Annotated in this window: 58 protein-coding genes and 1 pseudogene (1 of these 59 running past the window's edge); 36 read left to right on the forward strand and 23 right to left on the reverse strand. The window is 70.5% G+C overall.

Features of this window, described 5'->3' with window-relative positions:
• The 3 genes and pseudogenes from AC5Y6X_RS19110 to AC5Y6X_RS19120 form a co-directional block, all read left to right on the forward strand.
• A partial coding sequence (locus AC5Y6X_RS19110) for a beta strand repeat-containing protein (protein ID WP_499988445.1) occupies positions 1-1,593 on the forward strand: 1,593 nt, incomplete at its 5' end.
• Positions 1,541-1,756, forward strand: a pseudogene (locus tag AC5Y6X_RS19115) (PPE family protein, SVP subgroup); the annotation flags it as partial. The gene AC5Y6X_RS19110 and the pseudogene AC5Y6X_RS19115, both read left to right, overlap by 53 nt.
• Positions 1,757-1,843: 87 nt before the next feature.
• On the forward strand, positions 1,844-2,413 hold the full coding sequence (locus AC5Y6X_RS19120; RefSeq protein WP_499988913.1) for a hypothetical protein: 570 nt from the start codon (positions 1,844-1,846) through the stop codon (positions 2,411-2,413).
• Positions 2,414-2,430: 17 nt separating this feature from the next.
• On the opposite strand, the gene AC5Y6X_RS19125 is transcribed toward AC5Y6X_RS19120, so the two are convergent.
• The 3 genes from AC5Y6X_RS19125 to AC5Y6X_RS19135 are packed head-to-tail and all read right to left on the reverse strand — an operon-like array spanning position 2,431 to position 5,551.
• Positions 2,431-4,281: a GMC family oxidoreductase N-terminal domain-containing protein gene (locus AC5Y6X_RS19125; RefSeq protein WP_499988447.1), complete on the reverse strand. Its 1,851-nt coding sequence runs from the start codon at positions 4,279-4,281 to the stop codon at positions 2,431-2,433.
• A complete protein-coding gene (locus AC5Y6X_RS19130; RefSeq protein ID WP_324681134.1) occupies positions 4,278-4,607 on the reverse strand; it encodes a hypothetical protein in 330 nt (109 codons plus the stop codon). Before AC5Y6X_RS19130 ends, AC5Y6X_RS19125 begins: the two co-directional genes overlap by 4 nt.
• Positions 4,604-5,551: a tocopherol cyclase family protein gene (locus AC5Y6X_RS19135; protein ID WP_499988449.1), complete on the reverse strand. Its 948-nt coding sequence runs from the start codon at positions 5,549-5,551 to the stop codon at positions 4,604-4,606. Before AC5Y6X_RS19135 ends, AC5Y6X_RS19130 begins: the two co-directional genes overlap by 4 nt.
• A 43-nt stretch (positions 5,552-5,594) precedes the next feature.
• On the opposite strand from AC5Y6X_RS19135, the gene AC5Y6X_RS19140 reads away from it, so the two are divergent.
• Entirely contained in the window at positions 5,595-6,317 is a 723-nt protein-coding gene (locus AC5Y6X_RS19140; RefSeq protein WP_499988451.1) for a FadR/GntR family transcriptional regulator, read from the forward strand.
• Between the two features lie 68 nt (positions 6,318-6,385).
• Positions 6,386-7,219: a COG4705 family protein gene (locus AC5Y6X_RS19145; protein ID WP_499988453.1), complete on the forward strand. Its 834-nt coding sequence runs from the start codon at positions 6,386-6,388 to the stop codon at positions 7,217-7,219.
• Here the strand turns inward: AC5Y6X_RS19145 and AC5Y6X_RS19150 are convergent.
• The gene (locus AC5Y6X_RS19150; protein ID WP_499988454.1) at positions 7,182-7,967 is read right to left on the reverse strand and encodes a DUF3109 family protein; all 786 of its coding nucleotides are present in this window, start codon (positions 7,965-7,967) and stop codon (positions 7,182-7,184) included. The genes AC5Y6X_RS19145 and AC5Y6X_RS19150 overlap by 38 nt on opposite strands.
• A gap of 119 nt (positions 7,968-8,086) precedes the next feature.
• On the opposite strand from AC5Y6X_RS19150, the gene AC5Y6X_RS19155 reads away from it, so the two are divergent.
• The 9 genes from AC5Y6X_RS19155 to AC5Y6X_RS19195 all read left to right on the forward strand — a co-directional run bounded on the left by AC5Y6X_RS19155 (position 8,087) and on the right by AC5Y6X_RS19195 (position 15,679).
• Entirely contained in the window at positions 8,087-9,103 is a 1,017-nt protein-coding gene (locus AC5Y6X_RS19155) for a Ppx/GppA family phosphatase (RefSeq protein WP_324681129.1), read from the forward strand.
• On the forward strand, positions 9,100-10,104 hold the full coding sequence (locus AC5Y6X_RS19160; protein ID WP_499988456.1) for an Rv0497 family membrane protein: 1,005 nt from the start codon (positions 9,100-9,102) through the stop codon (positions 10,102-10,104). Before AC5Y6X_RS19155 ends, AC5Y6X_RS19160 begins: the two co-directional genes overlap by 4 nt.
• A 16-nt stretch (positions 10,105-10,120) precedes the next feature.
• A complete protein-coding gene (locus AC5Y6X_RS19165) occupies positions 10,121-10,963 on the forward strand; it encodes a sugar phosphate isomerase/epimerase family protein (protein ID WP_324681127.1) in 843 nt (280 codons plus the stop codon).
• A 20-nt stretch (positions 10,964-10,983) separates the two neighbouring features.
• Positions 10,984-11,817, forward strand: a complete 834-nt coding sequence (locus tag AC5Y6X_RS19170) for a thioesterase family protein (RefSeq protein ID WP_324681126.1) — start codon at positions 10,984-10,986, stop codon at positions 11,815-11,817.
• Positions 11,818-11,844: 27 nt separating this feature from the next.
• On the forward strand, positions 11,845-12,723 hold the full coding sequence (gene proC, locus AC5Y6X_RS19175) for a pyrroline-5-carboxylate reductase (RefSeq protein ID WP_499988458.1): 879 nt from the start codon (positions 11,845-11,847) through the stop codon (positions 12,721-12,723).
• A gap of 140 nt (positions 12,724-12,863) precedes the next feature.
• Positions 12,864-13,118 carry a cell division/environmental response transcriptional regulator gene (locus tag AC5Y6X_RS19180; RefSeq protein WP_499988459.1) on the forward strand — a complete coding sequence of 85 codons (255 nt, stop codon included), beginning with the start codon at positions 12,864-12,866 and terminating at the stop codon, positions 13,116-13,118.
• A 164-nt stretch (positions 13,119-13,282) separates the two neighbouring features.
• On the forward strand, positions 13,283-13,384 hold the full coding sequence (locus AC5Y6X_RS19185) for a 30S ribosomal protein bS22 (RefSeq protein WP_003402602.1): 102 nt from the start codon (positions 13,283-13,285) through the stop codon (positions 13,382-13,384).
• 82 nt (positions 13,385-13,466) lie between these two features.
• The gene (locus AC5Y6X_RS19190) at positions 13,467-14,606 is read left to right on the forward strand and encodes an SDR family oxidoreductase (RefSeq protein WP_499988460.1); all 1,140 of its coding nucleotides are present in this window, start codon (positions 13,467-13,469) and stop codon (positions 14,604-14,606) included.
• The gene (locus AC5Y6X_RS19195) at positions 14,588-15,679 is read left to right on the forward strand and encodes a lysophospholipid acyltransferase family protein (protein WP_499988462.1); all 1,092 of its coding nucleotides are present in this window, start codon (positions 14,588-14,590) and stop codon (positions 15,677-15,679) included. The genes AC5Y6X_RS19190 and AC5Y6X_RS19195 overlap by 19 nt, the downstream gene beginning before the upstream one ends.
• An 83-nt stretch (positions 15,680-15,762) precedes the next feature.
• Here the strand turns inward: AC5Y6X_RS19195 and cmaA2 are convergent, their stop codons facing one another.
• The 7 genes from cmaA2 to AC5Y6X_RS19230 form a co-directional block, all read right to left on the reverse strand.
• Positions 15,763-16,671, reverse strand: a complete 909-nt coding sequence (gene cmaA2, locus AC5Y6X_RS19200; RefSeq protein WP_499988463.1) for a cyclopropane mycolic acid synthase CmaA2 — start codon at positions 16,669-16,671, stop codon at positions 15,763-15,765.
• Positions 16,672-16,681: 10 nt separating this feature from the next.
• Positions 16,682-17,194 carry an FAS1-like dehydratase domain-containing protein gene (locus AC5Y6X_RS19205; RefSeq protein WP_324681121.1) on the reverse strand — a complete coding sequence of 171 codons (513 nt, stop codon included), beginning with the start codon at positions 17,192-17,194 and terminating at the stop codon, positions 16,682-16,684.
• 46 nt (positions 17,195-17,240) lie between these two features.
• Positions 17,241-18,173 carry an HAD family hydrolase gene (locus AC5Y6X_RS19210; protein WP_499988464.1) on the reverse strand — a complete coding sequence of 311 codons (933 nt, stop codon included), beginning with the start codon at positions 18,171-18,173 and terminating at the stop codon, positions 17,241-17,243.
• Between the two features lie 197 nt (positions 18,174-18,370).
• Positions 18,371-18,982, reverse strand: coding sequence for an Imm61 family immunity protein (locus AC5Y6X_RS19215; protein ID WP_499988465.1), 612 nt, complete (start codon positions 18,980-18,982; stop codon positions 18,371-18,373).
• On the reverse strand, positions 18,979-21,498 hold the full coding sequence (locus AC5Y6X_RS19220) for a TNT domain-containing protein (RefSeq protein ID WP_499988466.1): 2,520 nt from the start codon (positions 21,496-21,498) through the stop codon (positions 18,979-18,981). The genes AC5Y6X_RS19215 and AC5Y6X_RS19220 overlap by 4 nt, the downstream gene beginning before the upstream one ends.
• Before the next feature lie 4 nt (positions 21,499-21,502).
• The gene (locus AC5Y6X_RS19225; RefSeq protein ID WP_499988468.1) at positions 21,503-21,793 is read right to left on the reverse strand and encodes a WXG100 family type VII secretion target; all 291 of its coding nucleotides are present in this window, start codon (positions 21,791-21,793) and stop codon (positions 21,503-21,505) included.
• The gene (locus AC5Y6X_RS19230) at positions 21,786-22,097 is read right to left on the reverse strand and encodes a WXG100 family type VII secretion target (protein ID WP_499988470.1); all 312 of its coding nucleotides are present in this window, start codon (positions 22,095-22,097) and stop codon (positions 21,786-21,788) included. Before AC5Y6X_RS19230 ends, AC5Y6X_RS19225 begins: the two co-directional genes overlap by 8 nt.
• 57 nt (positions 22,098-22,154) lie before the next feature.
• Here AC5Y6X_RS19230 and AC5Y6X_RS19235 point away from each other — a divergent pair, with 57 nt between their 5' ends.
• From AC5Y6X_RS19235 to AC5Y6X_RS19265, 7 genes are all read left to right on the forward strand, one after another.
• Entirely contained in the window at positions 22,155-22,412 is a 258-nt protein-coding gene (locus AC5Y6X_RS19235; protein ID WP_499988472.1) for a glutaredoxin family protein, read from the forward strand.
• Between the two features lie 123 nt (positions 22,413-22,535).
• Positions 22,536-23,909: a glutamyl-tRNA reductase gene (locus tag AC5Y6X_RS19240; RefSeq protein ID WP_499988474.1), complete on the forward strand. Its 1,374-nt coding sequence runs from the start codon at positions 22,536-22,538 to the stop codon at positions 23,907-23,909.
• Positions 23,910-23,921: 12 nt separating this feature from the next.
• Positions 23,922-24,863, forward strand: a complete 942-nt coding sequence (gene hemC, locus AC5Y6X_RS19245) for a hydroxymethylbilane synthase (RefSeq protein WP_499988864.1) — start codon at positions 23,922-23,924, stop codon at positions 24,861-24,863.
• A gap of 15 nt (positions 24,864-24,878) precedes the next feature.
• A complete protein-coding gene (locus AC5Y6X_RS19250; protein ID WP_499988476.1) occupies positions 24,879-26,534 on the forward strand; it encodes a bifunctional uroporphyrinogen-III C-methyltransferase/uroporphyrinogen-III synthase in 1,656 nt (551 codons plus the stop codon).
• A gap of 79 nt (positions 26,535-26,613) precedes the next feature.
• Positions 26,614-27,585: a porphobilinogen synthase gene (gene hemB / locus AC5Y6X_RS19255; protein WP_499988478.1), complete on the forward strand. Its 972-nt coding sequence runs from the start codon at positions 26,614-26,616 to the stop codon at positions 27,583-27,585.
• A 14-nt stretch (positions 27,586-27,599) separates the two neighbouring features.
• Positions 27,600-28,118: a transport-regulating membrane protein Mce1N gene (gene mce1N, locus AC5Y6X_RS19260; RefSeq protein WP_499988865.1), complete on the forward strand. Its 519-nt coding sequence runs from the start codon at positions 27,600-27,602 to the stop codon at positions 28,116-28,118.
• Positions 28,115-28,360, forward strand: a complete 246-nt coding sequence (locus AC5Y6X_RS19265) for a hypothetical protein (RefSeq protein WP_499988479.1) — start codon at positions 28,115-28,117, stop codon at positions 28,358-28,360. Before mce1N ends, AC5Y6X_RS19265 begins: the two co-directional genes overlap by 4 nt.
• Here AC5Y6X_RS19265 and AC5Y6X_RS19270 read toward each other — a convergent pair.
• Positions 28,357-28,764, reverse strand: a complete 408-nt coding sequence (locus AC5Y6X_RS19270; protein WP_499988480.1) for an STAS domain-containing protein — start codon at positions 28,762-28,764, stop codon at positions 28,357-28,359. The two genes, AC5Y6X_RS19265 and AC5Y6X_RS19270, sit on opposite strands and share 4 nt — an antisense overlap.
• A 329-nt stretch (positions 28,765-29,093) precedes the next feature.
• Here AC5Y6X_RS19270 and AC5Y6X_RS19275 point away from each other — a divergent pair, with 329 nt between their 5' ends.
• Entirely contained in the window at positions 29,094-30,359 is a 1,266-nt protein-coding gene (locus tag AC5Y6X_RS19275) for an acyltransferase family protein (RefSeq protein WP_499988482.1), read from the forward strand.
• A gap of 202 nt (positions 30,360-30,561) precedes the next feature.
• Positions 30,562-31,257 carry an Rv0518 family GDSL lipase gene (locus tag AC5Y6X_RS19280; RefSeq protein ID WP_499988483.1) on the forward strand — a complete coding sequence of 232 codons (696 nt, stop codon included), beginning with the start codon at positions 30,562-30,564 and terminating at the stop codon, positions 31,255-31,257.
• Between the two features lie 210 nt (positions 31,258-31,467).
• Here the strand turns inward: AC5Y6X_RS19280 and AC5Y6X_RS19285 are convergent, their stop codons facing one another.
• The gene (locus AC5Y6X_RS19285) at positions 31,468-33,591 is read right to left on the reverse strand and encodes an acyltransferase family protein (RefSeq protein WP_499988866.1); all 2,124 of its coding nucleotides are present in this window, start codon (positions 33,589-33,591) and stop codon (positions 31,468-31,470) included.
• Positions 33,592-33,637: 46 nt separating this feature from the next.
• Positions 33,638-34,513, reverse strand: a complete 876-nt coding sequence (locus tag AC5Y6X_RS19290) for an alpha/beta hydrolase (protein ID WP_324681108.1) — start codon at positions 34,511-34,513, stop codon at positions 33,638-33,640.
• A 230-nt stretch (positions 34,514-34,743) separates the two neighbouring features.
• On the opposite strand from AC5Y6X_RS19290, the gene AC5Y6X_RS19295 reads away from it, so the two are divergent.
• Both AC5Y6X_RS19295 and AC5Y6X_RS19300 read left to right on the forward strand, forming a co-directional pair.
• Positions 34,744-35,889: an LLM class flavin-dependent oxidoreductase gene (locus tag AC5Y6X_RS19295; protein ID WP_499988484.1), complete on the forward strand. Its 1,146-nt coding sequence runs from the start codon at positions 34,744-34,746 to the stop codon at positions 35,887-35,889.
• Between the two features lie 2 nt (positions 35,890-35,891).
• On the forward strand, positions 35,892-37,232 hold the full coding sequence (locus AC5Y6X_RS19300; RefSeq protein ID WP_499988868.1) for an MFS transporter: 1,341 nt from the start codon (positions 35,892-35,894) through the stop codon (positions 37,230-37,232).
• A gap of 12 nt (positions 37,233-37,244) precedes the next feature.
• Here the strand turns inward: AC5Y6X_RS19300 and AC5Y6X_RS19305 are convergent, their stop codons facing one another.
• Complete coding sequence (locus tag AC5Y6X_RS19305; RefSeq protein WP_499988486.1) at positions 37,245-37,682, reverse strand: type II toxin-antitoxin system VapC family toxin; 438 nt, start codon at positions 37,680-37,682, stop codon at positions 37,245-37,247.
• The gene (locus AC5Y6X_RS19310; protein ID WP_499988487.1) at positions 37,679-37,933 is read right to left on the reverse strand and encodes an antitoxin; all 255 of its coding nucleotides are present in this window, start codon (positions 37,931-37,933) and stop codon (positions 37,679-37,681) included. The genes AC5Y6X_RS19305 and AC5Y6X_RS19310 overlap by 4 nt, the downstream gene beginning before the upstream one ends.
• Positions 37,934-38,016: 83 nt before the next feature.
• On the opposite strand from AC5Y6X_RS19310, the gene AC5Y6X_RS19315 reads away from it, so the two are divergent.
• Complete coding sequence (locus tag AC5Y6X_RS19315; protein WP_499988489.1) at positions 38,017-39,411, forward strand: amino acid permease; 1,395 nt, start codon at positions 38,017-38,019, stop codon at positions 39,409-39,411.
• Between the two features lie 42 nt (positions 39,412-39,453).
• Here AC5Y6X_RS19315 and AC5Y6X_RS19320 read toward each other — a convergent pair whose 3' ends face one another.
• Genes AC5Y6X_RS19320 through AC5Y6X_RS19330 form a run of 3 tightly spaced genes read right to left on the reverse strand, consistent with a single transcriptional unit; the run spans position 39,454 to position 42,002 of the window.
• Positions 39,454-40,383 (reverse strand): ketopantoate reductase family protein, encoded by a 930-nt coding sequence (locus AC5Y6X_RS19320; protein WP_499988491.1) that lies wholly within the window; start codon positions 40,381-40,383, stop codon positions 39,454-39,456.
• A gap of 16 nt (positions 40,384-40,399) precedes the next feature.
• Positions 40,400-41,572, reverse strand: coding sequence for an enolase C-terminal domain-like protein (locus AC5Y6X_RS19325; RefSeq protein ID WP_499988493.1), 1,173 nt, complete (start codon positions 41,570-41,572; stop codon positions 40,400-40,402).
• Between the two features lie 34 nt (positions 41,573-41,606).
• Positions 41,607-42,002 (reverse strand): nitroreductase family deazaflavin-dependent oxidoreductase, encoded by a 396-nt coding sequence (locus tag AC5Y6X_RS19330; RefSeq protein ID WP_499988495.1) that lies wholly within the window; start codon positions 42,000-42,002, stop codon positions 41,607-41,609.
• 117 nt (positions 42,003-42,119) lie between these two features.
• Here AC5Y6X_RS19330 and hemL point away from each other — a divergent pair, with 117 nt between their 5' ends.
• The 7 genes from hemL (at position 42,120) to AC5Y6X_RS19365 (ending at position 49,452) form a co-directional block, all read left to right on the forward strand.
• Positions 42,120-43,460, forward strand: a complete 1,341-nt coding sequence (hemL, locus tag AC5Y6X_RS19335) for a glutamate-1-semialdehyde 2,1-aminomutase (protein WP_499988497.1) — start codon at positions 42,120-42,122, stop codon at positions 43,458-43,460.
• Positions 43,460-44,065, forward strand: a complete 606-nt coding sequence (locus AC5Y6X_RS19340; RefSeq protein ID WP_499988498.1) for a histidine phosphatase family protein — start codon at positions 43,460-43,462, stop codon at positions 44,063-44,065. Before hemL ends, AC5Y6X_RS19340 begins: the two co-directional genes overlap by 1 nt.
• Before the next feature lie 26 nt (positions 44,066-44,091).
• Entirely contained in the window at positions 44,092-44,685 is a 594-nt protein-coding gene (locus AC5Y6X_RS19345) for a TlpA disulfide reductase family protein (RefSeq protein WP_499988870.1), read from the forward strand.
• Positions 44,682-45,461 (forward strand): cytochrome c biogenesis CcdA family protein, encoded by a 780-nt coding sequence (locus AC5Y6X_RS19350; RefSeq protein WP_499988500.1) that lies wholly within the window; start codon positions 44,682-44,684, stop codon positions 45,459-45,461. Before AC5Y6X_RS19345 ends, AC5Y6X_RS19350 begins: the two co-directional genes overlap by 4 nt.
• Positions 45,462-45,559: 98 nt before the next feature.
• Positions 45,560-47,140 (forward strand): cytochrome c biogenesis protein ResB, encoded by a 1,581-nt coding sequence (locus AC5Y6X_RS19355; RefSeq protein WP_499988872.1) that lies wholly within the window; start codon positions 45,560-45,562, stop codon positions 47,138-47,140.
• Positions 47,137-48,114 carry a c-type cytochrome biogenesis protein CcsB gene (ccsB, locus tag AC5Y6X_RS19360; RefSeq protein WP_499988501.1) on the forward strand — a complete coding sequence of 326 codons (978 nt, stop codon included), beginning with the start codon at positions 47,137-47,139 and terminating at the stop codon, positions 48,112-48,114. Before AC5Y6X_RS19355 ends, ccsB begins: the two co-directional genes overlap by 4 nt.
• Positions 48,115-48,207: 93 nt before the next feature.
• The gene (locus AC5Y6X_RS19365; protein WP_499988874.1) at positions 48,208-49,452 is read left to right on the forward strand and encodes a MinD/ParA family ATP-binding protein; all 1,245 of its coding nucleotides are present in this window, start codon (positions 48,208-48,210) and stop codon (positions 49,450-49,452) included.
• On the opposite strand, the gene AC5Y6X_RS19370 is transcribed toward AC5Y6X_RS19365, so the two are convergent.
• Complete coding sequence (locus AC5Y6X_RS19370; protein ID WP_324681097.1) at positions 49,449-49,610, reverse strand: hypothetical protein; 162 nt, start codon at positions 49,608-49,610, stop codon at positions 49,449-49,451. The genes AC5Y6X_RS19365 and AC5Y6X_RS19370 overlap by 4 nt on opposite strands.
• A gap of 46 nt (positions 49,611-49,656) precedes the next feature.
• Here AC5Y6X_RS19370 and AC5Y6X_RS19375 point away from each other — a divergent pair, with 46 nt between their 5' ends.
• Positions 49,657-50,010 (forward strand): DUF4229 domain-containing protein, encoded by a 354-nt coding sequence (locus tag AC5Y6X_RS19375; RefSeq protein ID WP_499988503.1) that lies wholly within the window; start codon positions 49,657-49,659, stop codon positions 50,008-50,010.
• 4 nt (positions 50,011-50,014) lie between these two features.
• Here the strand turns inward: AC5Y6X_RS19375 and AC5Y6X_RS19380 are convergent, their stop codons facing one another.
• Together AC5Y6X_RS19380 and AC5Y6X_RS19385 are read right to left on the reverse strand one after the other, a co-directional pair.
• Positions 50,015-51,022, reverse strand: a complete 1,008-nt coding sequence (locus tag AC5Y6X_RS19380; RefSeq protein ID WP_499988504.1) for a beta-ketoacyl-ACP synthase III — start codon at positions 51,020-51,022, stop codon at positions 50,015-50,017.
• 163 nt (positions 51,023-51,185) lie between these two features.
• On the reverse strand, positions 51,186-52,061 hold the full coding sequence (locus tag AC5Y6X_RS19385) for a 1,4-dihydroxy-2-naphthoate polyprenyltransferase (protein WP_499988506.1): 876 nt from the start codon (positions 52,059-52,061) through the stop codon (positions 51,186-51,188).
• 34 nt (positions 52,062-52,095) lie between these two features.
• Here AC5Y6X_RS19385 and AC5Y6X_RS19390 point away from each other — a divergent pair, with 34 nt between their 5' ends.
• Both AC5Y6X_RS19390 and AC5Y6X_RS19395 read left to right on the forward strand, forming a co-directional pair.
• A complete protein-coding gene (locus AC5Y6X_RS19390) occupies positions 52,096-52,872 on the forward strand; it encodes an S-methyl-5'-thioadenosine phosphorylase (protein ID WP_499988508.1) in 777 nt (258 codons plus the stop codon).
• Entirely contained in the window at positions 52,869-53,900 is a 1,032-nt protein-coding gene (locus tag AC5Y6X_RS19395) for an NAD-dependent epimerase/dehydratase family protein (RefSeq protein WP_499988510.1), read from the forward strand. The genes AC5Y6X_RS19390 and AC5Y6X_RS19395 overlap by 4 nt, the downstream gene beginning before the upstream one ends.
• Positions 53,901-53,980: 80 nt before the next feature.
• On the opposite strand, the gene AC5Y6X_RS19400 is transcribed toward AC5Y6X_RS19395, so the two are convergent.
• Positions 53,981-54,935, reverse strand: partial view of a DUF7937 domain-containing protein gene (locus AC5Y6X_RS19400; RefSeq protein ID WP_499988876.1) — the 3' portion only. The gene runs 500 nt beyond the window's last position; only the last 955 of its 1,455 coding nucleotides appear in the window; the start codon falls outside the window, past its right edge; its stop codon occupies positions 53,981-53,983.

Below are 54,935 nucleotides of genomic sequence, written 5' to 3' on the forward strand. Positions count from 1 at the left end.
GGCAGCGTGGAGGTCGCCAACGGCGGCGTATTGAGTGTGGACGTCGGCGGCAGCGTCACCGACAGTGGCACGTTGACAGTGGATGTCGGCGGCACCCTGACCGACTCCGGCACCATCACGGTGTCGGGCACGTTGACCGATAGCGGCACGGTCACCATCAACACCGGCGGCGTCTTGACCGACACGGGCACGGTGACCATCACCGGCGGCGGGCAGCTGTTCGACAGCGGCACGTTGACCAACACCGGCGGGTCGATCGTGATCAGCACGGGCAGCCCCGACACCGGCACCTTGACCATCAACGCCGGGGCCAGCTTCACCGACACCGGCGTGGTGACCATCAACACCGGTGGGGTGCTGGATGACTACGGCAGCGTGTCGGTGGGCTCGGGGGTCACGTTGACCGACGGCGGCGCCCTGAACGTCTACGCCGGCGGCACCCTGACCGACACTGGCACCATCACGGTGTCGGGCACCTTGACCGACAGCGGCACGGTCACCATCAACACCGGCGGCATCCTGACCGACACGGGCACGGTGACCATCACCGGCGGCGGGCAGCTGTTCGACAGCGGCACGTTGACCAACACCGGCGGGTCGATCGTGATCAGCACCGGCAGCCCCGACACCGGCACCTTGACCATCAACGCCGGCGCCACCTTCACCGACACCGGCACGGTCACGATCAACACCGGCGGGGTGCTGGACGACTACGGCAGCGTTTCGGTGGCCTCCGGTGCCACCCTGACCGACGGCGGCGCCCTCAACGTCTACGCCGGCGGCACCCTGACCGACAGCGGCACCATCACCGTATCGGGCACGCTGACGGACAGCGGCACGGTCACCATCAACACCGGCGGCACCGTGCAGGTGACCAACGGCGGCACGATCACCATCAACACCGGCGGCATCCTGACCGACACCGGCACGGTCACCGTCAACATCGGCGGCACCGTGACCGACAGCGGCACGATTCAGGTCACCGCCACCGGCACCCTGTCGAATGCGGGCAGCGTGCAGGTCACCACCGGCGGCACGCTGACCATCAACGCCGGCGGCGCCCTGACCGACACGGGCACCATCACGGTGAACCTCGGCGGCACCCTGACCGACAGCGGCACGATAACCGTCACCGGCGGTGGCAGCCTGAGCGATGGCGGCCTGGTGACCGTCAACGCCGGCGGCTTGATCACCGTCGGCCCTAGCAGCACCCTGACCGTCGAGACGGGCAGCACCCTGATCGTCGACTCGGGCGGCTTCGTCATCGTCGGCGGCGGCACCATCACCGTCGGCCCCGGCGAGATCGTCATCGTCGGCCCCGGCGGGAGCTACACCCCCGCCGGCATCGTCGGCTACGTCGCGATCATCCCCGGCTCGCCCGTTCCGCCGGGTCCGCCGTCATGGGTGCCCGCCACCCTTGCACCGGCCCTCAGCGCGCCGGGCCTGGCGGGCCTGGCGGGAACCGCCGGAATTCAACCGCAGCCAGACAATTCAACCTATGGTCTATATCTAGACCAGCAGTCAGACGATGCAGATCGAAATGGCATCGACATCCATCGGCGCTTCGATTACATCGCCTCCGAGGCGGACTAGCGGGTCCGGTTGGAGCGGGGACATCGTGGCAAATGGTGGGCAAGAGGGCGACGCGAACCGCGAGGCGCCGGCCCCGTCAGGTGCGGCATCCGCGGGCCTTGGCAAGGCCATCTCGCTCGGGCCGTTATCGGTGCCGGTGAGCTGGTCAACGGCCGCCCCGCGGATGGAGCCGGCCTCGCCTTCATCGGCGACCAGCGCTGACGGCATGCCTCACCCCAGTTCACGGGGACGGAAGTTCCAACAGGCGCTGATGACAATGGTTGGGCACGGGATAACGGAAAACGACGAGACCCCGGTCCAAGACGATTCCGCGACGCGCGCCGACGACGCCGAGACTCCGAACGCCACGGTTCAGATCGCCGACCCCGCCACCGTCACCCCCGTCCCGCAAGGCGAAACCACGACCGTTCCGCCCGGCGCCACCATCACCCTCGGGGCCGGCGCCATCATCCACGTCAACAGCGGCTCCGTCACCGTCGTGGGCGGTGGTGCTCGCGTGCAGGCCGTTGCCGTCACCATCAACGCCGGCTGCGCCGTCGACACCCTCGGTACGTGCCGCGCGGGCGGCGACGTGGTCCCCGCCAACACTCGGGTCACCGCCACCTCCAGCCCCATCACCCTCACCCAGCACCGCCATGTCAAGGCCGAGGTCGAGCTGGTCAGCGGCTCTGCCACCGTCGGCACCGGCACGCATGTGGGGGAGGCCATCGTCCACGCGGGCCAAAGCGCCACCGCCGTCGTCGGCGACGCGGGTGCCTCCATCACCAACACCGAAGGCACCGTCGCCATCACCACCAGGCAGCACCGGCAGCTCGTGTAGCGCAAGAGCACAGCGCGTCAGCGCGCGCCGACCACCTCGCCCGCGACGGCCAGCGCCAGCGCCATGATCGACAGCTGCGGGTTCACTTCCGGGCAGCTGGGCAGGATCGACGCGTCGGCGACCCAAACGCCGTCGACGCCGCGCAGCCGCCCCGTCTCGTCGACCGGACAGAGCTGCCCGTCGGCGCCCGCGGCCGCGGTGCCCGTCGGATGAAACGCCGCCAGGTGCAGGCTTCGAGGATTGCTGCGCCGCAACGCATCCCGCAGCGCGGGCAGCGATGTCACGGTCGGCGCGTCGGGCAGACCGGTGAGCACCTCGACCGCCCCGGCGGTGAACAGCAGCCGGCCCATCGCCTCGACCGCGACCGCCAGCTTGGCGACGTCGGCGCGGGAGATGTTGTAGCGCACCAGCGTTTCGCCGCGCACCGAGTACACCGAGCCGACACCGCGGTCGGCGACCATGGCGCCGAACGTGGCGACCCGCGGCGCCTCCTCGAGCCAGCTCAGCAGCTCCGCGCCGTAGCCGGGAAAGACCATCGAGCCCATGCCGGGCGGCGTGGAGGTCGCCTCGATGAGCACGCCGTCCGACTCGTGGAACTCGTGCACGGCGGCGCTCTGCAGCACCCCGTGCCAGGCGACGACGTCGTCGTCGAAGCGCCCGGCGAGCATCGTCGCCGGATGCAGCGCGAGGTTGCGGCCCAGGCGCGGGTGTGCACCAAGGCCGCTGCGCCGCAACAGCATTGGCGTCTCCGTGGCGCCGGCGGCGACGATGACCGTGTCCGCCAGGACGTCGAGCGCCGTGCCGTCCGGACGACGGGCGCGCACCCCGCAGGCGCGTCCGTTCCGGTGCAGCACGCGTTCGACGCGAGCGTGCGAGACGATCCGCGCGCCCGCCGCGCAGGCCTGCGGCAGCGCGTTGAGGTGCACGCCGAACTTGGCGTTGCGCGGGCAGCCGATCGCGCACTGGCAACAGCCCTCGCAGCCCGGCGCGTTGCGCGGAATGGGCGCCGCCCGCCAGCCCAGCGACGAAGCGGCATCGAGCAGCAGCCTCCCGTTGCGGCCCATGATCTTCAGCGGCACCGGCGCGACCCGCAGCGTGTGCTCGACGTCGTCGAGGTGGGCGCCAAGCCGGTCGGGGTCGGCGAAGCCGAGCCCGAACTCGTCGCGCCAGCGCCGCTGCACGGTCAAAGGCGGGCGGTAGCAGGTGCCGGAATTGACGACGGTGGTGCCGCCGACCGCCCGGCCGATGGGCAGCACCACCGACGGCCGGCCCAGCGCGACGGTGGCCCCGGCGCCGCGGTACAGCCCGGCGTAGCGATCGATCGGGTGGGTGGTGCGGAACTCCTCGACGGTCCAGCGGCGCCCCTCTTCGAGCACCACGGTGTCCAGGCCGGCCCGGGCCAGGGCGCGGGCCGCCATCGCGCCGCCCGCGCCGGACCCGACGATCACCGCGTCGGCGGCGACGACGGAGCCGCTCTCGGTCGACGGGGTGATGGCCAGCGGCGCGTCGGGGCGCGCCGCGTCGTGTTCCTGGGCGCGCGAAAGCAGTTCGGGCGCATAGGTTTCGGCGCCGTTGGCCAGCAACACGATCGCCTTCATCGCCTCGACGGCCGCGCCGGCGTCCGGGCCCAAAGCGGCGACGTGGCGCAGCACCCGATCCCGTTGCTCGGGACCGAGCCGCGACAGCGGCCGGCCGGTGGTCAGGTAGCTGGCCGCCGCCACGGACGCCAGCCCGGCGCGCAACGCCAGCCGCGACGTCGCCGGCAGCCGCGCGACGTAACGGTCGACGCGATCGGCCAGCTGCGCCGGCGACGGCCCGCCGCGCTCCTCGGGCAGCAGCGCGGCCCCGAACGAGGCCACCAGGCTCATAGCAGGCGGCCGAGCCGCCGGCCGAGCTTGATGAAGAACGGGTACGTCGCGAAGATCGCCCCGGCCGCCGCGTGCAGGCGCCAGCCCGCCTCGGCGGTGTTCACGCCGAAAACGCCGCTGTTCCACATGAAGTCGCGGCCGTTGCGGGCGCGGAACGGGCGCCACAGCACGCCGAGTCCGGGCACGTTGTTGTAGAGCCCGAACGAGCCGCCGAAGAAGACGCCGAGCACCGCGGCCTCGGCGACGTCGCGGCGATCGCTGGGCACGTTGCGTTCGATCAGCACTCCGGCGGCGACCAGCATCGGCGGGTCGAGAAGAAAGCTCACGTCGGGATCCTTTCGTTGACGGCGGGGGCCTCGGCGCCGCGCAGGCCGACCTCGGCGTGCCCGGTGCCCAGCACCGACCAGCGGCGGTCGTCGATCTCGACGTGGACGTCGGCCTGCTCGGTGTTGGTGCACACCGCGGTGGCGCCGTCGGGGTCGGTGTATCCGAGGCTCACGCACTTCTCCGGGGGCTGGTCGACGCGGATGAGCACCTTGCGGCCGCCGATGCGTCCCTCCAGCTGCCAATGCCGGACGCCGAGCGTGGTCCGCATCCGCAGCGACGGCAAAACGCTTGCGGGCCAATCCTTTCCGTCGATCCGGAAGCGCACGAACGCCATCGGCGCAAGCCGGCGCAGCCCCGGCCGGTGCGAGACCGCGGTCACCGCCTCGAGGACGTCGCCGCCGCCGAGGTCGGCGTGCACCCACCCCCAGCGTTTGGCGTTGCCGTGCCCGTAGATGTGGGCGACGCCGCCGCGCCAGCCGTCGATGCGCACGGCGTCGTCGCCGACGGTGAGCGAGCCGGTGAAGTCGGCGGTGGGGGCCAGGACCACCTGCGCGCCGGGCAGCAGCTCGCGCTCCCACGCCGCGCGGGGAAACGTCCACAGCGGCGCGCCGCCGTCGCGCCAGCGCAGCTCCCAGCCGAGCGATCCCGCGCGTCCGGTCAGCTCCTCGGGCGCGGCTCGCACGCCCGCGGCGGCGAACCAGTCGGTGCAAGCGGGTTGGGCCGGCACCGGGCCGAACCGCTCGGTGCGCGGCGGGCCGTCGGCCGGAAACCAGGTCGCCCAGCCGTGCGCGTACGGCGCGTCCCGCACCGGCGCCACCGTCTCGCAGTGGACCCACAGGCCCGCGCGCGTGCTCGGATCCGACAGGGTGGCGTACCAGACTTCCAGCCGCCCGGCCTTGCCCCGCCAGCGCGGGGACGCGGCGGATCGCCGTTCGTCGTCCACTTACCCACCTCCGTCGGTCCCGTCCACTATATTGGTTGAGCCAATGAACCAGTCAAATGCGCTGCAACCGCCGGATCGCCAGCGGGTGGACGAACAGATCGCCGCGTCGATCGCCGACGCCATCCTCGACGGCGTCTTCCCGCCCGGCTCGACCCTGCCGCCCGAGCGGGACCTGGCTGAGCAGCTCGACGTCAACCGCACGTCGCTGCGCCAGGGCCTGGCCCGGCTGCAGCAGATGGGCCTGATCGAGGCCCGGCACGGCAGCGGCAACGTGGTGCGCGACCCCGAGGGCCTGACCCATCCCGCCGTGGTCGAGGCGCTGGTGCGCAAGCTCGGCCCCGAGTTTCTGGTCGAGCTGCTCGAGATCCGCGCGGCGCTGGGGCCGCTGATCGGGCGGCTGGCGGCGCAGCGCGGGGCGCCCGAGGACGCCGACGCGCTGCGGGACGCGCTGGCCGCGGTGGCCGAGGCCGACGGCGCCGCCGCACGCCAGGCCGCCGACCTCGCCTACTTCCGGGTGCTGATCCACGCCACCGGTAACCGGGCGCTGGGGCTGCTGTATCGCTGGGTCGAGCACGCGTTCGGCGGCCGCGAGCACGAGCTCACCGGGGCCTACGACGACGCCGGCCCGGTGGTGGCCGGCCTGCGGGCGATCACCGACGCGGTGCTGGCGCGCGACGCGGCGGCCGGCGCCGCGGCCGTCGAGGCGTACCTGGAGGCCAGCGCGATGCGAATGGTGTTGTCCTACAACAAGACCCGCGCAGGCTGAGCGGGCCACGCGCGCAAGCCAGTACGATCGTTCACCAGCGCGCCCAGCCGCGGAACGGGAGCCGTCATATGAGCGATGTGACGAAGCAGGCTTTGAGCAAGGTGCCGGCGGTCACCCTGGGCTTCTGGGTGATCAAGGTCTTGGCGACGACGCTGGGCGAAACGGGTGGCGACGCCGTGACGATGACGATGTTCCACGCCGATACGCTCGAGAATTGGGGCTACCTCATCGGCGTCGCGCTGTTCGGCGGCGCGCTGGTGGTGCTGGTCGTCGCGCAGATATTCGCCAAGCGTTTCCATCCGGCTCTCTACTGGGCGACCATCGTCGCGTCGACGACGTTCGGCACGACACTGGCCGACTTCGCCGACCGGTCGCTGGGCATCGGCTACACGGGTGGGTCGCTGGTGCTGTTGTGTTGCCTGCTGGCAACTTTGGGGCTCTGGTACTGGTCGCAGGGAACGGTGTCGGTCAATACCGTTTCGACGCCGAAGGTGGAGGCGTTCTACTGGGCCACCATCACGTTTTCGCAAACCCTGGGCACCGCGCTCGGTGACTGGCTCGCCGACACGCGCGGATTCGGTTACGAACGCGGCGCGCTGGTGTTCGGCGCGGGCCTGGTCGTCGTCGCGGGCCTGTATTACTGGACGAGCGTGTCGCGCGTGACCCTGTTCTGGGTCGCGTTCATCCTGACCCGGCCGCTGGGCGCCACCGTGGGCGATTTCCTCGACAAGCCCGTCAGCCACGGCGGTCTGGATCTGAGCCGCCCGCTGGCGTCGGCGGTCATCGCGGCCATCATCGTCGCGCTGATCATTGTCCTGCCGCAGCGCCCGGGCCGGCATCCCGGCCGGCCAAACGACGACGACGCTACTCGGCGAGCCGGGTCGCCGGGTGCACCGCGATGAGCCCTAAGTTGCTGCGGCGCTTGCACATTGCCGCCAGCTCCGCGTAGGCCTTGGCGCCCAGCAGTTCGGTGAGCTCGTCGGCCAGGCTCTCCCACACCTGCTTGGCGCCGATGTGCGTGCCCGGGTCGCCGGTGCAATACCAATGCAAGTCGGCGCCGCCGGAACCCCAGCCGCGGCGGTCGAATTCGGTGACGGTGGTCTTGAGGATCTCGCTGCCGTCGGGCCGGGTAACCCACTCCTGGCTGCGCCGGATCGGCAGCTGCCAGCAGACATCGGGTTTCATCGTCAGCGGCGCCACGCCCAGCTTGAGGGCCTTGCTGTGCAGCGCGCAGCCGGGCCCGCCGGGAAAGCCGGGACGGTTCAGGAAGATGCAGGCGTCCTTGTGCTTGCGGGTGCGGTATTGCGGCTCGCCCTCGTGCTCGTCGAGCTCCAGGTAGCCCTTGCGACCCAAGCCCTTTTCGCGGAACTGCCAATCCTCGTCGGTGAGCTGTTTGACCGCGTCGTCCAACCGGGCGCGGTCGTCGTCGTCGCACAGGAACGCACCGTGCGAGCAGCAGCCGTCGTCCGGCCGGCCCTCCACCGTGCCGCGGCAGGCCGGCGTGCCGAAGACACATGTCCAGCGGGACAGCAGCCACGTGAGATCGGCCGCAATCAGGTGCTCGGGGTTGTCCGGGTCATAGAACTCCACCCATTCGCGGGCGAAGTCCAATTCGACCTCCTGGCCCGGCTCGAGATGCGAATTCGCCACGGTGTCAACGTTAGACCAAGATTCGCGCTCCCCGAGGGGCCGACACCCGGGCGTAGCGCGGCCGATCAATCGGCGGGGCGCGGGACGCCCGACGCCGTCGCAGCGACTAGGTTTGTTTCGTGCGATTGGGCGTGCTCGACGTGGGCAGCAACACGGTCCATCTGCTGGTGGTCGATGCCCACCGCGGTGGCCACCCCACGCCCATGAGTTCGACCAAGGCCACGCTGCGACTCGCCGAGGCCACCGACAGCTCGGGCAAGATCACCAAGCGGGGCGCCGAGAAGCTGATCTCCACCATCGACGAGTTCGCCAAGATCGCGGTCAGCTCCGGCTGCGAGGAGCTGATGGCCTTTGCCACCTCCGCGGTGCGCGACGCCGAGAATTCCGACGACGTGCTGGCCCGGGTGCGCAAGGAGACCGGCGTCGAGCTGCAGGTGCTGCGCGGCGTCGACGAGTCGCGGCTGACCTTCCTGGCGGTGCGCCGCTGGTACGGGTGGAGCGCCGGGCGGATCATCAACCTCGACATCGGCGGCGGCTCGCTGGAGGTGTCCAGCGGCGTCGACGAGGAGCCCGAGATCGCGTTGTCGCTGCCGCTGGGCGCCGGACGGCTGACCCGCGAGTGGCTGCCCGACGACCCGCCGGGCCGGCGCCGGGTGTCGATGCTGCGTGAGTGGCTGGACGCCGAGCTGGCGGACGCCGCCGGCACCGTGCTCGACGCCGGCAGCCCGGACCTGGCCGTGGCAACCTCGAAGACGTTCCGGTCGCTGGCCCGGCTCACCGGCGCGGCGCCGTCGGCGGCCGGGCCGCGGGTCAAGCGGACGCTCACGGCCAACGGCCTCAGGCAACTCATATCTTTCATCTCTAGGATGACGACCGCTGACCGAGCCGAACTGGAAGGAGTGAGCGCCGAGCGGGCGCCACAGATCGTGGCCGGCGCGCTGGTGGCGGAGGCGAGCATGCGAGCGCTGTCGATAGAAACGGTGGATATCTGCCCGTGGGCATTACGGGAAGGTCTCATCTTGCGCAAACTCGACAGCGAAGCCGACGGAACCGCCCTCGTCGAGACCTCGGTGCGCGATGCTGGAGGCCAGAAAGTTGATCGGAACGCGAACCGATCGAGAGGCGACAAACCATGACCGGACCACACCCCGAGACCGAGAGCCCCGGCACCCGGCCCATCTCGGTGGCGGAATTGCTGGCCAGGAATGGAACGATCGGCGCCCCGGCGGTCACCCGGCGGCGGCGCCGCCGGCGCGGGGATAGCGACGCGGTCACCGTCGCGGAGCTGACCGGCGAGCTTCCCGTCATCCGGGACGACGAGACCGACCGCGGCGGCAACGGCACCGCCCAGGTCGCCGAGCCGGACGTCGAAGCATCGGAAACCGCCGAGCAAGCCCCCGAAGAGGTCACCGACGAGCGGCCCAAATCCGCCTACTGGTCCGAGCCCGAGCCGCGCTGGCCCAAGTCGCCGCCGCAGCCGCACCACGCGGAGGGGCCGGAGCGCAGCGCCTACCCGCGTCCCGTGCGCCTCGGCGACGCGCGGGACGCCGAGCAGTCCGGCGCCGAGGACATGAGCCCGGACCCGCTGGACCAATACGCCGACATCCCGGTCGACGTGATGGATTCCGAGGTGCGCGAGGCCGAGCCCGCGACCGAGGATTCCGCCTACGTGCGCTCGTACCTGCAGTCCTCGGATTCGACGCTGTTCGGCGGGCAGACCCTCGCCGACGAGCTGGCCCGGCGGCGCAGCGGAGACGCGGCGGACGCGCGAACGGAAGAGCTCGAGGGGGACCACCGCACCGACGCGGCCGCCAAAGCCCAAGCCGAAGCCCAGGCCCGGGCCGAGGCCGCCCGTCCGGCCCACGGGCGGCTCGCGAGCCTGTGGCGCGGCGCCCTGGTCGTCGCGCAGTCGATGCTGGCGGTCGCGTTCGGCGCCGGGCTGTTCATCGCCTTCGACCAGCTGTGGCGGTGGAACAGCCTGGTGGCGCTGGTGCTGTCGGTGCTGGTCATCCTGGGCCTGGTGGCCGGGGTGCGGGTGGTCCGCAAGACCGAGGACATCGCCAGCACGCTGATCGCGGTCGCGGTCGGGGCGCTGATCACCCTGGGCCCGCTGGCACTGTCCCTGCAATCGGGCTAGGCGTCACCGGCAAACAGTGCGCCCCGCAATCAAAGTCGGCCTGTCCACGGCCTCGGTCTATCCGTTACGGGCCGAGGCCGCGTTCGAGTATGCGGCCCGGCTCGGCTACGACGGCGTCGAGCTGATGGTGTGGAGCGAGTCGGTCAGCCAGGACGTCGATGCGGTCAAGAAGCTCTCGCGGCGCTACCGCATGCCGGTGCTGTCCGTGCACGCCCCCTGCCTGCTGATCTCCCAGCGGGTGTGGGGCTCCAACCCGATTCACAAGCTGGACCGCAGCGTGCGGGCCGCCGAGAAGTTGGGCGCGCCGACCGTCGTCGTGCATCCGCCGTTTCGCTGGCAGCGCCGCTACGCCGAGGGCTTCAGCGACCAGGTGGCATCCCTGGAGGCGTCCAGCGACGTGAAGATCGCGGTGGAGAACATGTTCCCGTTCCGGGCCGACCGGTTCTTCGGGGCCGACCAGTCGCGCGAACGGATGCGCAGGCGCGGCGGCGGGCCGGGCCCGGCGATTTCGGCGTTCTCGCCCTCCTACGACCCGTTGGACGGCAACCACGCGCACTACACGCTGGACCTGTCGCACACCGCGACCGCGGGCAGCGACTCGCTGGAGATGGCGCGGCGAATGGGCCGGGGGCTGGTGCATCTGCACCTGTGCGACGGCAGCGGCCTGCCCGCCGACGAGCACCTGGTGCCGGGGCGCGGAACCCAGCCCACCGCCGAGGTGTGCCAGATGCTGGCCGGCGGCCGGTTCGCCGGGCATGTCATCCTCGAGGTGTCCACCTCCGGCGCGCGTTCGGCCACCGAGCGCGAAGCCATGCTGACCGAATCGTTGCAGTTCGCGCGCACGCACCTGATGCGCTGACCGGGAGACCCCAGGAGACCATGACCGCGCTGTTCACCGACGCAATGACGCTGCGCGAGACCGGCCCCGGCGTCTACGAGGGCGAGCTCAACAAGCACTGGACCATCGGGCCCAAGGTGCACGGCGGCGCCATGCTGGCGCTGTGCGCCAACGCCGCCCGCACGGTCTGCGGCGCACAATCCGAGCCGGTCCTGCAGCCGGTCGCCGTGTCGGCCAGCTTCCTGTGGGCGCCCGACCCGGGGGTGATGCAGCTGGTGACGTCGATCCGCAAGCGCGGCCGCCGGATCAGCGTGGTCGACGTCGAGCTCGTCCAGGGCAACCGCACCGCGGTGCACGCGGTGGTCAACCTCGGCGAGCCGGAGCACTTCACGCCCGGCGGGGAAATCGCGCCGCTGCTGTCGGCCAACCCGGTGGTGGGCCTGATGGCGCCCGAGCCGCCCGCCGACATCGCGCCGATCGGGCCCGGCCACCCGCTGGCCGGGCTGGTGCACCTGGGCGAGGGCTGCGACGTGCGGCCGGTGCTGTCGACGATGGAGCTCAGCGCCGACGGCCGGCCGCCGGTGATCCAGATGTGGGCGCGCCCCCGCGGGGTGGCCCCGGACGCGCTGTTCGCGCTCATGTGCGGGGACCTGTCGGCGCCGGTGACCTTCGCCGTGGACCGCACCGGCTGGGCGCCCACCGTCCAGCTCACGGCGTTCCTGCGGAGCCTGCCCGCCGACGGCTGGCTGCGGATCATCGCGACCTGCACCGAGATCGGGCACGACTGGTTCGACGAGGACCACACCGTCGTCGACAGCCTGGGCCGGATCGTGGTGCAAGCGCGCCAACTCGCGATGGTGCCCGCCGCTCGATAGCCGCCGGTGTCTGCGATGCTTTCCGGCATGGCAAGAATCGCGATCATCGGTGGCGGCAGCATCGGCGAGGCCTTGCTGTCGGGTCTGCTGCGGGCGGGGCGCCAGGTCAAGGACCTGGTGGTGGCCGAACGCGTGCCCGAACGCGCCAAGTACCTGGCCGACACCTACTCGGTGCTGGTGACGTCGTCGCCGGCCGAGGCGGTGGAGAACGCGACGTTCGTCGTCGTCGCGGTCAAGCCCGCCGACGTCGAGACGGTGATGGGGGAGTTGGCGCACGCGGCCGCGGCGGCCGACAACGACAGCGCCGAGCAGGTGTTCGTCACCGTCGCCGCGGGGATCACGATCACCTACTTCGAGTCGAAACTGCCGGCCGGGACGCCGGTGGTGCGGGCGATGCCGAACGCGGCGGCGCTGGTCGGCGCCGGGGTGACCGCGCTGGCCACCGGCCGGTTCGTGACCCCGCCCCAGCTCGAGGGGGTTTCGGCCCTGTTCGACGCGGTCGGCGGCGTGCTGACGGTTCCCGAGTCGCAAATGGACGCGGTGACCGCGCTGTCGGGATCCGGTCCGGCGTATTTCTTCCTGATGGTCGAGGCCCTGGTCGACGCCGGTGTCGCGGCGGGCCTGAGCCGCCAGGTGGCCACCGACCTGACCGCGCAGACCATGGCGGGCTCGGCGGCGATGCTGCTGGAACGGATGGACCAGGACCGGAGGCCGGGCGAGGGCGAGGCGTTGGGGGCCGGGGCGGACGCCACCGCGACCCAACTGCGCGCGACCATCACGTCGCCGGGCGGGACGACGGCCGCTGGGCTGCGGGAACTGGAAAGGGGCGGATTGCGGACCGCCGTCGACGCCGCCGTCCAGGCCGCCAAAAAGCGCTCTGAGCAGCTAAGAATTACATCGGAATAATTCAAGAATTTTGAACTGATTGTCCCCCACCAGTACCAGTAACCCCACTAGTCCCGCTATTCTCCTTTCTGTAAGCACGTGTGGGTGCCAGCGGAGGGGAAGCCGCTGGCATTGCGCGGGCCTGACACGATTGGGTTGCGATGACGTCTACGAACGGGCCATCGGCGCGCGATTCCGCCGGCAAGCGGGACACCGGCACAGCCGATAGCCAGCAGGCCAGGACACAATTTCTCACCGTCGCCGAAGTGGCGGCCCTGATGCGGGTCTCCAAGATGACGGTTTACCGGCTGGTGCACAACGGCGAGCTGCCGGCGGTTCGGGTCGGGCGGTCCTTCCGGGTGCATGCCAAGGCCGTCCACGACATGCTGGAGACTTCGTACTTCGACGCGGGCTGAGCTGAAATCCGCCGCGCGACCCACGCTTTCGGGGCGCGGCCGGATCGGCATCGAAGCGTGTGGCGTGGGGTCACGCCCATCGGTTTGGTGTTCTATGCGTCGCGCCGGGTAAAGTGTCCGGGTCAATTTCTTTCAAGCCGGTCACGGGTCAGATAGCGGAGTTCATGGGTTCAGTAATCAAGAAGCGGCGCAAGCGCATGTCGAAGAAAAAGCACCGCAAGCTGCTGCGCCGCACCCGGGTGCAGCGCAGAAAACTTGGCAAGTAAGCCCCGCCCGGCTGATCCCCACCCGCACCCACCGTCACGCGGCCGTAACGCCGTCGTATCCGTTGGCCGTTAGGCTGTTCGGGTGGATTCGCCGAACGGGGATGGTGGCGCGACGGGTGGCACCCGCGCCGACACCGGGGCCGAGGGCATGCACTACCCCAAGGTTGTGCTGGTCACCGGCGCCTGCCGATTTCTCGGCGGCTACCTGACCGCCCGCCTGGCGCAGAACCCGTTGATCAACGGGGTGATCGCGGTGGACGCGATCGCGCCGAGCAAGGACATGCTGCGCCGGATGGGCCGCGCCGAATTCGTGCGCGCCGACATTCGAAACCCATTCATCGCCAAGGTGATTCGAAACGGTGACGTCGACACGGTGGTGCACGCCGCGGCCGCCTCGTACGCGCCGCGGTCCGGCGGCACGGCGGCGCTCAAGGAACTCAACGTGATGGGCGCGATGCAACTGTTCGCGGCCTGCCAGAAGGCCCCGTCGGTTCGCCGCGTCGTGCTGAAGTCGACGTCGGAGGTGTACGGGTCGAGCCCGCACGACCCGGTGATGTTCACCGAGGACAGCAGCAGCCGTCGGCCGCTGCGCGCGGGCTTCGCCAAGGACAGCCTCGACATCGAGGGTTACGCGCGCGGCCTGGGCCGCCGCCGGCCCGACATCGCGGTGACCATTCTGCGGCTGGCCAACATGATCGGCCCGGCGATGGACACCACGCTGTCGCGCTATCTCGCCGGGCCCTTCGTGCCGACGATCTTCGGGCGAGACGCGCGACTGCAGCTGCTGCACGAGCAGGACGCGCTGGGCGCGCTGGAGCGCGCGGCGATGGCCGGCAAGGCCGGCACGTTCAACATCGGCGCCGACGGCATCATCATGCTGTCGCAGGCGATCCGGCGGGCCGGCCGAATTCCGTTGCCGGTACCGGGTTTTGGCGTCTGGGCGCTGGATTCGCTGAGACGGGCTAATCGCTACACCGAGATCGATCGTGAGCAATTCAACTACCTGAGCTACGGCCGGGTCATGGACACCACCAGGATGCGCACCGAGCTGGGCTACCAGCCCAAATGGACGACGGCCGAGGCGTTCGACGACTACGTCCGCGGGCGCGGCCTCACTCCCATAATCGCCCCGGATCGGGTACGCTCCCTGGAGGGTCGCGCCATAGCCTTGGCTCAGCGCTGGGGTTCCCGAAATCCAATTCCATGGGGTGGGGTCAGGTAGATATCGTGGCGGGTGAAACCAGAGCGAATGTCATTCCACTGCACACCAATCGGGGTCGGGTAGCGGCGCGGCGCAAAGCCGGCCAGCGCGCCGACGCGTCTCGGCAGCACCCCTCGTTGCTTTCCGATCCGGGCGGCCGGGCGTCGGCCGAGCAGCTCGCGGCCGTCGTCCGCGAAATCGATGAGCACCGACGCGTCGCGGGTGCGACGTCGACGAGCGAGGCGCCGCTCAACGAGCTCGCCCAGCGCGTCGCCGCCGTCGCGGGATTCCTGCGGCAGCGGCTGACGGGTGACTACAGCGTCGACGAGTTCGGGTTCGACCCGCACTTCAACAGCGCGGTCGTCCGGCCTTTGCTGAGGTTCTTCTTCCGGTCGTGGTTCCGCGTCGAGGTCAGCGGCGTGGAGAACCTGCCGAGCGAGGGCGCCGCGCTGGTGGTGGCCAATCACGCCGGGGTGCTGCCGTTCGACGGGCTGATGCTGTCGGTGGCGGTGCACGACGAGCATCCCGCGGAGCGCGACCTGCGGCTGCTGGCCGCCGACATGGTCTTCGACCTGCCGGTGATCGGCGAAACCGCCCGCAAGGCCGGCCACACCATGGCCTGCACGACGGACGCGCACCGGTTGCTGGCCGCCGGCGAGCTCACCGCCGTGTTCCCGGAGGGCTACAAGGGGCTGGGCAAGCGCTTCGAGGACCGCTACCGGTTGCAGCGGTTCGGCCGCGGCGGCTTCGTGACGGCCGCGCTGCGCACCAAGGCGCCGATCGTGCCGTGCTCGATCGTCGGCTCCGAAGAGATCTACCCGATGATCACCGACGTCAAGCTGCTCGCGCGGCTGTTCGGGCTGCCCTACTTCCCGATCACCCCGCTGTTCCCACTGGCCGGGCCGGCGGGCCTGGTGCCGCTGCCGTCGAAGTGGCGCATCGCGTTCGGGGAGCCGATCTACACCAACGACTACGCGGCGTCCGACGCCGAGGACCCGATGGTCACCTTCGAGCTGACCGACCAGGTGCGCGAGACGATCCAGCAGACGCTGTACCGGCTGCTGGCCGGCCGCCGCAACATCTTCCTGGGCTGAGTGAGCACGCTGAGCAGACGTAAAAGCCCCCGAAAACCATAGTTTTCGGGGGCTTTTACGTCTGCTCAGCGGTAGTTGCCGGCTTACTTGACGAGCGTGAACTGGCAGACGTCGGTGTAGTGGTCGCGGAACAGGTCCGAGCACCCACGCAGGTAGTGCATGTAGATGTCGTAGGTCTCCTGCCCCTTCAGGGCGATCGCCTCGTCCTTGTGCGCCTCCAGCGCGTCGGCCCAAGCGTTGAGCGTCGGCACGTAGTTATGGCCGATGCGGTGGTAGCGCTCGACCTTCCAGCCGGCGTTGGACGAGTAGTGGTCGACCTGCGAGATCCGGGGCAGCCGGCCGCCCGGGAAGATCTCGGTCAGGATGAACTTGATGAAGCGCAGCAGGCTCATCGGCGCCCCGAGGCCGCGCTCCTCGGCTTCCTCTTTGTCCGGGATGATGATCGAGTGCAGCAGCATCCGGCCGTCGTCGGGCGTCAGGTCGTAGTACTTCTTGAAGAAGGTGCCGTAGCGCTCGAACCCGGCGTCGCCGGCGCCATCGGCGAAGTGCTCGAAGGCGCCCAGTGACACGATCCGGTCCACCGGCTCGTCGAATTCTTCCCAGCCCTGGATCCGAACCTCTTTGCGGCGCGGGCTGTCAACCTCTTTGAACTTCTCCACGTCGTGGGCGTACTGGTTCTCGCTCAGCGTCAGGCCGATGACGTTGACGTCGTACTCCTGCACCGCGTGCCGCATGGTCGAGCCCCAGCCGCAGCCGATGTCGAGCAGCGTCATGCCGGGCTCGAGGTTGAGCTTGTCGAGCGCGAGCTTGCGCTTGGCGTACTGGGCTTCCTCGAGCGTCATGTTCGGGCGCTCTTCGAAGTAGGCGCAGCTGTAGGTCATCGACGGGTCAAGCCAAAGCTTGAAGAACTCGTTCGATTTGTCGTAGTGGGATCGGACTGCTTCGACCGGGGGCTTCAGCTGGGTGCCACCCGTTTCACCCTGTGACGTCATTGAATCGACCCTACTTTCCGGCAGATATGGATGCAATTGCAGCGGCGGTCGTCGCGGCGTCCGCTTCTTGATGCGCCGCTTCTCCCAGCATCGTGACGACGCTGGTGACCACCGGTTTGCCCTCGGCGTCTGTGACCTCGCTACGGATTTCGGAGATCACTGCGCCGTGGGACTCGATCACCGAGTCTAGATACGTGTCGAAGTACAGCTTGTCGTGGGCCAGGATCGGCCGGTGAAAGATGAACTTCTGGTCGCGGTGCAGGACCCGGGCGAGGTTGATCGGGATGTCGAACTTGGTGAAGATCTCGAGCTGCACACGGCGTCCCGCGATCGCCAGGAACGTCAGCGGCGCCACCAGAGCGGGGTAGCCGGCCTCGGCGGCGTCGGCCTCGTTGTAGTGCGTCGGGTGTTCGTCTTTCACCGCGGCCGCGAACTCGCGGATCTTCTCGCGTCCGACCTGGAAGTAGTCCGGCGCCCGGTAGTGGCTGCCGATGAGGCCTTCGGCCTCTTTGGGGACTGTCATGCCCGTCTTGCTTTCTGCTCGGATTGGTGCTCAGCGGCGCAGCTTATCAGCGCGATTGGCGTCGCGACGCCAACGCGGCCAGCGCACCGCCCGCCGCGCCGAGCGCCAGGGCCGACGGCACCCCGATCCGGGCCGCCTTGCGGGCGGTGCGGAAGTCGCGGATCTCCCACCCGCGCTCGCGCGCCAGCGCGCGTAACCGCGCGTCGGGGTTGATGGCGACCGCCGTGCCCACCAACGACAGCATGGGCACGTCGTTGTAGCTGTCGGAATAGGCGGTGCAGCGTTTGAGGTTGAGCCCCTCCCGGATCGCCAGCGACCGCACGGCGTGGGCCTTTCCGGTGCCGTGCAGGATCTCGCCCACCAGCCGGCCGGTGAACACCCCGTCGACCGACTCGGCGACGGTGCCCAGCGCGCCGGTCAGGCCGAGCCGCCGCGCGATCGTCGCCGCGAGTTCGTATGGGGTGGCGGTGATCAACCAAACCTGTTGGCCGGCATCGAGATGCATTTGGGTGAGCTCGCGGGTGCCCGCCCAGATCTTGTCGGCGATGATCTCGTCGTAGATCTCCTCGCCCAGGCGCTCCAGCTCCGACACCGACCGGCCCTCGATGAAAGCGAGCGCCTTGCGCCGACCGGCGGCGACGTCGTTGCTGTTCTCCTTGCCGAGCAACTGAAACTTGGCCTGCGCGTAGATGAATCCGAGCACATCGCGATAGGTGAAGTAGTCGCGCGCGGCCAGCCCGCGTCCGAAGTGCACCGCCGAGGAGCCCTGCACCAGGGTGTTGTCCACGTCGAAGAACGCCGCGGCGGTCAGGTCGACGGGCGGCTGCGGGTGATCCTCCGCCGCGGCCGCTTCCTCCATGCCCTCGAGCGCGCGTGCGGCGCTGGCGTCGGCGGCCACCGACTGCAGGTCGACGGGAGCGGTTGGTTCCGCGCCGCCCGGCACGGAGCCCGGCGCAGCACCCGGCGCGGAGGAAGTCATCGCTCAACCTCCTACGATCGCTGGCCCGGTGGCCGCGCTCCCGCGCGCGGCCGATATCAACCCTATCCGGCGGTTGCGCGGAGGGCTTGCGCCTCGCCTGGGCCGAGCTTGGGCGCGGGACGCGCCGCTCGTGTTCTGGATGCGCGACCTAGTGTCCGAAGCGCGACCTTTGGCGGGTCGGCAAGTCCGTACGCCATTTATTCCGCGACGACATTGATGTCAAACCAGTCTTGCGGAATGCCGTCCCGGAGTGTTTCCTCGAGTTCCTCGAAACTGGGAGTGATCACATGGGATCCGGCGATGGCGTTGTGCTCGGTCATCCACCCGCGATCGGTGGCTTCTTGGTCCACGCGCAAGCTCACGCGGCCGGGATGGTTTACCGGATCGGGCTTCGCCAAAGTTACCCTGGGATCTAGGCCGGCTCTATACCAGCGAAAGCTCGGCGAATCGCTATATTTGCCCGGCCGAACCATTTGGCTTATTAAAAACAGCATATACTTCTCGGCGTCTTCGAAACGCCTAAACATCCAGTAGCGGCCTCGCGAGCTACGCGATTTCTTATCAATGTAATATTGACCATCTTCGAATATCAGATAATAGGAAATCTCTCCATCATCAATAAAGCATAGCTCGCCCGCATCCGTCATTGTTGGCGGCCGTGTTCCCCAAGCAATCTGTCCGGTAGTCGGATCACGTTCGGGTTCAATACCGGACTTCCGGAAATAGACCGCTTGCCATCGGTACCACGAGTTGACGATGCGGTGGAGTGTGCGGGGAAACTCGGTCAGGTCGACGTAAATATCGATCATTTGCCTTCTCCTGGAAGCTTGAATTCGTCGTCCGTCAAAAACCCTGTATCGAGAAGCTCTTCGATGCTAGCTTCCGCATCCTTCGGTGCTATCAGGAAATATTGAGGCTCACCACCGGGATGCCCGAACCAAGGCGCTGCTGTGGACAGCTCAATTTTCCATCCGGGCGGCAGCCCGACTTCGGCATGTACCGTATAGACGGAATAGGGCTTGTCCAGGCTTGTGTGGGGAAGCGAGCGTCCCTCATAAGGGGTGCCTGCCGGAGCTAGCCATTCTCCGCCGGGATAGCCGACGCGATCGAGTTTCTTTCCGTCCAAAGCCTGTATCTCTGCGTCAGTCAAATCATGGGCGGTACCGGGAATCGCGTATGGCTTGGCGGGATCATGAGCATCGGGATATCGTAACCTCCCATTTTCATCCTCAAATTGCTCGTGGTATTGGTCTTCGGTGAGGTCACCGTATTCTTTTGCGCTGGGGAAGACGTCCCTCGCTGTCGGCGGCTCGTGATCGCCGTCGTGGCCGTGATCTCCAGGAGCGCTTTCGCCATCACCGGACCCGTCTGGTGTGCCGTCGCCGGATCCGTGGGGCGCGCCACCGCCCGACTCTCCGGCGCCCGGATCGCCGCTGCCCGGGTGAGCGCCCGGTGCTCCGCCGCCCGGTTCGCCGTGCGGTGGCCCACCGAAAGGCGGTGGTGCCTCACCAGACGCCCCAACCATGCCGCCAGACGACGGCGACGACAGATGCGGCCCGGGCACCGAAGGTGCCGAACCCCCGGGCGCGGACGCCGACGCGGCACTCGGAACCGATTCGGCCGGAGCTCCGGCTGCAGGGGCCGCAGCGACAGGCGTGAGCTCGTGCGGCGGTGGGTGGGGTGGCGTACGTTCTGCCGGCGCGGCGGCTGGCGCCGCGCCTGACTCGTGCGGCGGCGGCTTGCCTTCTGCGGGTGCGGACACCTGCGGTGGGGACTCGTGCGGCGCCCCAGTCGGTTTCGGCGGCTCGCCCGCAGGTGGCCGCTCGACGGGCGGCCGGGATTCTGTCGGGCCGTGCGGCACGGGAGGCTTACCGGGCGCAGGCGCACTCGGCGGCGCGGGTCCGGGGCGGCCGGGTTCCGGCAGCTTCGGGCCCGACTCCGGCGGCGGCACGGCGGGCGGCTTGATCGACGGCGGCTCGGGAAGCTTGGGCAGCTCGGGCGGCCTCCGTAACCCTCTAAGCGCATCGGCGGCGGTCCGGCCTGCCTTGCCCAGCTTCGATAGCGGCCCGCCGGGCAGGGCCAGCGTGGCGATGTCGAACACGCTCCGGCCCGCGGCTTCGGCGGGATTCTTGTCCCACTCGTCCCAATGAACGAGGCCCTTGCCCAGCTGCTTCCACGACTCCTGCCAACCGGGCCCACCGTCAGGGCCCAAGCCGACGAGCGGCGCGGCTCCCTCGGCCATCTCGCCCAAATCGCGGTAGTAACCCACCGGGTCCACCACCAGCCGCAGTTGACTGATGTCGTAGAGCCCCTTGACGAAACCACCGGCCTCGCACCAGACGCCCTTGCCGTATTGCCCGACCTGGTTGATCGCCCGCCCGATATCGGTGCCGTGCAGGAACTGATCCCACTGCTTCGAGGCGTAACCGCCCATCGTGGTGGCGATCGTGGCCGCCTCGCCGAGAGTGGCCGCGATTTCGGCTCGCAGCGCATCGACCTCGCTCGTGAAGTTGTCCACCACCGTGCGGATGTCGTCGGCGATTTTCTTGATCTCGTCTTCGTCTTGGTCGGTCAGGAATTCCCAGACCTCTTTGATCCCGGTCATCGGGTCACAGATGCGCGCCAGCAGATCCAGGATCGCGGCGTGGACCTTGTCGATCTTGGCCGCGTAGCTGTTCAGCTGGGTGGCGACCTTTTGGCACTGTGCGACGATGCCGGTGGTGCTGCTGTAGGCGTCGGTGAACGCGCGATCGATGGCCGGGCCCTCCGGAATCTGTTGGGCGCGAACGGCTCCCATCGGGGCGCCCGTCCCCAGGATTTCGGCCATCCCGAACTGCGTGCCCGCCGCACTCCATGCCGCGGCCGCGGCTCGCAGTTTCCCCGAATCCCCTGTGGGCCAAATCATTCCGATGAACGGGGCCACCCACCCCCAGCCCGCCGGGGGGCCGTCGCCGGCTCCGACCGACGACGGCGGCGCGCCCGCCGAGATCGGGCCCGTCGACGGGGGCGCCGGAAGCGGGTTGCCGTGGCCGGAAACGTCGGACTGCGCCTCGGCCAGCGAGTAGTTGTGTGCCGACATCCGCACGCCATCTCCGAGGCTGCACAACCCGTTTCGGGTGACCACCATCGCCTCGACGAGCTTGGACGCCGACCCGTCGTAGCTGCGGCCCAGCGCCGCGCCGGCGGGATCGTCGCCGGCCATCCCGGAACACCCCGACAGCGCCGCGGTCAGCGTCGAGATCACCGAGCCCAAGCCCTCGCCGGCCGTCACCACCGAGGCACCCGCGCCGTCGAGGGCCGCGGGGTCGACTGCCAGCGGCGCCATTAGCTCACGACCACATGCTCGAATTCTTGGCGATGGCGCCGGTGTAGTTGCCGTGCGCGGTGTGGGCGGCGGTTCGCAATTGAGCCAACGCCTCGCGCATCATCGCCTCGCCGCGCGCCCAATGCCGGTGTGCCTCGGCATGGGCCGCCGCGCCCTGTCCGGTCCACGTCGCGTGCAAATTCGTTACCAGAGAGTCGATTTCGGCGAGCATGCTTTCCGTGTAGCGCTGAAACTCCGCCATCCGCTCGACCGCGTCGGCCAGCGCCTCGGGATCCACCCGAAAAGCCTCAGCCACCACGCACCTCCCGCAGCGTCTGCGCGGAGGCGGCCTCGTTTTGCTGATAGCCCTCGCCGGCCTGGGCCACCGCCCTCGCCAGCATCGACAGGCCCAGCTCCACCTCGGCGGCCCCGCGATGCCACATCTCCCACGCGGAGCCGTAGGCGCTGCCGGCGCCGCCGCGCCAGCCGCCCAGCACCTCGCTCACCTGCGCGTCGAGCTCGGCCAACCGCGCCCGCAGGTCCGAAGCGCCACCGCGCAGCGCCTGGGCAAACCCCTGCATCACCGCGGGGTCGACGCGCAGGTCGTCGCTGGTAGCCACAGCGGAAACCTAACCAGCGGCGGGCGCGTCCACAATTCACCCGGCACACTGGTGGCCATGACAACACGGCAGGTCGAACTGCTGACCCGCGACGGCTGCACCATCTGCGCGCGAGTACACAAAAGGCTCGCGGAACTGGCCGATGAGCTGGGCTTCGACCTGTCCACCACCGACGTCGACGCCGCCGCCAAGGCCGGCAACCCCGGGCCGCGCGCCGAGTTCGGCGATCGTTTGCCGGTGGTCCTGCTGGACGGTCGCGAACACAGCTACTGGGAGCTCGACGAGCCGCGACTTCGCGCCGATCTCACCCGGTGAGGACGCGGCCCGCGGCCGGCTCCGCGGCGGGGCAATTATTTGGTAGCCCACCTGATCACCGTTTACCGTGGACACCAGTTCAGTTACTGGAGGAAGCAAGGGAGCTGGCCAGGTGATGCTGCCGTGAGCATCCTGCTTTTCGGAGTTTCGCACCGCAGTGCGCCGGTCCCCGTCCTGGAACAACTCAGCATCGACGACTCCGACCAGATCAAGATCGTCGACCGGGTGTTGCAGTCCCCGCTGGTGACCGAGGCCATGGTGCTGTCGACATGCAACCGGGTCGAGGTCTACGCGGTGGTGGACGCCTTCCACGGCGGGTTGGCGGTGATCGGGCAGGTGCTGTCGGACCACTCCGGCATGTCGATGGGCGACCTGACCAAGTACGCCTACGTGCGCTACAGCGAGGCCGCCGTCGAGCACCTGTTCGCCGTTGCCAGCGGCCTGGATTCCGCGGTGGTCGGCGAGCAGCAGGTGCTGGGCCAGGTGCGGCGCGCCTACGCCACCGCCGAGACCAATCGCACCGTCGGCCGGGTCCTGCACGAGCTGGCGCAGCGGGCGCTGTCGGTGGGCAAGCGGGTGCATTCCGAAACCGCCATCGACGCGGCCGGCGCCTCGGTGGTCTCCGTCGCCCTCGGCATGGCCGAACGCAAGCTGGGCGGGCTGCCGGGCAAGACCGCCGTCGTGATCGGCGCCGGGGCGATGGGCGCGCTGTCGTCGGCGCACCTGACCCGCGCCGGCATCGAACGCATCCAGGTGATCAACAGGTCGCTGTCCCGGGCGCAGCGGCTGGCCCGCAAGATCCGCGAATCCGGCGTCAAAGCCGAGGCGCTCACGCTGGACCGGCTGCCCGACGCGCTGGCCGACGCCGACGTCGTGGTCAGCTGCACCGGCGCGGTGAGCCCGGTGGTGTCGCTGGCCGACGTGCACCACGCCCTGGCCGCGGCCCGCCGCTCGATCGTCGACGAGACCACCCACCCGCTGGTCATCTGCGACCTGGGCATGCCGCGCGACGTCGACCCGGCGGTGGCCGGGCTGCCCGGCGTCTGGGTCGTCGACGTCGAGCGCGTCCAGCACGAACCCTCCGCGCACGCCGCGGCGGCCGACGTCGACGCCGCCCGCCACATCGTGGCGGCCGAGGTCGCCGCCTACCTGGCCGGTCAGCGGATGGCCGAGGTCACCCCGACGGTGACCGCGCTGCGCCAGCGGGCCGCCGACGTCGTCGAGGCCGAGCTGCTGCGGCTGGAGAACCGGCTGCCCGGCCTGGAGAGCGCCCAGCGCGAGGAGGTCGCCCGCACCGTGCGCCGAGTGGTCGACAAGCTGCTGCACGCGCCGACCGTGCGGATCAAACAACTCGCCAGCGCCCCCGGCGGTGACAGCTACGCCGAAGCGCTGCGCGAGCTGTTCGAACTCGACCAGACCGCCGTCGACGCCGTCGCGGCGGGTGAATTGCCAGTGATATCAACGGGATTCGATGCCCCACAATCCTCCGCCGAGTAGCCGTTGCCGAACGTGATCCGGATAGGCACCCGGGGCAGTCTGCTGGCCACCACCCAGGCCGCCGGCGTGCGGGACGCCCTGATCGCCAAGGGCCACCCCGCCGAGTTGGTGACCGTCAGCACCGCGGGCGACCGGTCGTCGGCGCCCATCGAAAGCCTCGGCGTGGGCGCGTTCACTACCGCGCTGCGCGAGGCCATCGAGGACGGGCGCGTCGACGCGGCCGTGCACTCGCACAAGGATTTGCCGACGGCCGAGGACCCCCGGTTCCTGGTGGCCGCGATACCGCCCCGCAACGACCCGCGCGACGCGGTGGTGGCCCGCGACGGGCTGGTGCTCGGGGAGTTGCCGGCGGGTTCGCTGGTGGGCACGTCCTCCCCGCGACGGGCCGCACAGCTTAGAGCATTGGGTCTCGGTTTGGAAATCCGCCCCCTACGAGGCAACCTAGATACCAGGTTGAACAGGGTAAGCAGTGGTGATCTTGACGCCGTCGTGGTGGCCCGGGCCGGTCTGGCCCGGTTGGGCCGCCTCGACGATGTCACCGAGACGCTAGAGCCGGTGCAGATGTTGCCAGCACCGGCTCAGGGCGCGCTCGCCGTCGAATGCCGCGCCGACGACAACCGGCTGGCCGCGGTGCTGGCGGAGTTGGACGACGCCGACACCCGCGCGGCGGTCACCGCGGAGCGAGCCCTGCTGGCCGAACTGGAGGCGGGCTGCTCCGCGCCGGTGGGCGCGATCGCCGAGGTGGTCGAGTCCATCGATGAGGAGGGCCACGTCTTCGAAGAGCTGTCGCTGCGCGGCTGCGTGGCGGCGCTGGACGGATCCGACGTGATCCGCGCGTCCGGCATCGGCGATCCCGGTCGGGCACGAGACCTCGGGCTCTCGGTCGCCGCGGAGCTGTTCGAGCTGGGCGCGCGGGAGCTGATGCGCGGGGCGCGGCAAGACCCCGCGCGATGAAGAGTGGGAGCGACAATGACGACGCGAGGGCGTAAGCCGAAACCGGGCCACATCACGTTCGTGGGCTCCGGTCCCGGCGACCCCGGACTGCTGACCGCCCGGGCCGCGACGGTGCTGGCGAACGCCGCGCTGGTGTTCACCGACCCCGACGTGCCCGAGTCGGTGCTGGCGCTGATCGGCAAGGATCTGCCGCCGGTGTCCGGCCCGGCGCCCGCCGAGCCGGCCACGGACAAGGCCGACGCCGCCGCCGGCGGGGACCAGGGCCACGCCGTGCTGTCCGGCGGTCCCGACGTCCGCCCGGCGCTGGGCGAGCCCGCCGAAGTCGCCAAGATGCTTACCGCCGAGGCCCGTTCGGGTGTCGACGTGGTGCGGCTGGTGGCCGGCGACCCGCTGACCGTCGACGCGGTCATCACCGAGGTGAACGCCGTCGCGCGCAGCCACCTGCACATCGAGATCATCCCCGGGCTGGCCGCCACCAACGCGGTGCCGACGTACGCCGGGCTGCCGCTGGGCTCGTCGCACACGGTGGCCGACGTGCGCGGCGACGTCGACTGGGAGGCGCTGGCCGCCGCGCCCGGGCCGCTGATCCTGCAGGCCACCGCGTCGCATCTGGCCGACGCGGCCCGCACCCTGATCGAGCACGAGCTGTCCGAGACCACGCCGTGCGTGGTGACCGCGCACGGCACCACGTGCCAGCAGCGCTCGGTGGAGACCACGCTGGGCGGGTTGACCGACTCGGCCGTGCTGGGCGGCACCGACCCGGCGGGTCCGCTCACCGGGCCGCTGGTGGTGACCATCGGCAAGACCGTGAGCGCCCGGGCCAAGCTGAACTGGTGGGAGAGCCGCGCCCTGTACGGCTGGACCGTGCTGGTGCCCCGCACCAAGGATCAGGCCGGGGAGATGAGCGAGCGGCTGACGTCGTACGGCGCGCTGCCCATCGAGGTGCCCACCATCGCCGTCGAGCCGCCGCGCAGCCCCGCCCAGATGGAACGGGCCGTGAAGGGCCTGGTCGACGGGCGCTTCCAGTGGGTGGTGTTCACCTCCACCAACGCGGTGCGCGCGGTGTGGGAGAAGTTCGGCGAGTTCGGTCTGGACGCCCGCGCGTTCTCCGGGGTGAAGATCGCCTGCGTCGGCGAGTCGACGGCGGACCGGGTCCGGGCCTTCGGGATCAGCCCCGAGCTGGTGCCGGCCGGGGAGCAGTCCTCGCTGGGCCTGCTCGACGACTTCCCGCCCTACGACAGCGTTTTCGACCCGGTGAACCGCGTCCTGCTGCCGCGGGCCGACATCGCCACCGAGACCCTGGCCGAGGGACTGCGCGAGCGCGGCTGGGAGATCGAGGACGTCACCGCCTATCGGACGGTGCGTGCCGCGCCGCCGCCGGCGGCCACCCGCGAGATGATCAAGACGGGCGGCTTCGACGCGGTGTGCTTCACGTCGAGCTCGACGGTGCGCAACCTGGTCGGCATCGCGGGCAAGCCGCACGCGCGGACGATCATCGCCTGCATCGGCCCCAAGACCGCCGAGACCGCCGCCGAATTCGGCCTGCGGGTGGATGTCCAGCCCGACACCGCCGCGATCGGTCCGCTGGTCGACGCGCTGGCCGAGCACGCCGCGCGGTTGCGCGCCGAGGGCGCGCTGCCACCGCCGCGCAAGAAGAGCCGCAGGCGATGATCTGCCCGGCGTTGACTCTGCGTCCATGGCGCAAAAGTGCGAGTAAGGTCCGCCCTCACCGCAGAGTCAACGCACGAAAATGAGGCAGCGGCCGCGTCGACTGCGCTCCACCCCGGCGTTACGCCGCTTGGTCGCGCAAACGTCGTTGGAGCCAAGGCATTTGGTGCTGCCGATGTTCGTCGCGGATGGCATCGACGAGCCGCGGCCCATCGCGTCCATGCCGAAAGTGGTTCAGCACACCCGGGATTCGCTGCGCAGCGCCGCCGAGGCCGCCGTCGCCGCCGGGGTGGGCGGGCTGATGCTGTTCGGCGTGCCGCGCGAGCAGGACAAGGACGCGACCGGTTCGGCCGGCACCGACCCCGACGGCATCCTCAACGTCGCGCTGCGCGATCTGGCCAAGGACCTCGGCGACGCCACCGTGTTGATGGCCGACACCTGCCTGGACGAGTTCACCGACCACGGGCACTGCGGGGTCCTCGACGCCAGGGGCCGGGTCGACAACGACGCCACCCTGGCCCGCTACGTGGAATTGGCTGTGGCACAAGCGGAATCGGGCGCGCATATCGTTGGGCCGAGCGGGATGATGGACGGCCAGGTGGGCGCCATCCGCGACGGCCTGGACGCCGCGGGCCACACCGATGTGGTGATCCTGGCCTACGCCGCGAAGTTCGCCTCGGCGTTCTACGGGCCGTTCCGCGAGGCGGTGAGCTCCAGCCTGTCCGGCGACCGGCGCACCTACCAGCAGGAGCCGGGCAACCTGCGCGAGGCGCTGCGCGAGGTCGAGCTGGACCTCGACGAGGGCGCCGACATCGTGATGATCAAGCCGGCGATGGGCTACCTCGACATCGTCTCGGCGGCGGCGTCGATATCCCCGGTGCCGGTGGCCGCCTATCAGGTGTCGGGGGAGTACGCGATGATCTGCGCCGCGGCCGCCAACGGCTGGATCGACGAGCGCGCCGCGGCGCTCGAATCGCTGACCGGCATCCGGCGCGCCGGAGCCGACGTGGTGCTCACCTACTGGGCCGCCGATGCGGCAGGCTGGCTGTCGTGAGAGAACCGAAGCCGTTGTTCTACGAATCCGGCGCCAGCTGGTGGTGGGTCTTGTTGGGCCCGGCGTCGGCGCTGGCCATGATCCTGATCGAGATCTGGAGCGGCGCCCCGGTGTCGTTCGTCGTCCCGGCGATCTTCCTGGTGCTGGTGTCGGCGTTCGTGGCGTTGCAGGTGAAGGCGGCGCGGATTCATGTCTCCGTCGAGCTCACCGAGGACGCCCTGCGCCAGGGCACCGAAACCGTCCCGATACGCGAGATCGTCAGGGTGTATCCGGAGGCCGAGCACCACGAGGCCTCCGGCAAGGACCTGGCGAAGTGGCAGTCGGCGCGGGCGCTGGGCGAATTGGTCGGTGTGCCGCGCCGCCGGGTGGGCATCGGTCTCAAGCTGACCGGGGGCCGCACCGCGCAGGCCTGGGCGCGGCGCCATCGTCACCTCCGGGCGGCGCTGACCCCGCTGGTCCAGGAGCGGGTGGAGCCCGCCCGGTCGGACGCCAACGACATCGACCGCGACGACGACCCCGGGTCGGGGCCGTGATCGCCCGCCGCCGGGCCCTGATCGAACTGGTGCTGGCCGCCGCCGCGCTGGTGGGCGCCGGGTTCAGCTGGTTTCATGCGCGCCGCATCGTGGGTGTGGCGCCCATCGCGGACGGGCAGCCGTACACCACGTCGCTGGTGTATGACCCGCAGCTGCTGCTGCTGACCCTGCTGCTGGTGACGACCGCCGGCGTGCTGGCGGTGGTGGGGCTGGCCAGGCTGCGGCGCGAGCGCGGCTCCTAGGCCGTCTTCTTGATCAGCGGCAGCACCCGCTGACGCCGGTCGACGATCGCGTCCGCCAGCCGGTGCAGCGCGTCGTGCAGCGAGGGCGTGGCGTCCCAGCCGTCGCCCAACAGCTCGACCACCGCCGGGCCGGCGACCAACGTCCACTGCGCCCCGGCGGCGGCGCAGTCCTCGTCGATCGTCTGCAACAGCGAGATGCCGGCGGGGGCAAAGCGGGTCACGCCGCTCATGTCGAGCACCACGGGGTTTTGCCCGACGACGAAGCGCCGGATGTACTTGCCGACCCAGTCGGCGTTGACGGCGTCGATCTCCCCCCGGATGGTCACCACCGTCGCCAGGGATCGACAATGGGCCCGAATCTGGGCACCACCGCAGTCGAACGTGTCGTTTTCCTGTGGAGTCATCAGCGGCCCCATTCCCCGTGGCGCCGCGAATCACGCAGCGCGGCCAAACCTGTCCTCCAACAAAACCAGCAGAATCTAAGGAGACCGGAAGCCGCGTCTAACTCTTTGCTAAATAACTGGCCCGCGGGGGTCGGCAACCGGTCTGTGGCGAATCTGCGGCCGTTCCGCCACCTGCCACGCCACGTCCTGTCCCGCCATCGCGGCGATCCCGCTGCTACGCTGCCATAGCTGCCGGTTGCCAGTCGGGGGGCCTGCAAAAGGGTGAGATCGCCCGGTCAGCCGGACCAGAAGCGAACGAACAAGCACAGCCCAGACGGAAAGAAACTAGCGTGCGCAGCGGAGAGATCAGGGGCGAGATCAAGGCCCTGACGGGACTCCGCATCGTCGCCGCGGTGTGGGTGGTGCTGTTTCACTTCCGGCCCATGCTCAGCGACGCCTCGCCCGATTTCCGCGATGCCCTCGCGCCGGTGCTCAACTGCGGTGCGCAGGGCGTCGACCTGTTCTTCATCCTCAGCGGGTTCGTGCTGACGTGGAACTACCTCGAGCGCATGGGCCGGTCCTGGTCGGCGCGGGCCACCCTGCACTTCCTGTGGCTGCGGCTGGCCCGGGTGTGGCCGGTGTACCTGGTCACCCTGCACCTGGCCGCCCTGTGGGTGATCTTCACCCTGCACGTCGGGCACGTCCCGTCGCCCGACGCGGCCCAGCTCACCGCGATCAGCTACGTGCGCCAGGTCCTGCTGGTGCAGCTGTGGTTCGTGCCGTTCTTCGACGACTCCAGCTGGGACGGGCCCGCCTGGTCGATCAGCGCGGAATGGCTGGCCTACCTGCTCTTCGCCGTGCTGGTGCTGGTGATCTTGCGGATGAAGCAGGCGACGCGGGCGCGCAGCCTGATGCTGCTGGCGTTCGCGGCGTCGTTGCCGCCGGTGGTGATGCTGCTGGCCAGCGGTCAGTTCTACACGCCGTGGAGCTGGCTGCCACGGATCGTGACGCAGTTCGTCGCCGGCGCCCTGGCCTGCGCCGCCGTGCGCAGGTTGCGGCTGACCGACCGCGGCCGCCACGTCGCCGGGTACCTCTCCCTGCTGCTGCTGGCCACCATGGTCGGCGTCCTGTACTGGTTTCACGCCCACCCGATCAGCGGCGTCGTGGAGAACGACAGCGGCGGTGTGGTCGACGTGCTGTTCGTCCCGCTGGTGATCACGCTGGCGATCGGCCTGGGCAGCCTGCCGAGGCTGCTGTCGACGCGGGTGATGGTTTACGGCGGGCAGATCTCGTTTTGCCTGTACATGGTGCACGAGCTGGTGCACACGTCGTGGGGATGGGCGGTGATCCAGTTCAACCTCACGCCATGGGAGCCGGACAACCCGTGGAAATGGAACGTCATTGGCCTGCTCGTAATCGCCGTGGGCCTGTCGGTGCTGATGTATCACCTCGTCGAGGAACCCGCCCGCCGGTGGATGCGCAAGATGGTCGACGTCCGGCCCGTGGAGACCAAGCCCGAGCCCGAGGAGCCCGAAATCGAGCCCAGCGAGGCGCCGGCCGCCAAGCTTCGTCAGGTCGACGGCGGGCTGGAAGCCGTTTCCGCCCGCGCCGTGTGAGCGCCGTGTGACAGACACCACGGTGCGCGAATCGCGCTGTGCCCCATAACCTCTCGGAGACGGCCGCGGCGGCGGCCGGCCGGGATCCGCGGGACCCTGCCGCGGGACAAAAGCCGGTAAGCAGCGGGTTGGCGCCACTTCGTGTCGGTTTCCTCGTACGATTCCGTTGATTTGGCTGCGGCAGGTCACGGAGGAGGTGGTGGTGAGTCGTCTGACCACTTTCGTCATGGGTCTCACCCTGCTGGTCGGCGTGGCGTTCGCGGACGCGGCATGCCCGGCACGGGTGCGGGCCTACGGCCTGCTCAGCGTGGACTCGCGGCTGCACCACGTCGCCGTGATCGGCGACTCCTACACCACCGGCACCGACGAGGGCGGCCTGGGCCCGAACGCGTGGACCGCCCGCGCCTGGCAGGCTCTGAACGCGCGCGGGGTGCGGGTCGCGGCCGACGTCGCGGCCGAGGGGAAGGCCGGCTATGCCGTGCCCGGCGACCACGGCAGCGTCTTCGAGGACCTGACGGCCCGGGCGGTCAAGCCCGAGGACGCGCTGGTGGTGTTCTTCGGTTCCCGCAACGACCAGGGCGCCGATCAGGGCCTGCTGGCCGAGCGGGCCCGCAACGCCTTCGACCTGGCGCGCCGCTTCGCGCCGTCGGCGCGGCTGCTGGTGATCGGGCCGCCGTGGCCCACCGCCGACGTGCCCGGCCCCATGCTGCTGGTGCGCGACGTGCTCAACGGGGTGGCCCGGGCCGCGGGAGCGGCGTTCGTCGACCCGATCGGCGACCGCTGGTTCGTCGACCGGCCCGACCTGATCGGGCCCGACGGCGTGCACCCCAACGACGCGGGGCACGAGTATCTGGCGGGCAAGATCGCGCCGCTCATTCGCATGCAGTTGTCGAGGTGAGTCCGGTCGGGGGGAGGGCGGTGTGGGTCAGTCGTCGGCGTGCCGTTCGTAGTCCCATTGCTCCAGGCGCGCCTGCAGTTGCATCAGGCCGACGCCGACGACGGGCGCGGCGGCGGCGATGCAGATCAGCACCAGCGTGGTCATGTCCGAAAACCTCCAAAACCCTTCACTGATAAGACGTTCGACTGCGGCAAGAAGTTCATCGGCGGCTCATCCGTTCGCCACCGCGCGGTCGGTCAGCGCGCCCATCGCGGGCGTCAGCAGCTGCGAGTACTCGGTCGTCACGTGGTTGTCGTCGCGGAACACCAGGGTGTTGCCGACGATCATCGGGCAGCGCGCGGGGGCGCAGAACAGGTCGGTCAGATCCGCGTACTGGCCGCCGGCGCCCGTCGTCGCCGTCCGCTCGGCCGCGACCCCGTCGCCGTTGACCGCGTCGGGCCGCGGCGGCGCGCACGCCGCGGCGTTGTCGAGGTGCCCGGACAGGCAGGCCGGCGCCGAGGAACGCGGATCCGCGACCGGCCCGAGCACCAGGACGGTCGAGCCCATCTGGCGCAGCTGCGCGACGGTGCGGCCCAGGGTGTCGATCCACGCCGGGTCGTACGACGTGAAACCGAAATCCGCGCCGTAGCGCCGGCTCATGCTCAGCACCACAAGACGCGGGCGTTCGGCCTGCAGCCGCGCCATGATCTGGCCGCGCCACTGCTCGCACTCGGTGTACTCGCGGCCCAGGTACGGGCTGACGATGTGCAGGTCCTGCAGCGGGCAGGTCACCTTGGCCAGCGTCTCGAGCCGCCAGTGCCGCTGCTCGGCGACCTGCTGGAAGGCCGGGTACCACATGGCGGCGTGCGAATCCCCGACCAGGGCCACGGTCGTCGGCGAAGCCGCGTCACCTCCAGCGCACTCGGCTTGCCCGACGTCACGCCAGGATCGCGTGCAGCCGTTGACGAACACCGCCGCCTTGTCGGCCGGCGCGGCGGCCAGCGACGGGTCCAGGTTGGACGGGACGGGTCCCAGGCTCGCCGACGCCGCGACCGCGTCGCGCACCTGCGCGAAGGCCTGGCGCACCGCGGCCTCCTGCGGGCTGAGGTCGGGCACGGCCGCCGGGGGCAGCGCGACGATGTTGGCCTTCGGCGCGGCCCCGCCGTGACCGACCGGCACCGGTATCGCCGTCAGCAGCAGCAGGCACGCGCCCGCCGTGGCGGCGCTGGCGGCGCCGGCCACGACCAGGCTGGTCCGCGCCGACCGGCGCAGGGCGGCCGCGAACCGGCCGGGGTTTTCCACCAGGTGCAGGGTGAGCACGGCGAGCCCGGCCGAGACGACCGCCCCCGCCAGCCTGCCCGGCAGGCCCGCGGGCATGCCCAGCAACGGCGGCATCAGCAGCAGCACCGGCCAGTGCCACAGGTACCACGAGTACGAGATTCGGCCGATCGTCCGCATAATCGGCCGGCACAGCAGGCGCCCGGCGCCGAGGCTGCCGGTGACACAACCGCCGCCGATCACCAGCGCGGTGCCCAGGACCGGCAGCAGCGCCGCGGTGCCGGGGTACGGGGTGTGCGGGCCCAGCTGGGTGCAGGTCAGCACGATCAGGGCCAGGCCGCCGCAGCCCACGATCGCCGCGGGCAGCAGCGGCAGCCGGCGCCAGTGCCGGATCGACAGGGCCACCAGCCCGCCGGCGGCCAGCTCCCAGGCGCGGGTGGGCAGCGAGAAGAACGCCCACGCCGGCGAGGTGCGGGTGCACAGCACGGCCGCCGCCAGCGACGCCGCGGCCACCGCCGCAAGGACCAGCGCATACGGTCCTGCGGGGGATGTGCGGCCGCGCAGCGGCGGCAGCCGCCGAACGGCCCACGCCGTGCCGATGATCAGCATCGGCCACACCAGGTAGAACTGCTCCTCGACGCCCAGCGACCAGTAGTGCTGGAACGGCGACGGCAGGTTGGACGCCAGGTAGTCGGTGCCCCGCCCGGCGAACCGGTAGTTGCCGACATAGAGGGCGCTGGCGATGCCGTCGACGAAGACGCTGCGCGCCTGCAGCGGCGGCAGCACCACGGCCGCCGCGGCGGCGGTGGCGACCCCGACGGTGGCCGCGGCCGGCAGCAGCCGTCGCGCCCGCGCCCCGTAGAAGCGGCCGAGCCGGATGGTGCCGTTGGTGGTCACCTCGCGCCAGAGCATCCGGGTGATCAGGAAGCCGGAGATGACGAAGAAGACGTCCACGCCGATGTAACCGCCCGCGACGCCCGGTATGTCCGCGTGGTAGGCGACGACGGCGATCACCGCGACGGCGCGCAGGCCCTCGATGTCCGGGCGGAATCCGGTCCGCTTCACCGGCCGCTCCACTTGGCGGCCTGCGGGCTGGTTCTGCGGGATCGTCATCGGCCTCTGGCTAGGACGCCATCCAGGCTAGCTCGGCGGGCAATTGCGCGCGCCAATAGTCCATGTCGTGTCCCCCGTCCGAAAAGCTGCCCGCCGGAGGCTTTTTCAGCTGGTTGACGAATTGGCGGGTGGCGAAATAGAACCGGTCCCCGGTGCCGCAGTCCACGCGCAGCGGGATCTGCGACAGGGCCGGCAGGCCCATCACGCTGTTCTGCACCCAGTCGTCGTAGCTGTCGAACGCGCCGGGGGCGCTTGCGGTGTACGACGTGTACAGCGCCGGGCTGATCGCGCAGATCCCGGCGGTGCGTGCCGGGCCCAGCTGGGCGCCCAGGTGCAGCGCGCCGTAGCCGCCCATCGACCACCCCATGAAGCCCACCCGGGACGTGTCGAAGCCCATCGAGGACAGCATGGGCAGCAGCTCCTCGAGCACCATCGCGCCCGGGTCCTCGCCCGAGGCCCTGCGATGCCAGTAGCTGTTGCTGCCGCCGTCGACCCCCACCACGGCGAACGGCGGCCTGCCCTCCTTGACCAGTTGGGCGAGCCCCTTCTCGGCGCCGCAGTCGATCACCATGTTGGCGTTGCCGTCCTTGCCGTGCAGGGCGATGACCGGACGCAACGACCCGCTCTGGGAGTTCGGGCCGGGCGGCAGGGCGATCACCCAGTTCGTCTTGACCCCGCCGCGCGCCGCGGAGATGAACGAGCCGGTCAGCCTGTTCGACAGGGTGCTGCCCGCCGCCGAGGGCTCGAACGGTGCGGGAGCTTGCGGCAATGTCGCGGCGCGCGACTCGAGCGGATCCAGGAGGGCGCTCAACGCCCACACTCCGGCGGCTCCCGCGCTGGCTCCGACGCCCATACGCAACATGGCACGACGGGTCAGGTTCGGCATGATCGCAATAATGCCGCGCCGAGCACACATTCCCGGCCGAGCCACGCCGAATTGCAAGCATTGCGTGATCTGGTGTGATCTCACGGTCACGAGGCGGTGATCTTTGCGGGGCCCGTATCGCGCTCTGCCGCAACCGAAGACGCCGCGCCCGTGGCGGCGCTGGCGGCCGAGTTGGAATCTCGGCGGTTTCAAGCCTCGCACCGCCTGCCGATGTTTTGCAGGATGCTCGAATGGGCTTGGCATTTCATTGGTTTCTGCCGACGTACGGCGATTCCCGGAACCTGGTCGCGGGCGGCCACGGCACGGCGATGCATGGCGATCGGCCCGCGACTTTGCGCTATCTGCACCAGATTTGCGCGGCCGCCGAGGACAACGGCTTCGAGGCGGTGCTCACACCCACCGGATTGTGGTGTGAGGACGCCTGGTTGACGACGGCAATGCTGATCGAGGGCACCGAGACGCTGAAGTTTCTGGTCGCGTTCCGCCCCGGGCTGCTCAGCCCCACCCTGGCGGCGCAGATGGCCGGCACCTTCCAGCGGCACTCGGGCGGGCGGCTGCTGCTCAACGTCGTCACCGGTGGTGAACCGCACGAGCAACGGGCCTACGGGGACTTCCTGGACAAGCAGTCGCGCTATGCCCGCACCGCCGAGTTCCTGCATGTGGTGCGGCGGCTGTGGACCTCGAGCGAGCCGGTGACTTTCGCCGGAGACCACATCCGCGTCGAGGGCGCGCGGCTGGACAACCCGCCCGACCCGATCCCCGCGGTGTTCTTCGGCGGGTCGTCGGGCTCCGCCGGGCCGGTGGCGGCCGAGCACGCCGACGTCTACCTCACCTGGGGCGAGCCGCCGGCGGCGGTCGGGCAGAAGCTGGACTGGATTCGGGGGCTCGCCGCCGACGCCGGCCGGGTTCTGCGGTACGGCTTGCGAATTCACGTGATTACCCGCCCGACCTCCGAGGAGGCGTGGGCGGAGGCCGACCGGCTGCTGACGGCCGTCGATGCGGCGGACGTGCAGCGGGTGCAGGCCAGCCTGGCGCGCAGCGAATCCGAGGGCCAGCGCCGCATGCTGGAGCTGCACGGCGGCAGCAGCGAGCGCCTGCTGGTCGCGCCCAACCTGTGGGCCGGGGTGGGCCTGGTGCGCGGGGGAGCGGGCACCGCCCTGGTCGGGTCGCACGCCGAGGTCGCCGAGAGGCTGGCCGAATACGCGCGGCTGGGCATCGACCACTTCATCCTGTCGGGATACCCGCACCTGGAAGAGGCCTACTGGTTCGGCGAGGGTGTGCTGCCGCTGCTGGAGCGGGCGGGCCTGTGGCGGCACCCCAACCGCCGGTCGCGCCCGGCGCCGTCGACGCCGTTCGCGGTCGCCTCGGCGCACTAGCCATGGCGACGACGTTGCCCGCCACGGGGGTGGCGGCGCCGGAACCTCACCTCGAATCGGACGTTCAGCGACGACGGCGCCTGCGGATCGTCGTCGCCGCAAGCCTTTTGGGCACCACCGTCGAGTGGTACGACTTCTTCCTCTATGCCACCGCGGCCGGCCTGGTGTTCAACAAGGTGTTCTTCCCCGACGCCGGCACGCTGGTCGGCACCCTGCTGGCGTTCGCGACGTTCGCCGTCGGATTCGTCATGCGGCCGGTCGGCGGTCTGGTGTTCGGCCACATCGGCGACCGGATCGGTCGCAAGCGCAGCCTGGCGTTGACCATGCTGATCATGGGCGGCGCGACGGCGTTGATCGGGGCGCTGCCCACCGCCGCGCAGATCGGCGCCTGGGCGCCGATCCTGCTGTTGGTGCTGCGCATCCTGCAGGGCTTCGCGCTCGGCGGCGAGTGGGCCGGCGCGGTGCTGCTGGCCGTCGAGCACAGCCCGGGCGGGCGGCGCGGCCGCTTCGGGGCCGTTCCCCAGGTCGGCCTGGCCCTCGGATTGGCCTTGGGCACAGGCATATTCGCGTTCTTACAGATTGTGTTGGGGCAGAACAGGTTTCTGGCCTACGGCTGGCGAATCGGGTTCCTGCTGAGCGTGGTGCTCGTCGCGATCGGCATCGTGGTGCGGTTGCGCGTCGAGGAAACCCCCGCCTTCCGCGAGCTGCGCGCGGCCGAGGCCGAGGCCACCGTGCCGATTCGCGACATCGTTCGCGAACCGCGCTCCAGGCGAAACACGGTGCTGGGGTTGCTGTCTCGCTGGGCGGAGGGTTCGGCGTTCAACACCTGGGGCGTTTTCGCGATCAGCTACGCCACCGGCGCGTTGGGTCTGCACCGGGTGCCGGTCCTGGTGGTGGTGACCATCGCCGCGCTGTTGATGGCGGTGCTGCTGCCCGTGTCGGGGGCGCTGACCGACCGCCTCGGCGCGCGGCGGGTGTACCTGGCGGGCGTGGTCTGCTACGGCCTGGCGGCCTTCCCCGCGTTCGCTCTGTTCGGCACCCGGAACCTGCTCTGGTTCGGGCTGGCGATGGTCGTGGTGTTCGGTGTGGTGCACGCGCTGCTCTACGGCGCGCAGGGCACGCTGTATTCCGCGCTGTATCCCACCCGCACTCGCTACACCGGGCTGTCGTTCGTCTACCAGGTGTCCGGCATCTACGCCTCCGGGGTCACCCCGATGATCCTCACCGCGCTGATCGCGGCGGCCGGCGGCAAGCCGTGGTTGGCGTGCGGGTATCTGGTTGCGACGGCGGTGATCAGCGTGCTCGCCACGGCGCTGATCCGCGAGCGCGACCTGTATTTCTGAGGCCGACCGGGCTCAGTTCAGCAATGACTCCGGTGTTTCCCACCGCACGCCATCGAACCGTCCGAAGTCGCTGTCGTAACTGACTATTCGTGCGCGGTGCTCAATCGCCAAAGCGGCCAGGTGCGCGTCGTTGACGAGATTTCCTCCCGCGCCGACCTGCGACAGCAGCCCGGATAGCACGTCGCCATGGCGCGGTGTCGGCTCCACGATGAGGGCCCCTGGTGCGGTGCACCAATTAAGCACCTGAGCCATTGCCTCGTCGGCGGTCAGGGGCGAAGGAAAAAGCCCATGACGAGTCGTCAATCGCACGAATGCGAGTAGCGGCACCCACGCCAGGCCGACGGTGTCTCCGCCGGACAGCGCGCCGTCAAGCCAGCGGCGTGAGGCCCCGTGGTGGTCTGCGGCGGTGTTTACGGCGTACAGCAAGACATTGGCGTCGACGATCCTCATGCGCGGCGGCGCTGTCGTCGCATCAGTTCCTCGTCCTCGAGTTCGCCGGCGATCTGCAGGGCCCGGTCCAGGTTGACCGACGGCACACCCAAATCCGCTGTTCGCGTTTCGAAAACCGCGGGAGCCGGTTGCCGCTGTGCGCCTTGCCGGATGGCATCGTTGAGAGCCTGCTTGAACGACACGTTGCGCGTACGCATCAGCCGCCTGATGACGACGAGCGTGTCGTCATCCAATGTCACCGTGGTCCGCATGATTGACAGCATAGCATCACATGCCATGATGACATGCTGTCAATAGAGCCGTGGTGGCGGCAAGCACCTGAATAATCACTGTCATGGGAGGCACCCAACTCCGCCAAGGGCTGTCGCAGCGGCAGCTGAGCATGATCGCGCTCGGCGGTGTGATCGGCGCCGGATTGTTCGTCGGGTCGGGCGTGGTGATCCGGGACACCGGGCCCGCCGCGTTCCTGACGTACGCGCTGTGCGGCCTGCTGATCATTCTGGTGATGCGGATGCTGGGCGAGATGGCCGCGGCGAACCCGTCGACCGGATCGTTCGCCGACTACGCGGGAACCGCGCTTGGTGGCTGGGCGGGGTTTTCGGTCGCGTGGCTGTATTGGTACTTCTGGGTGATCGTGGTCGGGTTCGAGGCGGTCGCCGGCGGGAAGGTGCTGGGCTACTGGTTCCACGCCCCGTTGTGGCTGCTTTCGCTGTGCCTGATGCTGCTGATGACCGCGACGAACCTGTTCTCGGTGACGTCGTTCGGCGAATTCGAATTCTGGTTCGCCGGAATCAAAGTCGCGACCATCGCGGTGTTCCTTGCAGTCGGCTCGGTGTTCGCCCTCGGGTTCCTGCCCGGGCATAACACGGATTTTTCCAACCTCACGTCGCACGGCGGTTTCTTCCCGCACGGCGTCGGTGCGGTTTTCGCCGCCATCGTGGTGGTGATCTTCTCCATGGTGGGCGCCGAGATCGTCACCGTCGCCGCCGCCGAGAGCCGCGACCCCGAGCTCGCCGTCCAGCGGGCGACGCGATCGGTGGTCGCGCGCATCGGGGTGTTCTTCGTCGGTTCGGTCTTTCTGCTCGTCGTGATCCTGCCGTGGAATTCGGTGGAGGTGGGCGCCTCGCCATATGTCGCGGCGCTCAAACACATGGGTCTGCCCGGCGCGGATCAGCTGATGAACGCGGTGGTGCTCACCGCGGTGCTGTCCTGCCTTAACTCGGGCCTGTACACGGCGTCGCGCATGCTGTTCGTGGTCGCCGCCCGGGGGGAGGCGCCGGTGCGGCTGACCAAGCTCAGCCGGCGCGGCGTCCCCCACGTCGCCATCCTGTGTTCGTCGGCCGTCGGATTCGGCTGCGTCGTGATGGCGTGGCTCGCGCCGGGCACGGTGTTCCTGTTCCTGCTCAACTCGTCGGGTGCCGTCATCCTGTTCGTCTACTGGCTGATCGCGCTGTCGCAAATCATCCTTCGCCGCCGCACCCCGCCGGAGAAGCTGCGGGTGAAGATGTGGCTCTTCCCGGTGCTGTCGGTGTTCACCCTCGCCGCGGTCACGGCGATGCTGGTGCAGATGGCGTTCGACCGCTCGGCGCGCAGCCAGCTCTGGCTCGGCTTGCTGTCCTGGGCGGTGGTCATCGGGCTGTACTTCGCCACTCGTGCCCGCGGCCGGATCGGCGTGGCGCCCTCCTCGCCCACCGCCGAAATCGACGCCAGCGTGGAAAACATCGAGTGAGCTACACGCTGGCGTCGATCTCGGCGCTGGCGTCCAGCCCGGTCAGCCGGCGCCCCACTGCCTTTCCACGGCCTTGACCACCGCGGTCAATGTCGCGTTCACGGGCGTCTCGATGCCGACCTTGGCGCCCTGGCGGGGCACCGCCCCGTTGATGACGTCGATCTCGCTGACCCGGCGCGCCTCGTGGTCCAGCAGCGCCGACGGCTTGGCGTTGGGCATCTGTGCGCCGAAGGCGCGGGCGTGCGCGACGGGATCGGTGACGGCGACCGCGATGCCTGAGGCGCGGGCGACGGTCCAGGCCTCCGTCGCCGCCGCCCGGCTGACTTGGCCCATCTCCGGGTCGTCCATCACCTGGCCCACCGTCATCCCGGTCAGCGCGCACGGCGCGCTGTAGGCGGCATTGCAGATCAGCTTCTCCCACTGCATGGCGGCGATGTCGGTGACGGCGGCGGCGTCGAATCCCGCGTCGGCCCAGGCTTTCGCGATCGACTCGACCGTCGCGTGCGGCAGCGACGAGTAGGCGCCGAAGCGCATGGCCCGCATCGCGTTGTGCCGCACGTGCCCGGGAGCCACCCGCGCGGCACCGAACCCGCTGGCGATGCCGACCGCCACGCGCTGCTCGCCGACGACGGCGGCGACGGTCTCGGCGGACCCGAGACCGTTCTGGATGGTCAGCACCGGGGTGTCCGGACCCAGCATCGGAAGCGCTTGCCGCGCACCGTCTTTCACGTTCGCGGCCTTGACGGCGAGCACGATGAGGTCCATCGCCTCGGCCGGGGCGGTGGTGCTCGCCCGCAGCGGCACCACCTGGTCGTCGGCGCCGCCGGGGCCGGTGACCCGCAGCCCGTGCCGGTTCATCTGCTCGATGCTGGGCCGGTCGGGGTCGACGGCAAGGACGTCGTTGCCGGCAGCGGCGAGCCTGGCGGCGTAGATGGAACCCATTGCGCCGCAGCCGATTACCGCGATCTTCATCCGCATGCTCCCGGGGTCAGGCCGTCAGTTCGGCGATCAATTCGGCCAGGCCGGCCTTCTGCTCCAGCCCGAAGCCCGGTGCGTCGGTCGGCGCGACCCGCCCGGCGGACAGGGTGCAGCCGTCGGGGTAGCCGCCGAAGGGCGCGAACACCCCCGGATAGGACTCGCAGCCGCCCAGCCCCAGCCCGGCGGCGATGTGCAGGTTGATCAGGTGCCCGCCGTGCGGGAAGGCGAACCGGCGGTCGAAGCCGTTGGACTCGAGCACCTCGAGCATCCGCGCGTATTCGCTCAGCCCGTAGCTCAGGCCGGCGTCCATCTGGAAGACGTCGCGGCCCGGCCGCATGCCGCCGTACCGGACCAGGTTGGTCACGTCGGGCACCGAGAACAGGTTTTCCCCGGTGGCGACCGCGCCGTCGTAACAGGCCGTCACCGCGCGGTTCAGCTCGAAATCCAGTGGGTCGCCGGGCTCTTCGAACCAGCGCAGGCCGTAGCCGCCCAGCGCCGCCGCCCACCGTAGCGCCGCGGGCCGGTCGAACCTGCCGTTCGCGTCGACGGCGACCCGGTAGGCGGCGCCGACGACGTCGACGACGGCCTCGACGCGCGCCAGGTCCTCGGGCAGCGGCGCGCCGCCGATCTTCATCTTGACCGCGTCGTAGCCCAGGTCGAGGTAGCCGCGCATCTCGCCGCGCAGGGCGTCGAGGCCGCGGCCCGCGTGGTAGTAGCCGCCGGCGGCGTACACCGGCACCGACGCGGCCGGCTCCCGCCCGAAGTGGCGCGCGATGGTCAGGCAGGCGGGCTCGTCGGCGAGTTTCGCGTTGAGGTCCCAGCAGGCCAGCTCGCACGCCGCGGCGGCCGCGGCCCGGTCCCCGTGACCGCCGGGCTTCTCGTCGGCCAGCGCACACGAAAGCACGGCGGCCGGGTCGACCCGCCCCGAATCGTCCAGCAGCGCGTCAGGGGAGGCGGCGGCCAGGCGCGGGATCATCCGGTCGCGCAGGATCCCGCTCTGCGCGAACCGGCCGATCGAGTCGAAGGCGACCCCGACCACCGGCCTTCCGGCCCTGACCACGTCGGTGAACACCGCGACCAGGGACACGGTGTGGGCGGAGAAGTCGACCACAGCGTTGGCCGGGCCGCCGCCCGGGCCGGCGCGCAGCCCGACCGGCCGTTCCAGGATCTTGGTGATGCGCATCAGCCGCAGCCGCCGCGGCGCGGGGCGACCACCGTCAGTCGGTCTTGGTGAGCAGCACCACCTGCTCGAACGGCAGCCGGGCGAACGCGGCCCGCCACGCGCGCTGCACGTGCGGTGCCGCCTCGGCCTTGCTGACCACGCGCGGGTCGGCGATGCCGAAGCTCTTGGCGTTGCGGCGCATCCGGCCGCCCCCGGCCGCCTTGAGGTTCTTCAGCCAGTCGCGGTCCGGGCCGTAGGTCAGCACGATCGCCACGCCGGGTTTCCCGTCGACGGTGGTGTAGAACGCGTTCACCGGGGTGCGGTATGGCTTGCCCGAGCGGCGTCCGACGTGCTCGACGATCGCGAACGGCGGGAGCCAGCCGGCCCACATCCGCTGGATGGGGTTGGTCACGTGACGGTTGAAGCGGGCGAGTCCTTGTGGGAGTTGCATGACGCTAATCCAACTCGTCGGCCCCCGCCGACTTCAACCCGCGCCCGGCAAGCCGCGAGCCCGCTCCTGCTACACCCTGTAGTTGGCCACCCCGCGGAGGCTGGGACACTAGTCGTCATGGGCAGCACCGACCAGGCCACCCCGCGCACCGGGGGAGCCGTGCGCGCCTCCGCGAAGCTGTTCGAGGAGGCCTGCGCGGTCATTCCGGGCGGGGTGAACTCGCCGGTGCGCGCCTTCGCGGCGGTGGGCGGCACCCCCCGGTTCATCACCGAGGCGCGCGGCTGCCGCCTCACCGACGCCGACGGCAACCGCTACGTCGACCTGGTCTGCTCGTGGGGCCCGATGATCCTGGGCCACGCGCACCCGTCCGTCGTCGACGCGGTCGCCAAGGCGGCGGCGACGGGACTGTCGTTCGGGGCGCCGACACCGGCGGAGACCCGGCTGGCCGCCGAGATCATCGGCCGGGTGCCGCCCGTCGAGCGGATCCGGCTGGTGAACTCCGGCACCGAGGCCACCATGAGCGCGGTCCGGCTGGCCCGCGGCTTCACCGGCAGGGCCAAGATCGTCAAGTTCGCCGGCTGCTACCACGGGCACGTGGACGCGCTGCTCGCCGACGCGGGCTCGGGGGTCGCGACGCTGGGCCTGCCGTCCTCGCCCGGGGTCACCGGGGCCGCTGCGGCCGACACAATCGTGTTGCCCTACAACGACATTGACGTCGTGCGAGAGACGTTCGACCAGCACGGCGACCAGATCGCCGCGGTGATCACCGAGGCCAGCCCCGGCAACATGGGCGTCGTCCCGCCCGGCTCCGGCTACAACGCGGCGCTGCGCGCCATCACCGCGCAGCACGGCGCGCTGCTGATCGTTGACGAGGTGATGACCGGCTTCCGGGTCAGCCGAAGCGGTTGGTACGGAATCGATCCCGTCGACGCCGACCTGTTCACCTTCGGCAAGGTGATGAGCGGCGGGCTGCCGGCCGCCGCGTTCGGGGGGCGCGCCGAGGTGATGGAGCGGCTGGCCCCGCTGGGGCCGGTGTATCAGGCCGGCACGCTGTCCGGCAATCCGGTGGCCATGGCCGCCGGGCTGGCGACGCTGCGCGCCGCCGACGACGCGGTCTACGCCAAGCTGGACGCCAACGCCGACCGGCTGGCCGGCCTGCTGTCCGGGGCGCTGACGAAAGCCGGTGTGCCGCACCAGATTCCGCGGGCCGGCAACATGCTCAGCGTGTTCTTCTCCGAGGCGCCGATCACCGATTTCGCGTCCGCGCGGGCCAGCCAAACCTGGCGTTTCCCGCCGTTCTTCCACGCGCTGCTGGACGCCGGCGTCTACCCGCCGTGCAGCGCCTTCGAGGCGTGGTTCGTCTCGGCGGCCCTGGACGACGACGCGTTCGACCGGATCGCCGCCGCGCTGCCCGGCGCCGCTCGAGCGGCCGCCGCGGCCACGCCGGGGGAGGCCTGATGGCCGAGCACACCCGGGTCAATCTGGTCCGCCACGGCGAGGTGCACAACCCCAGCGGGATCCTCTACGGCCGGCTGCCCGGCTTCCACCTGTCCGAGGCGGGCCGGGCGCAGGCGGAGGCGGTCGCCGACGCGCTGGCCGGTCGCGACGTCGTCGCGGTGATCTCCTCGCCGCTGCAGCGGGCCCAGGAGACCGCGGCGCCCATCGCCGCGAGGCACGACCTGACCGTCGACACCGACCCCGACCTGATCGAATCGACGAACTTCTTCCAGGGCCGCCGCGTGGGCCCCGGTGACGGCGCCTGGCGGGACCCGAGGTTCTGGTGGCAGCTGCGCAACCCGTTCACCCCGTCCTGGGGCGAGCCGTACACCGAGATCGCCGCCCGGATGACGACCGCGGTGGACAAGGCGCGCGCCCGGGCCGCCGGCCATGAGGTGGTGTGCGTCAGCCACCAGCTGCCGGTGTGGACGGTGCGGCTGCACCTGACCGGCAAGCGGCTCTGGCACGACCCGCGGCGACGGCAGTGCGGGCTGGCCTCGGTGACCACGCTGGTCTACGAGGGCGACCGGCTGGTCGACGTCGAGTACTTCCAACCCGCATCATGAGGCCCCGCATCATGAGGCCCCGCATCATGAGGCGGCTGGTGATGGCCGGGGCGGCGCTGGCCCTACTGCTGGCGGGCTGCGCGGGCTGCTCCGGCCGCGACGCGGTGGCGCAGGGCGGCACCTTCGAGTTCGTGTCGCCGGGCGGCAAGACCGACATCCTCTACGACCCGCCGGCCAGCCGCGGCCGCCCCGGCCCGCTGTCCGGGCCGGACCTCGCGGACCCGGCGCACACCATCTCGCTGAGCGACGCCCCCTTCGCCGGCAACGTCGTCGTCGTCAACGTCTGGGGGCAGTGGTGCGGGCCGTGCCGCGCCGAGGTCGGCCAGCTGCAGCAGGTCTACGACGCCACCCGGGCCTCCGGGGTGGCCTTTCTCGGCATCGACGCCCGCGACAACAACCGCCAGGCGGCGCTGGACTTCGTCGACGACCGGCATGTGACGTACCCGTCGATCTACGACCCGGCGATGCGCACCCTGATCGCCTTCGGCGGCAAGTACCCCACCACGGTCATCCCGTCCACGCTGCTGCTGGACCGCCAGCACCGGGTCGCGGCGGTGTTCCTGCGCGAACTGCTGGCCCAGGACCTGCAGCCGGTGGTGCAGCGGGTGGCCAAAGAGTGACCGGGTTCACCGAGATCGCCGCCGCCGGCCCGCTGCTGGTGGCGCTGGGCGTGTGCCTGCTGGCCGGGCTGGTGTCGTTCGCCTCGCCGTGCGTGGTGCCGCTGGTGCCGGGCTACCTGTCGTATCTGGCCGCCGTCGTGGGCGTGGACGAGCAGCCGCCGCCGGGCGCGGTGAAGGCCCCGCCGTCGGCCCGGTGGCGGGTCGCCGGGTCCGCGGCGCTGTTCGTGGCCGGGTTCACCACCGTCTTCTTGCTGGGCACCGTCGCGGTCCTCGGCATGACCACCACGCTGATCACCAATCAGCTTGCGCTGCAACGGGTTGGGGGCGTGCTGACCATCGTGATGGGGCTGGTGTTCGTCGGCCTCGTGCCGGTTTTGCAGCGCGAGGCCCGGTTCAGCCCGCGCCGGTTCACGACGGTGGCCGGGGCGCCGGTGCTGGGCGCGGTGTTCGGGCTCGGCTGGACGCCGTGCCTGGGGCCGACGCTGACCGGCGTGATCACCGTCGCCTCGGCCACCGAGGGCGCCAACGTCGCGCGCGGCGTCGCGCTGGTGGTCGCGTACTGCCTGGGGCTGGGGATCCCCTTCATCTTGCTGGCGTTCGGCTCGGCGGGCGCGGTGGCGGGCCTGGGCTGGCTGCGCCGGCACACCCGGGCCATCCAGATCTTCGGCGGCGCGCTGCTGATCGCGGTGGGCGCCCTGCTGGTCACCGGGGTGTGGAACGACTTCATCTCCTGGCTGCGCGACGCGTTCGTGTCCGACGTGAGGCTGCCGGTCTAGTGGCGCGAGCAGACGCAAAAGTCCCCAAAACGCCGCGTTTTGGGGGACTTTTGCGTCTGCTCGCCACAGCGCGCAACGCCTGGCGCGCGCTGACCTCGATGGGCACCGCGCTGGTGCTGCTGTGCCTGCTCGCGCTCGGTGCGATACCCGGCGCCCTGCTGCCGCAGCGCAACCTCAACGCCGGCAAGGTCGCCGACTATCTGGCCGCGCATCCGACGATCGGCCCGTGGCTGGATCGGCTGCAGGCCTTCGACGTGTTCTCCAGCTTCTGGTTCACCGCCATCTACGTGCTGCTGTTCGTGTCCCTGGTCGGCTGCCTGACCCCGCGGACCATCGAGCACGCCCGCAGCCTGCGCGCCACACCCGTCGCGGCGCCACGCAACCTGGCCCGGCTGCCCAAGCACGCGAGCACCCGGATCGTCGCCGAGCCCGGGGAGCTGAACCGCCTGGCGAACACCATCAGCCGCCGGCTGCGCGGCTGGCGCACGGCCATCCGCCACCACGAGGACCCGACGGGAGAATCCGTCGAGGTGTCGGCCGAGAAGGGCTATCTGCGCGAATTCGGCAACCTGGTCTTCCACTTCGCGCTGCTGGGCCTGCTGGTCGCGGTGGCCGTCGGCAAGCTGTTCGGCTACGAGGGCAACGTCATCGTCATCGCCGACGGCGGCCCCGGCTTCTGCTCGGCGTCGCCCGCCGCGTTCGACTCGTTCCGCGCCGGCAACACCGTCGACGGCACCTCGCTGCACCCAATCTGCATCCGCGTCAACGACTTTCAGGCACACTACCTGCAGTCGGGTCAGGCCACCTCGTTCGCCGCCGACATCGACTATCAGGCCGGCCGTGACCTGGCGGCCAACAGCTGGCGGCCCTACCGGCTGGAGGTCAACCACCCGCTGCGGGTCGGCGGCGACCGGGTGTACCTGCAGGGCCACGGCTACGCGCCCACCTTCACCGTCACCTTCCCGGACGGTCAGACCCGGACGTCGACCGTGCAATGGCGGCCCGACAACCCGCTGACCCTGCTGTCGTCGGGCGTGGTGCGCATCGACCCGCCCGCCGGCAGCTACCCCGACCCCGCCGAGCGCCGCAACCACGAGATCGCCATCCAGGGCCTGCTGGCGCCGACCGAGCAGCTGGACGGCGCGCTGCTGTCGTCGCGGTTCCCGGCCCTGAACGCCCCCGCCGTCGCCGTCGACATCTACCGCGGCGACACCGGCCTGGACACCGGCCGGCCCCAATCGCTGTTCACCCTGGATCCGCGGCTGATCCAGCAGGGCCGGCTGACCAAGGAGGCGAGGGTCAACCTGCGCGCCGGCCAGGAGGTCAGGATCGACCGGGGCCCGGCGGCGGGCACCGTCGTCCGGTTCGACGGCGCGGTGCCGTTCGTCAACCTGCAGGTGTCCCACGACCCCGGCCAGAGGTGGGTGCTGGTGTTCGCCATCGCGATGATGGCCGGGCTGCTGGTCTCGTTGCTGGTGCGGCGGCGCCGGGTGTGGGTGCGCCTGACGCCGGTCACCGACGAGGCCGGGCCGGGTACGGTGAACGTCGAGCTGGGCGGCCTGGCGCGCACCGACAACTCCGGCTGGGGGGAGGAGTTCGACAAGCTGTCCGAGCGGTTGGTTGCCGATCTCGGCGAGTCCCCGGCGTCGCGAAGGAGCTCCGAGGTGGACGTCACATGAACACCCTGCACGTCAACGTCGAACTGGCGCGCTACTCGGACTGGGCGTTCACCTCGGCGGTGGTGGCCCTGGTCGTCGCGCTGTTGCTGCTGGCGGTGGAGCTGGCCTACGCCGGCGGCCGCCGCGCCGACCGGCGCGAGCGGATCCTGGCGGGTTCGGTGGCCGCCGACGCCGCCACCCCCGGCATCGTCGACGACGTCGGGGGCCGGCCGTTCGACGAACGCGCCGGGCGGGCCGGGATGGCCGTCGTCTACCTGGGCATCGGGCTGCTGCTGGCGTGCATCGTGCTGCGCGGCCTGGCCACCCTGCGGGTGCCGTGGGGCAACATGTACGAGTTCATCAACCTGACCTGCTTTTGCGGCCTGGTCGCCGGCGCCCTGGTGCTGCGCCGCCCGCAACACCGCCCGCTGTGGGTGTTCCTGCTGCTGCCGGTCCTGATCCTGCTGACCGTCTCCGGGCGCTGGCTGTACACCAACGCCGCCCCGGTGATGCCGGCGCTGCAGTCCTACTGGCTGCCCATTCACGTGTCGGTGGTCAGCCTCGGCTCCGGGGTCTTCCTGGTCGCCGGCATCGCCAGCATCCTGTTCCTGCTGCGCACCTCGCGGCTGGGCGGGCCGGACGCCGAGGGCGCGCTGGCACGGGTGGTGCGGCGATTCCCCGACGCGCAGACCCTGGACCGCATCGCCTACCGGACCACGATCTTCGCGTTCCCGGTGTTCGGTTTCGGCGTCATCTTCGGCGCGATCTGGGCCGAGCAGGCCTGGGGCAGGTACTGGGGCTGGGACCCCAAGGAGACGGTTTCGTTCGTGGCGTGGGTGGTATACGCGGCCTATCTGCACGCCAGGTCGACCGCCGGATGGCGGGACAGGAAGGCCGCATGGATCAACGTGGTGGGCTTCGTGGCCATGGTCTTCAACTTGTTCTTCGTTAATCTGGTGACTGTGGGCCTGCATTCTTATGCCGGCGTGGGCTGACAGCTAGCAACCGACCCAAGAAAACTGCAACAAGGGGGAGTGCACGTGTCCGACCAGCCGAGCGTGGGGGCGCCCGAACATCCGACCACAGAGCTGAGGGCTCAACAGCCGAAGGAGCCCACCGAGCAGGCCGGCGAATCGTCGGCCGACTCCGGCGACGCGCCGACGCGGGCCTTCGCCGGGTTCCGCACCGAGCGGCGGGTCCCCGGGCCCGAGAAGCACGAGACGACGGCGGCGCCGACGGCGGCCCGTGCCGGAATGCCGCCCTGGGATCCCACGCCGGTCACCGGCATCCCGCGCGTCGACCCGACGGCCTTCGGCGCCTACTACAACGGCCCGGCCGACGCGCCGCCCGCGGAGGCCCAAGCGGCCCCGTACCGCCCCGAGCACGTCCCGCACACGCCCTATCCGGAGCTGTCCACGGGCGTGCTGCTGCGGCCGGTCAAGCCGCCGCCTTCGGAGGGCTGGCGACGGCTGCTCTACGAGCTGTCCGGTCATCTGATCAACCTCGGGGAGAGCCCGCGGGCCGCCCGCTACAACAACCTGGTGGCCCAGGTCAACCGGCCGTTGCGCGGTTCCTACCGGGTCGCGCTGCTGTCGTTGAAGGGTGGCGTGGGCAAGACCACGATCACCGCGACGCTGGGGGCCACCTTCGCCTCGATCCGCGGCGACCGGGTGGTGGCGCTGGACGCCAACCCCGATCACGGCACGCTGAGCCAGAAGATCCCGCTGGAGACGTCGGCCACCGTGCGCCAGCTGCTGCACGACGCGGGCAGCATCGAGCGCTACAGCGATGTCCGCCGCTACACCTCGAAGGGGCCCAGCGGGCTGGAGATCGTGGCATCGGAAAGCGACCCGGCCATCTCGGACGCGTTCAGCGCCGAGGACTACACCCGCACCCTGGACGTCCTGGAGCGCTACTACGGCCTGGTGCTCACCGACTGCGGTCCCGGGCTGCTGCATTCCGTGATGTCGGCGGTGCTGGACCGGGCCGACCTGCTGATCGTGGTCAGCTCCGGATCCATCGACGGCGCGCGCAGCGCCTCGGCGACGCTGGACTGGCTGGACGCCCACGGCCACCAGGAGAAGGTCCGCGACTCGATCGCGGTCATCAACGCGGTGCGGTCACGCACCGGCAAGGTCGACATGAACAAGGTGGTCGATCACTTCTCGCGGCGCTGCCGCGCGGTGCGGCTGTTACCGTTCGACCCCCACCTCGAAGAGGGCGCCGAGATCAACCTGGATCTGCTGCGGCGCGGTACCCGCGAGGCGATCACCGAGCTGGCCGCCGTCGTCGCCGACGGGTTCCCCGGCGAGCGCAATCCGGGTGTCGCCTAAAGGGGGTTGTTGTCGCCGTTTCCCAACCGCCGCAAGAACTCTGGATCGTCGTCGGGTCCGATGACGCGGGTCTTCGGCCGGTGGGTCTGGGACCGGGCCGCGCGCCAGCCAATGTAGACCAGCGTCCCCAACACCAGGACGAGCAGCAGGTAGAGCACTCAACACCTCCTTCGAGCGAATATACCCGCGCCGTAGGCTCGACCCGTGTCAGAGGAGCCTAGCGACCACGCGGCCGAGCCCGGCCGAAACCGCGTCGTCGTCGACGTTCTGGTGTATGCCGCGGCGCGGCTGCTGCTGTTCGTCGTCCTCGCCGCCGCGATCTACGGGATCGCGCGACTGCTCGGGGTCACCCAGTTCCCGATTGTCGTGGCGGCGTTGTTCGCGTTGATCATCGCGATGCCCCTGGGCATCTGGCTGTTCGCCCCGCTGCGCCGGCGCGCCACCGCGGCGCTGGCCGTGGCCGGCGAACGCCGGCGCGTCGAACGCGAACAGCTGCAGGCCCGGCTGCGCGGCGAGGCGGTGGCCGACCCCGACGACGGCCCCGGCCCCGACGGGTGAGCCCTCACCCGTTCGGCATCAGCACGACCTGGGCGGCGTAGCTCAGGCCCGCGCCGTACCCGAGCAGCAGCGCGAGGTCGCCGGCCTTGGCCGCCCCGGTCGCCAGCAGCTCGGCCATCGCCAGGGGAATGGAGGCCGCGGACGTGTTTCCGGTGTGCTCGATGTCGTTGGCGATGACCGCGTCCGGTCGCAGCTCCAGGTTCTTGGCCAGGACCTCGTTGATCCGGCTGTTGGCCTGGTGCGGGATGAACACGTCGACCTCGTCGGGCCGGATGCCCGCCGCGTCCATCGCCTGCCGGCCGACCTTGCCCATCTCGAAGGCCGCCCAGCGGAACACCGCGCTGCCCTCGAGCCGCAGGAAGGGGCGGGGGCCCGTCGGGTCGTCCATGTAGTCGATCCAGTCGATGTCCTGGCGGATGGCCTTCACCTGCTCGCCGTCGCTGCCCGCGATGGTCGGCCCGATGCCCTGAACCGGCGTCTCGCCCACCACCACCCCGGCGGCGCCGTCGGCGAAGATGAAGCAGTTGCTGCGGTCCTGCATGTCGATCGTGGGCGACAGTTTCTCCGAGCCGATGACCAGCACCTTGCCGGCGCTCCCGCCGCGGATCATGTCGGCCGCCACGCCGATCGCGTACCCGAAGCCGGCGCATCCGGCCGAGATGTCGAAGGCGGGCACACCCGTGGCGCCCAGGCCCGTCGCGACCTCGGGGGCGCAGGCCGGGGTCTGCAGGAAATGGGTGCTGGTCGCGACGATCACGCCGTCGATGTCGCCCGCCGTGAGGTCGGCCTTCCCGATCGCCTCCCGGCCGGCGGCAATCGCCATGGACGCGGCGGATTCGTCGCGGGCGGCGAAGCGGCGGGTCTTGATCCCGGTTCGCGAGTAGATCCACTCGTCGGAGGAGTCGATGGTGCGGCACAGCTCGTCATTGGTGACGACGCGCTCGGGCCGGTACGCCCCGACACTGAGCAGTCCGATGCTCTTGGGCCCACTGGTCGTGGCGATCTGGTTCATTGTGGTCCTCGGTAGGCGGTGTTGTTATCGGATCGTAGGCCGCCTCCCGTCGAGTGTGCATCGGCGGCTTCCGGTGTGAACGTGCGGCGGGATCCGGCGCTCAACTCCACCCTGAGCGCACGCTCGACGCCCTGAGCGCACGCTCGACGCCCTGAGCGCACACTCAACGCCCGGCCAGCGCCAACGCCGCGGCGACCGCGACCGCCCACACGATCATCGCCAGCCCGGTGTCGCGCAGCACCGGGATCAGCTCCGGCCCGCCGCGCCCGGACCGGACCGGCCGCGCTGCGCGCAGGGCCAGCGGCGTGGCCACCAGCCCCGCCGCGCACCACGGCGTCGCCAGCATCAGCGCCAGCGTCAACACCCCGGCCGTCGCCAGCAGCGCCTGATACAGCGCCCGGGTGCGCGCATCGCCCAGCCGAACCGCCAGGGTGATCTTGCCCGACCGCGCATCGGTCGGGATGTCCCGCAGGTTGTTGGCCACCAGCACCGACGACGACAGCGCCCCGATCGCCACCGCCAGCACCAGGCCCACCCAGTCCACCCGCAGCGCCTGCGTGTACTCGGTGCCGAGCACCGCGACCAGGCCGAAGAAGACGAACACCGCGGCCTCGCCAAAACCCAAGTAGCCGTAGGGTTTTGACCCGCCGGTGTACAGCCACGCCCCGGCGATGCAGGCGGCGCCGACCACGATCAGCCACGGCGAGCTCACCAGCGCCAGCGCCAACCCGGCCGCCGCGCCGACCGTCAACCCGGTCACCGCGGCGGCCAGCACGGACCGCGGGCTCGCCAGCCGCGAGCCGACCAGCCGCACCGGGCCGGCCCGCTCGTCGTCGGTGCCGCGGATGCCGTCGGAGTAGTCGTTGGCGTAGTTGACGCCGATGATCAGCGCGACCGCGACGGTCAGCGCCAGCAGCGCCTTCCACCACACGGCCGAGTGCAGCCAGGCCGCCGCGCCGGTGCCCGCGACCACCGGCGCCACCGCGTTGGGCAGCGTCCGCGGCCGCGCCCCCGAGATCCACTGCGCGAAACTGGCCACCAGGGCATCCTGCCTCATGCACCACAATGGGCGGATGCTCGGAGTGATCGGCGGCAGCGGTTTCTACACGTTCTTCGAGTCCGGCGTCCGCGACGTCGACGTGGACACCCCGTACGGCGAGCCGAGCGCCCCGGTCACCGTCGGCGCCGTCGGGGGGCACGAGGTCGCGTTCCTGCCCCGCCATGGCGCCCGGCACGAATACTCGGCGCACACCGTGCCCTACCGGGCCAACATGTGGGCGCTGCGCAAGCTCGGGGTGCGGCGGGTGTTCGCGCCGTGCGCGGTCGGCAGCCTGAATCCCGAACACGGCCCCGGCACCGTGGTGGTGCCCGACCAGCTGGTGGACCGCACCACCGGCCGCGCCGACACCTACTTCGACTCCGGCGCCGTGCACGTCGACTTCGCCGACCCGTACTGCCCGACGCTGCGCTCGGCGGTCACCGGCCTGCCCGGCGTGGTCGATGGCGGCACCGTGGTGGTGATCCAGGGACCGCGGTTTTCCACCCGGGCCGAGAGCCGCTGGTTCGCCTCCGCCGGCGTCGGTTTGGTCAACATGACCGGGTACCCGGAGGCGGTGCTGGCCCGGGAGCTCGAAATATGCTATGCGGCAATCGGTTTGGTGACCGACCTGGATGCCGGCGTCGCGGCGGGCGAGGGGGTGAAGGCCGTAGACGTGTTCGCCGAGTTCGAGAAAAACATGCCGCCGTTCAAGGAGCTGGTGCGCTCGGCGATCGGCCGGGTCGCCGCCGAACGCGACTGCACGCACTGCCTGGCGCACACCGGCGTCACGCTGCCGGTGGAGCTGCCGTGAGGGTGTTGCTCACTGGGGCGGCCGGGTTCATCGGGTCGCGGGTGCACGCGGCGCTGCGCGCGGCGGGCCACGACGTGGTGGCCGTCGACGCGCTGCTGCCCGCCGCGCACGGCCCGAACCCCGTGCTGCCGGCGGGATGCCGGAACGTCGACGTCCGCGACGCCGACGCGCTGGCCCCGCTGCTGCGCGGCGTCGACCTGGTGTGCCACCAGGCCGCGATGGTGGGCGCCGGGGTGGACGCCGCCGACGCGCCCGCCTACGGCGCGCACAACGATTTCGCCACCACCGTGCTGCTGGCGCAGATGTTCGCCGCGGGGGTGCGCCGTTTGGTGCTGGCGTCCTCGATGGTGGTCTACGGGCAGGGCCGATACGACTGCCCCGCGCACGGGCCGGTGGACCCGCTGCCGCGGCGGCGGGCGGACCTGGACGCCGGGGTCTTCGAGCACCGCTGCCCGGTCGGCGGCGAGGAGCTGGCCTGGCGGCTGGTCGACGAGGACGCGGCGCTGCGGCCGCGCAGCCTGTACGCGGCCAGCAAGACCGCGCAGGAGCATTACGCGCTGGCGTGGTCGGAGTCGACGGGCGGCTCGGTGGTGGCGTTGCGCTACCACAACGTGTACGGCCCCGGCATGCCGCGCGACACCCCGTACTCCGGGGTGGCGGCGATCTTCCGGTCGGCGTTGGAAAAGGGCGAGCCGCCAAGGGTTTTCGAGGACGGCGGCCAGATGCGCGACTTCGTTCACGTCGACGACGTGGCCGCCGCCAACGTCGCGGCCGTGTCGTCAACGCGCGACGGCTTCACCGCGGTCAATGTCTGCTCGGGACAACCCATCTCGATCCGGGACGTGGCCACCGCGCTCTGCGATGCGCGAGCTGCGTCGGTGCATCCGATCATCACCGGGCAGTATCGCAGCGGCGACGTGCGTCACATCGTCGCCGATCCCGCCCGCGCCGCCGAGGTGCTGGGCTTCCGCGCGGCCGTCGACCCGCGGGAGGGCCTTCGCGAGTTCGCGTTCGCGCCGCTGCGTTAGCGGCGCGGTCGAAACCGCGCGTCGAGCGTGGGGGCTATGCACACAGAACGACCGGTTTTCGTCCATAGCCCCCACGTTCGCTAGCGCCCCGGCGGCCGGTAGATCTTGGGCTTGGGGACCGCCATGCGCCCGGTGCCGGAGTCGTCGCCGCGGAAGATCCTGGGCGACTCGCCGACCCGGACACGTGTCGTCGGCGCGGCCGACGGCGGCCGGACGGGCTTGCGCGCGGCGGGCGGCCTGCGCCGTCGCACCCGACGTCCGGTGAGCTGACCCGTGACGATCGCGGCGGCCAGGATGCACAGGGCCAGCCCGCACAGCGCCACGTCGAAGGTGCTGGTGATCTGCTGGGCGAGATTGTTCCCGTACACCGGGTTGTGCGCGGCGGCGGGCACTTCCGCGAACCGCGGGGCCAGCACGACACCCACGATGACGCGCGAAATGCTCAGTGTCGCAACGAGTCCGCACAGCGACGAGATCAGCCTGGCCGAGACGGCGTCATTGGCCAGGTTGACGCGCAGCCAGATCGCGATGACCGCGGTGCCCAGGTCGAACGCCGCCAGCACGATGCTGTCGTAGCGCGAGTACGGGTAGTTCAGCATCACGCCGACGGCCAGGTCGGTGATCCTCATCGCCATCGACCCCAGGCACCACACGACGATGAGCAGCAAGCCATTTCGGGCCGCCGCCCGCCACGCGTTCGGCTCGGTCGACGCGCCCCGGTCGCCGGGCAGCCGGGCAAAGATCGCCGCGGCCGCCGCCCACGCCAGGAAACCCTCGAACCCGACCCCGGCCGTCGACGTGTTCTGCGCGATGCCGTGGAACGCGTCGATGTCGCGGCCGACGGGCAGGCCCCACACGACGATCCCGGCGACCAGCGTCGACGCCCCGAGCGCGACGGTCGCCAGCCGGGCTGCCTTGGTGTTGCGCAGCAGCCACCGCGACGCGACGACGACGGCAACCAGCGCCACCACGCCGTACACCACCGCCGTCGCGATGACCGCGATGTTCTGCTTGCCGAAGCCGGCCGAACCGCCC

The organism is Mycobacterium sp. NGS26 (assembly GCF_059813025.1).

What these genes read in the sequence shown, in the direction of transcription:
- ccsB (WP_499988501.1), top strand. Translation starts at nt 47,137, where the DNA reads ATGAACACCCTGCACGTCAACGTCGAACTGGCGCGCTACTCGGACTGG.
- AC5Y6X_RS19270 (WP_499988480.1), bottom strand. Translation starts at nt 28,764, where the DNA reads ATGACTCCACAGGAAAACGACACGTTCGACTGCGGTGGTGCCCAGATT.
- AC5Y6X_RS19330 (WP_499988495.1), bottom strand. Translation starts at nt 42,002, where the DNA reads ATGCAACTCCCACAAGGACTCGCCCGCTTCAACCGTCACGTGACCAAC.
- AC5Y6X_RS19140 (WP_499988451.1), top strand. Translation starts at nt 5,595, where the DNA reads ATGAACCAGTCAAATGCGCTGCAACCGCCGGATCGCCAGCGGGTGGAC.
- AC5Y6X_RS19215 (WP_499988465.1), bottom strand. Translation starts at nt 18,982, where the DNA reads ATGATCGATATTTACGTCGACCTGACCGAGTTTCCCCGCACACTCCAC.
- AC5Y6X_RS19145 (WP_499988453.1), top strand. Translation starts at nt 6,386, where the DNA reads ATGAGCGATGTGACGAAGCAGGCTTTGAGCAAGGTGCCGGCGGTCACC.
- AC5Y6X_RS19300 (WP_499988868.1), top strand. Translation starts at nt 35,892, where the DNA reads ATGGCGACGACGTTGCCCGCCACGGGGGTGGCGGCGCCGGAACCTCAC.
- AC5Y6X_RS19390 (WP_499988508.1), top strand. Translation starts at nt 52,096, where the DNA reads ATGCTCGGAGTGATCGGCGGCAGCGGTTTCTACACGTTCTTCGAGTCC.
- AC5Y6X_RS19355 (WP_499988872.1), top strand. Translation starts at nt 45,560, where the DNA reads ATGGGCACCGCGCTGGTGCTGCTGTGCCTGCTCGCGCTCGGTGCGATA.
- AC5Y6X_RS19210 (WP_499988464.1), bottom strand. Translation starts at nt 18,173, where the DNA reads ATGACTTCCTCCGCGCCGGGTGCTGCGCCGGGCTCCGTGCCGGGCGGC.
- proC (WP_499988458.1), top strand. Translation starts at nt 11,845, where the DNA reads ATGGCAAGAATCGCGATCATCGGTGGCGGCAGCATCGGCGAGGCCTTG.
- AC5Y6X_RS19235 (WP_499988472.1), top strand. Translation starts at nt 22,155, where the DNA reads ATGACAACACGGCAGGTCGAACTGCTGACCCGCGACGGCTGCACCATC.
- AC5Y6X_RS19310 (WP_499988487.1), bottom strand. Translation starts at nt 37,933, where the DNA reads ATGCGGACCACGGTGACATTGGATGACGACACGCTCGTCGTCATCAGG.
- AC5Y6X_RS19170 (WP_324681126.1), top strand. Translation starts at nt 10,984, where the DNA reads ATGACCGCGCTGTTCACCGACGCAATGACGCTGCGCGAGACCGGCCCC.
- AC5Y6X_RS19250 (WP_499988476.1), top strand. Translation starts at nt 24,879, where the DNA reads ATGACGACGCGAGGGCGTAAGCCGAAACCGGGCCACATCACGTTCGTG.
- AC5Y6X_RS19315 (WP_499988489.1), top strand. Translation starts at nt 38,017, where the DNA reads ATGGGAGGCACCCAACTCCGCCAAGGGCTGTCGCAGCGGCAGCTGAGC.
- AC5Y6X_RS19195 (WP_499988462.1), top strand. Translation starts at nt 14,588, where the DNA reads ATGGGGTGGGGTCAGGTAGATATCGTGGCGGGTGAAACCAGAGCGAAT.
- AC5Y6X_RS19295 (WP_499988484.1), top strand. Translation starts at nt 34,744, where the DNA reads ATGGGCTTGGCATTTCATTGGTTTCTGCCGACGTACGGCGATTCCCGG.
- AC5Y6X_RS19345 (WP_499988870.1), top strand. Translation starts at nt 44,092, where the DNA reads ATGAGGCGGCTGGTGATGGCCGGGGCGGCGCTGGCCCTACTGCTGGCG.
- AC5Y6X_RS19325 (WP_499988493.1), bottom strand. Translation starts at nt 41,572, where the DNA reads ATGCGCATCACCAAGATCCTGGAACGGCCGGTCGGGCTGCGCGCCGGC.
- AC5Y6X_RS19340 (WP_499988498.1), top strand. Translation starts at nt 43,460, where the DNA reads ATGGCCGAGCACACCCGGGTCAATCTGGTCCGCCACGGCGAGGTGCAC.
- AC5Y6X_RS19290 (WP_324681108.1), bottom strand. Translation starts at nt 34,513, where the DNA reads ATGCCGAACCTGACCCGTCGTGCCATGTTGCGTATGGGCGTCGGAGCC.
- AC5Y6X_RS19205 (WP_324681121.1), bottom strand. Translation starts at nt 17,194, where the DNA reads ATGACAGTCCCCAAAGAGGCCGAAGGCCTCATCGGCAGCCACTACCGG.
- cmaA2 (WP_499988463.1), bottom strand. Translation starts at nt 16,671, where the DNA reads ATGACGTCACAGGGTGAAACGGGTGGCACCCAGCTGAAGCCCCCGGTC.
- AC5Y6X_RS19160 (WP_499988456.1), top strand. Translation starts at nt 9,100, where the DNA reads ATGACCGGACCACACCCCGAGACCGAGAGCCCCGGCACCCGGCCCATC.
- AC5Y6X_RS19120 (WP_499988913.1), top strand. Translation starts at nt 1,844, where the DNA reads ATGACAATGGTTGGGCACGGGATAACGGAAAACGACGAGACCCCGGTC.
- hemB (WP_499988478.1), top strand. Translation starts at nt 26,614, where the DNA reads ATGAGGCAGCGGCCGCGTCGACTGCGCTCCACCCCGGCGTTACGCCGC.
- AC5Y6X_RS19305 (WP_499988486.1), bottom strand. Translation starts at nt 37,682, where the DNA reads ATGAGGATCGTCGACGCCAATGTCTTGCTGTACGCCGTAAACACCGCC.
- AC5Y6X_RS19220 (WP_499988466.1), bottom strand. Translation starts at nt 21,498, where the DNA reads ATGGCGCCGCTGGCAGTCGACCCCGCGGCCCTCGACGGCGCGGGTGCC.
- AC5Y6X_RS19380 (WP_499988504.1), bottom strand. Translation starts at nt 51,022, where the DNA reads ATGAACCAGATCGCCACGACCAGTGGGCCCAAGAGCATCGGACTGCTC.
- AC5Y6X_RS19125 (WP_499988447.1), bottom strand. Translation starts at nt 4,281, where the DNA reads ATGAGCCTGGTGGCCTCGTTCGGGGCCGCGCTGCTGCCCGAGGAGCGC.
- AC5Y6X_RS19320 (WP_499988491.1), bottom strand. Translation starts at nt 40,383, where the DNA reads ATGAAGATCGCGGTAATCGGCTGCGGCGCAATGGGTTCCATCTACGCC.
- AC5Y6X_RS19180 (WP_499988459.1), top strand. Translation starts at nt 12,864, where the DNA reads ATGACGTCTACGAACGGGCCATCGGCGCGCGATTCCGCCGGCAAGCGG.
- hemL (WP_499988497.1), top strand. Translation starts at nt 42,120, where the DNA reads ATGGGCAGCACCGACCAGGCCACCCCGCGCACCGGGGGAGCCGTGCGC.
- AC5Y6X_RS19185 (WP_003402602.1), top strand. Translation starts at nt 13,283, where the DNA reads ATGGGTTCAGTAATCAAGAAGCGGCGCAAGCGCATGTCGAAGAAAAAG.